Origin of the sequence: Streptomyces sp. NPDC050509 (assembly GCF_044457965.1) — a bacterium.
GTDB lineage: Bacteria > Actinomycetota > Actinomycetes > Streptomycetales > Streptomycetaceae > Streptomyces.
Genome location: NZ_JBITHL010000008.1, coordinates 279,631 through 337,301 on the forward strand (window position 1 = coordinate 279,631; position 57,671 = coordinate 337,301).

A 57,671-nucleotide genomic window follows, 5' to 3' on the forward strand; every position below is an offset into this window, starting at 1 on the left:
CTGGCGTACGGTCTCGGCGTACAGCCAGGATCCGCCGTCCGCCAGGTCGTCGCGGGCGACGCCGGTGATCGTGGCGTAGTTGAGGTCCATCGTGACGACGGACTCGCCCACGCGGCGCGGCTCGTCGCGGTCCAGCGGCTCCGGCTTGCCCGTGTCGATCAGACAGAAGTCACACCGCCGCGTGCACTGCTCGCCACCGATGAGGAAGGTCGCCTCGCGGTCCTCCCAGCATTCGAAGATGTTCGGACAGCCGGCCTCCTGGCAGACCGTGTGCAGGCCCTCGCTCTTCACGAGCTTCTGCAACTGTTGGTACTCGGGGCCCATTTTCGCCCGGGTCTTGATCCACTCGGGCTTGCGCTCGATGGGGGTCTGGCTGTTCCGGACCTCCAGGCGCAGCATCTTGCGTCCGTCGGGTGCGACAGCGGACACGTCCGGCACCTCTCTCTGCTGGCGCGGCATTCGATTCTTCGGCGAACACCAGGTTACGCCCGTTATTTGCGTGGTCTTCACTCTGCGCAACCCCGGCGCGGAGGGGTGCATTCCCCCGTACGGCCGAGGCCCACGGGGGAGGTGTGTGTCAGGCGCTCGCTTTCAGCGCCCGGGCGGCCGGCGCGGTCTCCCGTACGGGCTCACGCGTGGTCTCCCGTACGGGCCCGTCCGTGGCCTCCCGTACGGGTTCGCGCTCGATCACCCGCGGCGCGGGCTCGGCCCGCTCCAGGATGTCCCGCAGGTGTTTCTCCACCACGGGGACGACCTCGGAGACCGTGATCCCGCGGCCCAGTTCGTACGAGAGCGACGTCACGCCCGCGTCCCGGATCCCGCACGGCACGATCCGGTCGAACCAGGTGTTGTCCGGGTTCACGTTGAACGAGAAGCCGTGCATGGTCACGCCCTTGGCGACCCGGATCCCGATCGCCGCGAGCTTGCGGTCCTCCCGGCGCTGGCCCGCGTTGGACGGGGCGTACTCGGGCCCGTTCAGCCGCGGGTCGAACTCCTCGTCCGCCAGCCGGGGATCGGCCCCGGGGGCGACTCCGGGGGCCGTCCCTGGCGCGAGGTCCAGCGAGAGCCCGCCGAGCGGGGAGCCGCCCAGCGGCGCGCGCTCCGCGACCGGGTCGCCGAGCACCCACACGCCGCTGCGCCCCTCGACCCGGCTCGTCTCCAGGCCGAAGTCGGCGGCGGTGCGGATCAGCGCGTCCTCAAGACGGCGTACGTGCGCGACGACGTCCACCGGACGCGGCAGCTTCAGGATCGGGTAGCCCACGAGCTGCCCCGGACCGTGCCAGGTGATCTTCCCGCCGCGGTCCACGTCGACGACGGGGGTGCCGTCGAGCGGGCGCTCGCTGTCCACCGTGCGCCGTCCGGCCGTGTAGACCGGCGGATGCTCCAGCAGCAGACAGGTGTCGGGGACCTCGTCCGCGAACCGGGCCGCGTGGACCCTGCGCTGCTCCTGCCACGCCTCCTCGTACTCGACGGCCTCCGCGCCGAACCCGAGATGGACGTACCGCAGCTCACTCACGGCAGAGCCTCCTTACCACCGGCCGAGAAACCTTCGTCCTGCACGCATAGCGCCTCTGCCACTGTACGGCGGCCCCCGGGAGGACGACCGAGCAGGTGTACGGGGCTCAGGGCGCCCGGCCGACGCCCCCTCCATCGCTCCGCCCCACGTCAGCAGCGCAAGCGATCCTCACACGATCGGATGAATGTGGGGCGAACGTGACAGTGAGACCGGTCACGGCTACTACATTCGCGCCGTTCCATAGGGCTGCTCCCCGGGCCCGGAAGGCAGGAGACCGCACAGCACATGTCGGAACGACCTCCGCAGCGCACCCCCAACCGCCAGCTCGCCGCCCTCATCGCGGAAGCCGGTTTCTCCCACGCGGGTCTCGCCCGCCGGGTGGATCAGCTCGGCCTTGAGCACGGCCTCGATCTGCGGTACGACAAGACGTCGGTGACCCGGTGGCTGCGCGGGCAGCAGCCGCGCGGCACCACGCCCGCACTCATCGCCGAGGTCTTCACCCGCCGGCTCGGACGCCGGCTCTCCGCGCAGGATCTGGGCCTGGACGCCTGTGCCCCGGTCTACGCGGGCCTCGAATTCGCCTCGACACCCGAGGAAGCCGTCGACATCGTCGGCGGACTGTGGCGCAAGGACTCCGGCAGCCACAACGAACTGCGCAAGATCGCGTTCACCCCGGCGGGTCTGGTCGTCCCCAGCCGCGACTGGCTGATCGGACGCGCGGACGAGCGGGTGGCCCACCCGGGGCTCGCCGCCGCGGCCCCCGGCGGCCCGGCCGGGAACGGCCCCGCCCCGTCCGCCGGCCCCGCCCAGTCCGCCGGGCTCACCGGGCCCGCCGCACCCGGCGGCTCCCTGCCCGGCCGCACCTCCGGCCTCGTCCCGCAACGCCCCGGCCGCGGGCCCGGATCCACCCGGGTGCCCGCCCAGGCCCAGCCCCCGGCGCACGCCCAGCTCCAGGGAAGATCCTCGGCCCCCGCCCCCGTCCCCGGCTCCGCCCTCGCTCCCGCACACGCCCCGCCCCCGCTCCACACCGCGCGGCTCTCCCCGCCCTCGCCGTCCTCTCCGCCCGCCGTTCCGCGCCCGCGCACCGAACGCGCCGTCGGCCAGCGCGTCACCGCCGGCGACATCGAGGCGCTGCGCTCCGTCGGCGATCTCTTCCGCGCCCTCGACCACGCCTACGGCGGCGGCCATGCCCGCCAGGCCCTCGTGCGCTACCTGGAGCACGAGGCCGAACCGATGCTGCGCGGCCAGTACGGCGAGTCCACCGGCCGCAGGCTCTTCGCCGCCGCGGCCGATCTGACCCGGCTGGCGGGCTGGACCTCGTACGACATCGCCGCGCACGGCCTCGCCCAGCGCTACTTCGTCCAGGCGCTGCGGCTCTCCCAGGCGGCCGGGGACCGTGTGTACGGCTCGTACGTCCTGATCACGATGAGCCGGCAGGCGGTCTACCTGGGCCACGGCCGCGAGGCCGTCCAGCTCGCGCGCGTCGCCCAGCAGGGCGTCGGCGCGTCCGCGCCCCCGGTGGTCCAGGCGCTGCTGCACTCCGCCGAGGCGCGCGGCCACGGTGTGCTCTCCGAGGCGCGGGCGTGTGCCGCCTCGCTCGTACGGGCCGAACGCGCCCTGGAGGCGGCGCGCCCCGGCGACGAGACACCGCGCTGGGCGCGCTTCTTCGACGAGGCGCAGTTCGCGGACGAACTGGCCCACTGCCACCGCGATCTCCAGCAGTACCGCCACTGCGTCCAGCACGCCGAGCGCTCGCTCCAACTGCGCGCCCCCGAGTACGCCCGCAGCCGCCTCTTCTGCCGGGTCGTGCTCGCCTGTGGCCGTCTGGGCCTGGGCGAGCTGGACCAGGCGTGCCTGCTCGGCGCGGAGGCCGCCCAGCAGGCCACGGAGATGCGGTCGGCGCGGGCGGTGGAGTACGTACGGGACTTCGAGCGGCGCCTGGAGCCGTACCGGGACGCCACGGCCGTACGGAACTACCGCGACCGGGTGGCCGCGATCGGCTGACCCGCCGCGGCCGGCCCGCGCGAGGTGGTGAGCCGGTCCCGTCCGGGGAAGGTCGACGCCCGGACGGGACCGGAGCTGGGTGCCCGCGTGTCCGCGGTCGGACCGGGCCTACGCCACCGCGGGCATCGGCGCCGTCCCGTACGCCGGGCGTACGCCCAGATCGCGCAGGATCGCGTGCGCCGCGCGGCGGCCCGAGAAGAGCGCGCCCTGCACGGTGTTGGTGTCGCGGTGGTCGCCGCACACGTACAGGCCCGACAGCACCCGGACCGGCCGGCGCAGGTCGTGCGGCGGGTCCATCGCGGGCACGGACTCCGGGTCGTGGTGGACGGCCAGCAGCTCCCAGTCGTCGGTCGGCGTCCCGTACAGACGCGCGAGGTGGGCCAGGACCGTACGGTCGAGTTCGGCGGCCGGGGGAGGGGTGCCGAGCACCGTCGACGAGATCAGCACGCGGCCCCGCGGCGCGCGCGACGGGTCCACCGTGCTCATCACGGCCGTGTGTGTGACGGGTCCTTCGCGGTCGGCGTCCAGCAGCAGCGCCGGTTCGGCCAGCGGGGGTTCGGGCGCCGTGTGGTGCAGCACCGTCACGGCGTGGAAGTCCGGCACCCGTAACCCAGGCAGCAGTTCGGCCGCCGCGCGGGCGCCCGTCGCCAGGACGAGCGACCGGCAGGCTATCTCGCCGTGCTCCTTGGTCGTCACGCAGTTGATCGACGTGTCCGTGACACGGACATCCGTACGGACGGTGCCCTCCGGCAGCGTCCGCGCCAGCAGTTCGGGCAGCGTGGCGGCGCCGCCCGCCGGAACGAAGAGCCGGCCCCGCGCGAACGCCCGCAGCGCGAGATCGGCGCACCGGCTCGACGTCCGCAGCTCCGGGTCGCAGAGCAGCGCGGTGAGCAGCGGCCGGATGAAGCCGTTGACCGTACGGGCGGGCAGCCCGCGCACCGCGAGCGCCTCCGCGGCGGTCCGTTCGGGGCGGGCCAGCAGCCGGGCCGTCGGCGTCGCCGCGAGACGGCCCAGAGCGGCGCTGAGCCGCGCCTGGTCGACCGCGCCGCCCAGCGGCGGGCGGGGGGCGCTCGCCAGGGCGCGCGCAACGGTCCGTGCGCTCCGTGCGCTCCCGACCGCACCGGTGCGGTAGTTCCTGCCGTCGCTGTGGACGAGCACGCCCGGCGAGAACATCCGGACGGCCGCGCCTTCGAGCCCCGGCGTACGGAGCAGATCGGGGTAGGCGGTGGTGAGCAGCCGTCCGCCACGGTCCAGACGGAAGCCGTCGACCTGGTCCGTGGTCATCCGGCCGCCGACGTGGGGAGCGGCCTCCAGGACGCTGACCGTGACACCCGCGCTGGTGAGATGGTGCGCGGCGGACAGGCCTGCCAGACCGGCTCCGATGATGACGACGTCTGCGTGGTGCGCGGTGCCGAGTGCGGTGCTGAGCACGTGCCCCTCCCCGAGGTCAGCGCGGCTGGGTGGGGGCCCGATGCCCGCATCAGGCCCCCGGAACGCCCTGGACGAGTGAGTCCTCCGAAGGGGCGTCGTCCCGTTCCCGGTCGAGCGTAGGGACGGATCGGCGCGGCGCGGACGCGCGCGGGCGGGGGCACCGATGCATGGGGGGTGCGTGCCGCCGCGCTGCGGGGCGGCGGAACGGAGCGGGACGCTCCCCGGCGGCCCGGCCGGTGCGGGGGCGCGACGCACCCGGGCGCGGGGGCCGCGCGACGCGCACCGGTACGGGAAGCCTCCCCGGCGCCTCCCCGGCGCCCCTCCGGCGCCCCTCCGGCGCCCCCCCGGCGCCTTCCCGGCGCCTCTCCGACGGCCGGGCACCGCCGCCGGGCCGCTCCCCGGCCGCTCCCCGTGCGCTCCCGGGCCGGGGGGACAGGGGACGGGGACGGTCCCGGGGCGTCCCGGCGGGGCAGCCGCCAAGCCGCGCGTACCGCCCCTACCCCTACCGCTGCCGCTGCCCCTACCGCTACCGCTACGCCGCCCGTACCGCCTCGTCGATCGTCGGGAACGCGAACGTGAAGCCCGATTCCAGCAGACGCGACGGAACCACCCGCTGGCTGCCCACGATGTCCTCCGCCAGGCCCCCCACCACCAGCCGCAGCGCCGCCGCCGGGACCGGGAACGGGGTCGGGCGGTGCAGGACGCGGCCCATCGCCGCCGTCACCTCGCGGTTGGTGACGGGCTCGGGGGCCGTCAGGTTGACCGGGCCCTCCAGGCCGTCCGTGTCGATGAGATGCCGCAGCGCCGCCACCTCGTCGTGCAGCGAGATGAAGCTCCAGTACTGGTCGCCCGAGCCGAGCCGGCCGCCCAGGCCCGCGCGGAAGAGCGGGAACAGCCGCCCCCACGCGCCGCCCTTGCGCGCGACCACCAGACCGGTACGGGGGAAGACCGTACGGATGCCCGCCTCCTCCGCGGGCAGCGCGGCCTCCTCCCACTCCACGCAGAGCGACGGGAGGAAGCCGTCCCCCGGAGGGGAGCTCTCGTCCACCTTCCGGTCCCCGGTGTAGCCGTAGAAGCCGACGGCCGAACCGGATACCAGCACCCGGGGCGGCGAGTCGAGGGAGGTCAGGGCCTCCGCGATGGTGGCCGTACCGAGGACCCGGCTGTCCCGGATCTCCCGCTTGTACGCGTCGCTCCAGCGGCGGTCACCGACGCCCGCGCCGGCCAGATGGACGACCGCGTCGCAGCCGTTCAGCTTCCCCGCGTCGATCGTCTGCCGTACGGGGTCCCACTCGATCTCGTCGGCCGTGCGCGCCGGGTGCCGGACCAGCCGCGTCACCTCGTGTCCGTCCGCGCGCAGGGAGCTGACAAGAGCCGTACCGATGAGCCCGGTGGAACCGGTGACCGCGATTTTCATGCACCCATCCTGCCTCCGGAACATCCCATGGCACAGTTGCGCCATGGTGGAACCCCGGATACGCCCCGCCGTACGCGCGGACGACGAGGCCCTCGGCGCGCTCGACCGGGCGACCTGGTCGCCGCTGCACGCCGTCACGCCCAGGCCCAGCCCGCCGTACGGACCGTTCTTCGACGCCCAGCACCGGCCGGAGGACTTCCTGGTGGCCGAGTTCGACGGCGGCGCGAGCCTCCGGGGCGGCGGGAGCCTCAACGTCGGCGGGACCGGCGATCCCGAGGACCCCGTCGCCGGGTACATCCGCGTCGCCCGCCCCACCCCGCTCGCCAGCAACGCGCACGTACGGCAGATCCAGGGCCTCGCGGTCCATCCCTGGGCGCGCCGCCGGGGCGTGGCGCGCGCCCTGCTGCGCGCGGGCGCGCTGCACGCGCGCAACCAGGGCGCGCGTCGGCTGACCCTGCGCGTCCTGGGACACAACACGGCGGCGCGGGCCCTGTACGAGGCCGAGGGGTACCGCGTCGAGGGGATCCTGCCGGGGGAGTTCCACCTGGACGGGACGTACGTCGACGACGTGCTGATGGCGCTCCCGCTGGAGTGACTGATGGCGCTCCTGATGGAGTGACCGACGGCGCTCCCGCTGGAGTGAGCCGCCGGGCACCACCGGCGACCGCCCCGGCTCACTCGCCTCCGAAGCGCTCCGTCAGCCGGGGGAACCGCTCCGCCAGCGCCGCCTCGTCCTCGAAGTCGAGCGGCGTGCCCTCCGGCTCCGCGCGCTGCGCCGCGATCCCCAGGGCGGGCGCCACCACCCCCGTGAGCTGTTCGTACGCCTCGTCCGCCGCGTACCCCAGTTCCTCGCCGTCCCCGTCGACGGTCTCGTCGAACTCGTCGAGCAGCTCGGCCAGGCTGTCCGGATCGTGCAGCGCGCCCTCGAAGATCTCCCGGCCCTGCCCGATGAGCCAGCAGCGGAAGTAGTCGAAGGCGTCGTCGCTCGCCCCGCCGAGCAGTACGGCCGCCGCGCCCCACAGATCCCAGTGGTACGCGCGGTTGTAGCGCGACTCGAAGTGCCGCGCGAAGTCCAGTACGGAGTCGGGATCGAGTTGCAGCAGCCGCTCGACCAGCAGATCCGCATGGTCGTCGGGGTCGCCCTCGGCGGCCTCGCGGGTGCTGTCGACGATCTCCCAGAACTCCGTCTCGTCCATCACGGGTCAAGCATCGTGCCTGAGGAGGGGCCGCGCACGCGGAGCCGCGAGTTACGGGGACTTCTGTGACCTGTGGGGGGTGCGCGGACCCCTCCCGGTACGGCCGTCCGTCCGCAATCCGTACAGGTTGTCCATCCGCTACCGGTACAGACCGTTCTTCCGCAATCCGTACAGGTCGCCCATCCCCTACCGGTACAGGTCGTCCATCCGCGCCGCCGCCTCCGCGAACCGGCTCCTCAGTGTCTCCGGCGCCAGGACCTCCGCGTCCGCGCCCAGCGTCAGCAGTTGGGCGTACGCGACCTCCTCGGACTCCACCGGCAGCGTGAGCGTGATCCGGTCCTCCTCGTCGGCCGGGGGCGCCGCCTCGATCGCCGCTCGCGCCGCCGCGCGGTCCGTCACGTACGGGAGTCTGCGGGCACCCTCCGGCGAGAGGCGCACCTCGATCTCCGTGCGCAGCAGGGAGCGCGCGAACTCCGCGGCGCGCTCCTCCCAGAACGCCGGCAGATCGAAGCACTCATCTCTGACGAAACGTTCCTGCATGGCCTCCACCGCCGTGAACCGGTCGATCCGGTAGACCCGGAATGTCCCCTCCGTACCGGCGCACACGTACCAGACGCCTGCCTTCAGTACGAGACCGTACGGGGCCAGCTCCCGCTCCACCTCCTGGTCCTCGCGCCGGTAGCGCGCCGCGACCAGCCGGTCGTCCCAGACCGCCTCCGCCACCACCGGCAGCAGCTCCGGTGTCTGCGGCTCGTGGTACCAGCCGGGCGCGTCGAGGTGGAAGCGCTGTGCCGCCGTGTCCTGCGCGTCCCGCAGCGACGGCAGCAGCGCCGCAGAGACCTTCAGCCGAGCGGCCGACGAGATGTCGTCCAGGCCCATCTCCCGCAACGCCCCCGGCACCCCCGAGAGGAACAGCGCCTCCGCCTCGCCGCGCGCCAGGCCGGTCAGCCGGGTGCGGTAGCCGCCGACCAGCCGGTAGCCGCCGGACCTGCCCCGGTTCGCGTACACCGGGATCCCGGCCTCGGAGAGGGCCTGGGCGTCCCGGGTGATCGTGCGCTCGGACACCTCCAGTTCGCGGGCCAGTTCGCCCGCGGTCATGGAGGGTCTGGACTGGAGGAGAAGGACCATCTTGATCAGGCGGGCAGCACGCATACGTCCATGATGCAGGGAGCCCCTGCCACTCGGTGACAGGGGCTCCCCGGCCTGCTACAGGGGCTGCGAAGGGTCCGGCCGTCAAAGACCGGCCGTCAGAGACCAGCCGTCAGAGACCGTAGCGCTCGCGCGCCTCCGCGATCCGCTCCGGCTTGACCTCGCCCCGGCGGGCGAGCTGAGCCAGCGCCGCGACCACGATCGACCGGGCGTCGACCCCGAAGTGACGGCGGGCCGCCTCCCGGGTGTCCGAGAGCCCGAAGCCGTCCGTGCCGAGGGAGCTGTAGTCCTGCTCGACCCACTGGCTGATCTGGTCCGGCACCTGCCGCATCCAGTCGCTGACCGCGAGGACCGGGCCCGGCGCGCCTTCGAGCGCGCGCGTCACGTACGGCACCTTCTCCTCGCCGCGCAGCAGGGCCTCGTCGGCCTCCATCGCGTCCCTGCGCAGCTCGGTCCAGGAGGTGGCGGACCAGACGTCGGCCGTCACGCCCCAGTCGGCGGCGAGCAGTTCCTGCGCCTCCAGGGCCCAGTGGATGGCCGTACCGGAGGCCAGGAGCTGTATCGCCGGGGCGTCGGCCGCCGCCGGGACGCCCTCCTTGAAGCGGTACAGGCCCTTGACGATGCCCTCCTCGACGCCTTCCGGCATCGCGGGCTGCGGCATCGGCTCGTTGTAGACCGTCAGGTAGTAGAAGACGTCCTGGTCCTCGCCGGGCACGGGCTCGCCGTACATCCGCCGCAGCCCCTCCTTGACGATCACCGCGATCTCGTAGGCGAACGCCGGGTCGTAGCTGAGGGAGGCCGGGTTGGTGGCCGCGATGAGGTGCGAGTGGCCGTCCGCGTGCTGGAGGCCCTCGCCGGTCAGGGTCGTCCGGCCCGCGGTGGCGCCGACGATGAAGCCCTTGCCCATCTGGTCGGCGAGCTGCCACATCTGGTCGCCCGTGCGCTGCCAGCCGAACATCGAGTAGAAGATGTAGAACGGGATCATCGTCTCGCCGTGCGTCGCGTACGACGTGGCGGCGGCGATGAAGTCCGCCATCGAACCGGCCTCGGTGATCCCCTCGTTGAGGATCTGGCCGTCCTTGGCTTCCTTGTAGTACATGATCTGGTCGCGGTCGACCGGGTCGTACGTCTGACCCAGCGGCGAGTAGATGCCGGCCGACGGGAACAGCGCCTCCATGCCGAAGGTGCGCGCCTCGTCGGGGACGATCGGGACCCAGCGCTTGCCGGTCTCCTTGTCCCGCATCAGGTCCTTCATCAGCCGGACGAACGCCATCGTCGTCGCCACGGACTGCTTGCCCGAGCCCTTGGCGACGGCCTGGAACGGCTTCTCCGTCGGCTGGGGCAGCGCGACCGAGTGCACCCGGCGGGCCGGGGCGGGGCCGCCCAGCGCGGCGCGCCGCTCCTGGAGGTAGCGCACCTCGGGGGAGTCCGCGCCGGGGTGGCCGTACGGGACGAGACTCTCGTCGAGTTTCGCGTCCGGGATGGGCAGGTCCAGCAGGTCGCGCATGGTGCGGAACTGCTCGCCCGAGAGCTTCTTCATCTGGTGGTTGGCGTTGCGCGACTCGAAGCCGGCGCCGAGCGTGTAGCCCTTCACCGTCTGCGCGAGGATCACGGTCGGCGCGCCCTCGTGGGACAGCGCCGCACGGTAGGCGGCGTACACCTTGCGGGCCTCGTGGCCACCGCGCGAGGTGAAGAAACACTCGGCGATCTTCGCGTCGGTCAGCAGCTTCGCCAGCTCGGCGAGGGCCGGCTCGGCGCCGAAGAAGTGCTCGCGGATGTACGCGACGTCCCGCGTGGCGTACGTCTGGAACTGGGCGTCCGGTACCTGGCGCAGCCGGCGTACCAGCGCGCCCGTGGTGTCCAGCGCGAACACCTCGTCCCAGGCGGAGCCCCACAGCGTCTTGACGACGTTCCAGCCTGCGCCGCGGAACTGTGCCTCCAGCTCCTGCACGACCCGGAAGTTGGCGCGGACCGGGCCGTCGAGGCGCTGGAGGTTGCAGTTGATGACGAAGGTCAGGTTGTCCAGACGCTCCCGTGCCGCGAGGGCGAGGGCCGCCGTCGACTCGGGCTCGTCCATCTCGCCGTCGCCGAGGAACGCCCAGACGTGCGAGGCGGACGTGTCCTTGATGGAGCGGTTGGTCAGGTAGCGGTTGAAGCGCGCCTGGTAGATCGCGGAGAGCGGGCCGAGGCCCATGGAGACGGTGGGGAACTCCCACAGCCACGGCAGCCGCCGCGGGTGCGGGTACGAGGGCAGGCCCTTGCCGCCGGACTCCTGGCGGAAGTGGTCCAGGTCCGTCTCGGTCAGCCGGCCGTCGAGGAAGGCGCGGGCGTAGATGCCGGGGGAGGCGTGGCCCTGGATGTAGAGCTGGTCGCCGGAGCCGTCCCCCTCCTTGCCGCGGAAGAAGTGGTTGAAGCCCGTCTCGTACAGCCAGGCCGCGGAGGCGAAGGTGGCGATGTGGCCGCCGACGCCGTAACGGGCGCCGCGGGTGACCATCGCCGCCGCGTTCCAGCGGTTCCAGGCGGTGATCCTGGACTCCATCTCCAGATCGCCGTCGAACTCGGGCTCGGCGGCGGTCGGGATGGTGTTCACATAATCGCTCTCCAGCAGCTCGGGCACCGGGACCCCGGCGGTTCCCGCGTGCTGGAGGGTGCGCCGCATGAGGTACGCGGCGCGGTGCGGGCCCGCGTGTTCGGTGACGGCGTCGAGGGAGGCCGCCCATTCGGCGGTCTCCTCGGTGTCACGGTCCGGGAGCTGGTCCAGCTCGCTCGGAAGCTTGCCTACGGGGTCGGGCATCATCGCCGCCTTCCGGACAGGAGGGGGGTGGAGAAGTGGTCATGTCTGGCAGGACAGGACGCTGGGCTGGGTGCAGCCCGTCGTCGACTGTAGAACGCTGATCGATGATCGATCAAAGGGTTGAACGGCAAAACTTCTCGATCTCAAGGAATTGGCATCCCGTGCCGTACGACAGGGCACGGAGTGACGGACGGTAATTCATGACAGATGGGGTGGAATCAGGCACGCGGTGCGCATCCGAGCACATGGTCCTTCACCAGTGAGCCGATGCCCGGGTCCCGTCTGCGGAACGCTTCGACCAGCTCCTGATGCTCTTCGGCGTACGACTTCTGCACCGTGCCGAGCCAGCGGATCGACAGCGCGGTGAACACCTCGATGCCGAGCCCCTCCCAGGTGTGCAGCAGCACTCCGTTACCGGCGGCCCGCACCAGCTCCCGGTGGAAGCCCACCGTGTGCCGTACCTGCGCGGTCCCGTCGGCCGTACGGTCCGCCGTGTACAGCGCCGCCACATGCGGCTCCAGCGCCGAGCAGTCCACGGCGAGCCGCTCGGCGGCCAGCTCTGCGGCGATCTGCTCCAGACCGGCCCGTACGGGATAGCTCTCCTCCAGGTCGGCCGCGGTCAGGTTCCGGACGCGTACGCCCTTGTTCGGCGCCGACTCGATCAGCCGCAGGGACTCCAGCTCGCGCAGCGCCTCCCGTACGGGCGTCTGGCTGACCTGGAGCTCCGTCGCGATCCGGCGCTCCACGATCCGCTCACCCGGCTTCCAGCGACCGCTGACGATCCCCTCCACGATGTGCTCGCGGATCTGTTCCCGCAGCGAGTGGACGACGGGCGGACTCATGAAGGGCTCCTCGGGCCGGAAGACGTCTAGACAATACGGCGCCCCCGCCCGGAGAACAGTCTCCGGACGGGGGCTGTGCCTGGTACGGCGTGTCTGGTACGGCCCGGGTCAGAGACCCAGCTCCACCTCGAACTCGCCCGCTTCGAGGATGGCCTTGACCGCCGTCAGGTAGCGGGCGGCGTCGGCGCCGTCCACCAGACGGTGGTCGTAGGAGAGCGCGACGTACGTCATGTCGCGCACCGCGATGGTCTCACCGAGGTCCGGGTGGTTGATGACCACCGGGCGCCTCACGGTGGCGCCGATGCCCAGGATGGCGACCTGGCTCGGCGGCACGATGATCGTGTCGAAGAGCGCACCGCGCGAGCCGGTGTTGCTGACGGTGAAGGTCGCGCCCGCCAGGTCGTCCGGGGTGATCTTGCTGGACCGGACGGCCGCCGCCAGCTCCGCGGTCTTCTTCGAGATGCCGGCGATGTTCAGGTCGCCCGCACCCTTGATGACCGGGGTCATCAGACCCTTCTCGGAGTCCACCGCGATACCGATGTTCTCCGAGTCGAAGTACGTGATCGTGCCCTCGTCCTCGTTGATCCGGGCGTTGATGACCGGGTGGGCCTTCAGCGCCTGGGCCGCCGCCTTGACGAAGAACGGCATCGGGGACAGCTTGACGCCCTCACGGGCGGCGAAGGAGTCCTTCGCCTGCGCGCGCAGCCGCATCAGCTTGGTGATGTCCACCTCGATCACGGAGGTGAGCTGGGCCTGCGAGTGCAGCGCCTTCATCAGGTTGTCGCCGATGACCTTGCGCATGCGGGGCATCTTGACGGTCTGACCGCGCAGCGGGGACGCCTCCAGCTTCGGCGCCTTGGATGCCGCGGGGGCGGCGGCCGGGGCCGGAGCGGCAGCGGCGGCCTTGGCGGCCTCCGCGGCGGCGATGACGTCCTGCTTACGGATCCGGCCGCCGACGCCGGTGCCCTTGACGGACGCCAGGTCGACCGCGTTCTCCGCGGCCAGCTTGCGGACCAGCGGCGTGACGTACGCGCCGTCGTCGCCCGCGGGAGCGGCCGGCGCGGCGGGCGCGGCCGGAGCCGGGGTGACGGGCGCCGGGGCGGCCGGAGCCGGAGCGGCGGCCTGGGCCGGCGCGGGAGCCGGTGCCGGGGCGGCGGGCGCGGGCGCCGGAGCCTTCGGGGCCTCCTGCACGGGGGCGGCCGGGGCCGGAGCGGCAGCCGGAGCCGGAGCAGCCGGGGCGGCGGGAGCGGCCGGAGCCGCGCCCGGGGCGCCGATGACGGCCAGCTTCGCGCCGACCTCGGCGGTCTCGTCCTCGCCGACCACGATCTCCAGCAGCACACCGGCGACCGGGGCGGGGATCTCGGTGTCGACCTTGTCCGTGGAGACCTCAAGGAGCGGCTCGTCCTCCGCGACCTCCTCGCCGACCTCCTTCAGCCAGCGGGTGACGGTGCCCTCGGTGACCGACTCGCCCAGCGCGGGCAGCGTGACATCGGTACCGGAGGCGCCACCGGCCGGGGCCGCGGCGGGAGCGGCCTCGGCCGCGGGGGCCGGAGCGGCCGGAGCCTCGGCAGCCGGAGCCGGGGCGGGCTCGGCGGCGGGCGCCGGGGTGGACTCGGCCACGGGGGCCGGTGCGGCCTCCGTCGGCTGGGCCGCCTCGTGGCCGCCCGTACCGTCGTCGATGATGGCCAGCTCGGCGCCGACCTCGACGGTCTCGTCCTCGGCGACCTTGATGGACGCCAGTACACCGGCGACGGGCGCCGGGATCTCGGTGTCGACCTTGTCGGTCGAGACCTCCAGCAGCGGCTCGTCGGCCTCGACGCGCTCGCCCTCGGCCTTCAGCCAGCGGGTGACAGTGCCCTCGGTGACGCTCTCGCCGAGCGCCGGCAGGGTTACAGAAACCGACATGGTTTCAGTTGCTCCTAACGAATGTACGGAAGTGGTCGTCGCGCCCGGACCTAGTGCCCCTCGCGGCAGTGTTCGCCCCGTCGCGCCGCCCAGCACGCACGCTCGCGGCGTTGGCCAAAAGTCCTGGTAGCTCCGCTACAAGGACTTCCGGCCGCCTTGCGATCGCACGCACCGGACGACGCTCCTTCGGGTCAAACATTGCCGGTCGCGGCACTGGCCATCAGTCGTGGGAGTGCAGCGGCTTGCCGGCCAGGGCCAGGTGGGCCTCGCCGAGCGCCTCGCTCTGGGTCGGGTGCGCGTGGATGAGCTGCGCGACCTCGGCCGGCAGAGCCTCCCAGTTGTAGATGAGCTGAGCCTCGCCGACCTGCTCGCCCATACGGTCGCCGACCATGTGGACACCGACCACGGCACCGTCCTTGACCTGGACGAGCTTGATCTCACCGGCGGTCTTGAGGATCTTGCTCTTCCCGTTGCCCGCGAGGCTGTACTTGAGGGCGACGACCTTGTCCGCGCCGTAGATCTCCTTGGCCTTGGCCTCGGTGATGCCGACGGAGGCGACCTCGGGGTGGCAGTACGTCACCCGGGGCACGCCGTCGTAGTCGATCGGGACGGTCTTCAGACCGGCCAGCCGCTCGGCGACGAGGATGCCCTCGGCGAAGCCCACGTGCGCGAGCTGGAGGGTCGGGACGAGGTCACCGACCGCCGAGATCGTCTCCACGTTCGTGCGCATGTACTCGTCGACGACGACATAGCCGCGGTCGACGGCGACGCCCTGCTCCTCGTACCCGAGGCCCTGCGAGACCGGGCCGCGGCCGATCGCGACCAGCAGCACCTCCGCCTCGAAGGTCTTGCCGTCGGCGAGCGTGACGCGGACGCCCGTCTCCGTGTACTCGGCCTTCTCGAAGAACGTACCGAGGTTGAACTTGATCCCGCGCTTGCGGAACGCGCGCTCCAGCAGCTTGGAGCTGTTCTCGTCCTCGACCGGGACCAGGTGCTTCAGACCCTCGACGACGGTGACGTCCGTACCGAAGGACTTCCACACCGAGGCGAACTCGACGCCGATGACGCCGCCGCCCAGGACGATCGCGGACTGCGGGACGCGGTTCAGCGTCAGCGCGTGGTCCGAGGAGATGATCCGGTCGCCGTCGATCTCCAGGCCCGGCAGCGACTTCGGTACGGAACCGGTCGCGAGCAGGATGTGGCGGCCCTGGACGCGCTGGCCGTTCACATCGACGCTGGTGGGGGACGAGAGCCGGCCCTCACCCTCGATGACGGTGACCTTACGGGAGGCCATCAGGCCGGTCAGGCCCTTGTACAGGCCCGCGATCACGTCGTCCTTGTACTTGTGGACCCCGTCGATGTCGATGCCCTCGAAGGTGGCCTTGACACCGAACTGCTCGCTCTCGCGCGCCTGGTCGGCGATCTCGCCGGCGTGCAGCAGGGCCTTCGTGGGGATGCAGCCGTTGTGCAGGCAGGTGCCGCCCAGCTTGCCCTTCTCGATCAGTGCGACGTCCAGACCAAGCTGCGCTCCGCGCAGCGCCGCGGCGTAACCGCCGCTACCGCCGCCGAGGATCACTAGGTCGAAAACGGTGCTGGCGTCGTTCGCCACGTCACGTCCTCCATGCATGTGCGCCGGGCGCGGTCTCACATTGACCGGGCGGCGGCTGGTCTTCGGCCGCTATGTCTTCGGCCCTGTGGTGGGGGCCCTGTCCTGCCGATTACCCATCTTTGCACGGTGCGCCGCCCGACGGGGTCGGGGGTCACGGTGCGGGCGGCACTCCCCGCCCGCACCGTGACCCCCGTACCCCACCGGTCCCCGGTCAGGCCAGGTCGCCCGAGGCGGTACGTTCCGCCAGCCGCACCAGGGTGCGCACCGAGGAGCCCGTGCCGCCCTTGGGGGTGTAGCCGTACGGGGCGCCCTCGTGGAACGCCGGGCCCGCGATGTCCAGGTGCGCCCAGGTGATGCCCTCGCCGACGAACTCCTTCAGGAAGAGACCCGCGACCAGCCCGCCGCCCATCCGCTCGCCCATGTTCGCCATGTCCGCGGTGGGGGAGTCCATGCCCTTGCGCAGGTCGCCGGGGAGCGGCATCGGCCAGGACGCCTCGCCCGCCTCCTCGGCGATCTCGTGCAGGGACGTACGGAAGGCGTCGTCGTTCGACATGATGCCGAAGGTGCGGTTGCCCAGCGCCAGCACCATCGCGCCGGTCAGGGTCGCCACGTCCACGATCGCGTCCGGGTTCTCCTCCGAGGCGCGGGTCAGCGCGTCCGCCAGCACGAGCCGGCCCTCGGCGTCGGTGTTGAGGACCTCGACGGTCTTGCCGCTGTACATGCGCAGCACGTCACCGGGGCGGATCGCGGTCCCCGACGGCATGTTCTCGGCCAGCGCCAGCCAGCCGGTGATGTTGACCGGCAGGCCCAGCCGCGCGGCGGCGACGACGGCGGCGAACACGGCGGCGGCGCCGCTCATGTCGCACTTCATCGTCTCGTTGTGCCCGGCGGGCTTCAGCGAGATGCCGCCCGAGTCGTACGTGATGCCCTTGCCGACGAGCGCGAGCGTCTTCTCCGCGCCGGGGTGCGTGTACGCGAGCTTCACCAGGCGCGGCGGGTTCGCCGAGCCCTGGCCGACGCCGAGGATGCCGCCGTAGCCGCCCTTGGCGAGGGCCTTCTCGTCCAGGACCTGGACCTTGATGCCGTGCTCCTTGCCCGCGGCGGTGACCACGGCGGCGAAGGACTCGGGCGTGAGGTCGTTCGGCGGGGTGTTCACCAGGTCACGGGCGCGGTTGACCTCCTCGGCCAGCGCGATCGCCCGCTCCGCCGCGGCCTTGTGGGCCTTGTCACGCGGCTTCGCGCCGGCCAGCGCGACCTCGCCGAGCGGCTGCTTGGGGCCTTCGCCCTTCTTCGCCTTCTTCTCGCCGCCCTGGTAGGCGGTGAAGGCGTACGCGCCGAGCAGCGCGCCCTCGGCGATCGCCTCGATGTCCTCGACCGCCTCGACGGGCAGCGCGAACGCGGCCTTCTTGACGCCGGAGAGGGCGCGCGCCGCGGAGCCGGCGGCCCGGCGCAGCGTCTCGGCGCCGTACGTCTCGTCCTTCTCCGGTACGGGGCCGAGGCCGACCGCGATGACGACCGGGGCCTTCAGACCACCCTGCGCGGGCAGCTTGGTCACCTCGCTCTCGCCGCCGGAGGCGCCGAGGGTCTCCAGGACGGCGGCGAGCTTTCCGTCGAACGCCTTGTCCACGTCCTCGGCGCCCGGAGCCGCCACCGGCCCCTTGGGGCCCTTCGCGACGCCGACGACGATCGCGTCGACGCGCAGGGTCGCCGCGCCGGCAGGCTTAAGAGTGAGAGCAGTCACGGTGGTGAAATCTCGCTTCCATTGAGTTCTCGACGGCCGGGGGGTTGCACCGGCCGTCACCGCCGCGTCGCCCGTCCCGGCCGCGCGCGGCGGGGACGAGCCTACGCTCAGTGATGGACGGCTCTCACGGCGGCGGCGGTTCACTCGTCTGTGGGGGTGTTCCCCACCTTTTGCTACGGCCTTTTGGCACGGCCCTGCCGCGACCTCGCGGCAGGGCGTCAGCCCAGCGTCAGTGTGACCAGGACCACCGTCGTGGCCGTCTCGGCGAGCGCGCCGAACACATCGCCGGTGACCCCGCCGAAGCGCCGTACGCAGTGCGCCAGCAGCAGCCCCGCCGCACCGAGCCCGGCCACCACCGCCAGCGCGTGGTGCACGGCGCCGGCCGCCCCGAAGAGCCCGCCCGCCGCCGCGCCCGCGCAGATGACCAGCGCCGCCGCGCACCAGGCGGCCGGCAGCGGCACCGTGCCCGCCACCGTGGCGCCCAGCCCCTCGGGACGGGCCGGGGGCACCCCCGTACGGCAGCCGAGGGTGAGCGCGAGCCGCGCGACGAGCCCGGCCAGTACGGCCGCCACCGCGCCCCGGGCCGGGCTCTCGCCGTACAGCTCCGCCACCGCCGCGACCTGCGCGAACAGGGCCAGCAGCAGAGTGATCACGCCGAACGGGCCGATGTCCGACCGCTTCATGATCCGTAGCGCGTCCTCGGCGGGCCTGGCGCTGCCCAGGCCGTCCGCCGTGTCCGCGAGCCCGTCCAGGTGCAGCCCCCGGGTGAGCACGGCGGGCACGGCGACGGCCGCCACACCGGCCAGCAGCGGCGAGGCGCCCGCGAAGAGCAGCAGCGCCCCGGCCGCCGCCGCGCAGCCGCCCACGGCCAGCCCGGCGGCCGGGGCGCTCAGCATCCCGGCGCGGGCGGCCGTACGGTCCCAGCGCGCCACGCGGACGGGGAACACGGTGAGGGTGCCGAACGCGAAGCGCAGGCCGTCGGCGAGCGAGGCGCGGTCGTTCGAGGAGCTCATCGCGGGAAGGGTAGCCGGGCGCCGGCGCCGTCCCCGGGGCAGGGCGGACGGAGCCGAAAGGTGTGAATGTAGCGAAAGGTACTAAGTTACGCGTACGGCGTATGTGGCGCGTACGGCGTATGTGGCGCGTACGGCGCGTGCGGCGCGTACGGCGCGTACGGCGCGTACGGCGCGTGCGGCGCGTACGGCGCGTGCGGCGCGGATTCGGGAGCAGAGGGCAGCAGAGGGCATGGGGCACTGGTTCCACCAGAACATCACCGAGCCGGGCAAGCTCCCCACCCTGCTCGCCCTTGCCTCCTTCGTCCTCACCTTCCTGCTGACGCGTACGGTCACCCGGCTCATCCGGGCCGGGAAGGGCCCCTTCCGGAACATCGCGGCGGGCGGGACGCACATCCACCATGTGGTCCCCGGTGTGGTGCTCACCGTGATCGGCGGCTTCGGCGCCGTCGGCAGCGGACGCCACGGTGTGACCGCCTGCGTCTGCGCCGTGATCTTCGGCATCGGCGCGGGGCTCGTACTCGACGAGTTCGCGCTGATCCTCCACCTCCACGACGTGTACTGGAGCGAACAGGGCCGTCAGAGCGTGGAGGTCGTCGTCCTCGCCGCCGCGCTCGCCCTGCTCGTCCTCAGCGGGTTCTCGCCGCTCGACGTCAACGAGCTCACCCCAGGACAGGAACAGAGCCGCGGCTCCGCGATCCTCACCCTCCTGGTCAACTTCGTCTTCGTGCTCGTCGCGCTCTTCAAGGGCAAGCTCCGCATGACTCTCATCGGCACGCTCGTGCCCTTCGTCGCGCTCGTCGGCGCGATCCGGCTGGCCCGCCCCGGATCGCCGTACGCCCGCCGCTTCTACCGCAGCCGCCCCAAGGCACGCGCGAGGGCGGCGCTGCGCGCCTACCGCCGTGACCTGCGCTGGGCCGGCCCGCGCCGCCGCGTCCAGGACTGGATCGGCGGGACCCCCGACAAAGCCATCGGCGGCACCCCCGGCAAGCCTTAGGGCAAACCCCAGCGGAACCCGGGGCGGGGCCGCCGCCCGGCACGCCGCCTGCGCTCCAGTACGGCGGTCAGCGCCAGCACCGCCGCCGAAGCCACCAGATGCTCCCGGCCCGCCAGATTGTCCTTGACCAGGCACTCCCCGATCAGCGCCAGCAGCAGCGCCCCCGCCGTCCACCAGGCCCGGTGGCGCCAGCACAGGAACAGCGCGAGCCCCACGACCGCCGCCGAGGGGCCCGTGTCGACGATCTCCGCGTCCGACGCGGGCAGCCCCGGAAAGACCTGAGGCCCGAGCGCGACACCGATCCGCGCGTACAGCGTCCCGGCCAGCGTCGCCACGTACGCGATCAGCAGCGTCCGCCACCGGCCCAGACAGATCTCCGCGACCCCGAAGACCAGCAGGATCTGCGCCAGCGCGCCCCACACCGGCAGGTCGAGCGCCGGTACGAACAGCGACAGCGGCGTACGGAGCAGGGCCGCCCCGAGGGGATCCTCGGCCCGTACCGCCCCGAGGTCCATCACCGGCCGGTATCCCCACGGCTGGTTCTGCGCGACCTGGAACAGGGCCGTCAGTCCCACCGCCGCCAGCGTCATCGGTACGGCCCGCAGGCGCCGCTCGGACAGCGTGGTCCACACCGTCGTCAGCAGCGGCGCCCACTCCCGCCGGGCGAACCGGCGCAGCCGCGTACGGAACGCCGCCCCCCTCGCCCCCTCGGTCACCGGCGGCTCTCCAGCCGTCGGCGATGCAGCCACCCGGGCAGCCCCGGCGCCTCCAGGAAGCCCTCCGCGCGGCCCGCCGCCAGCCCGATGCGCAGCAGGTCCGCGCTCTTCTCGAAGAGCATGAAGCGTGGCTCCCAGATCGGCCGGTACTTGGCGTTGGCGCGGTACAGCGACTCGATCTGCCACCACCGGGAGAAGAAGCTGAGCAGCGAACGCCACAGCCGCAGCACGGGCCCCGCGCCCAGCTTCGCGCCGCGCTCGAAGACGGACCGGAACATCGCGAAGTTCAGCGAGACCTGCGCGATCCCGATCTCGCCGGACCGCTGGAGGAGTTCGATCACCATGAACTCCATCAGGCCGTTCTCGCCGTCCCGGTCACGGCGCATCAGATCGAGCGAGAGACCGTGCGGACCCCATGGCACAAAGCTCAGCACCGCCCGCAACGCACCATCCCTGTCCAGGCATTCGAGCATCACGCAGCGCCCGTCGCCCGGATCGCCCAGCCTTCCCAGCGCCATCGAGAAGCCCCGCTCGGTGGCCCCGTCCCGCCAGTCGTCCGCGCGCCGCAGCAGCCCGGCCATCTCCTCGGCGGGGATGTCCTCATGACGCCGGATCCTGACCTGGTATCCGGCCCGCGCGACCCGGTTGTACGCCTGCCGCACCGTGCGCATCGCCCGCCCCTCCAGCGCGGCGGGCTTCCCCGGCTGACGCCCGGCGAGCGCCCAGTCGGCGGTCTCCACCAGCGCCTCGTCGCCCAGTTCCAGCGCGTCCAGACCGTGCCGGGCGTAGATCGTCCCGGCCTCCTCGCTCGCCCCCATCACCGCCGGGATCCAGCCGTGCTCCCGCGCCTGTGCCAGCCACGGCGTGATCGCCCCCGGCCACGCCTCCGGATCCCCGATCGGATCCCCCGACGCCAGCGACACCCCGCCCACCACGCGATAGGCGACGGCGGCCTTCCCCGTCGGCGACCACATGACGCTCTTCTCGCGGCGCAGCGCGAAGTAGCCCAGCGAGTCCCGCTCGCCGTACCGGTCGAGCAGCACCCGCAGCCGCGCCTCGTCGTCCACCGTCAGCGGATCCACCGCGCGCCGCGCGCGGAACGCCGCGTACACCACCGCGAGCAGCAGCAGCGTCGAGAGGACGTTGATGACGACATCGACCCAGCCGGGCGTGGCGATCCCCGGGAACCGCGCGTCGTCCGCCGCCAGCGAGACCAGCCGCATCGTGCCGTACCGCCACCGCTCGGGGAACGACGAGCCGCCGTGCGCCGTGTTCGTGACGGTCACCAGCAGCGCCGCCAGCAGCGAGGCCGTCAGCAGCCCGCCCATCGCCACCACCGCGGCCAGCCGCGGATTGGACCGGTCACCCTTCGCGTAGAACTCGCGGCGCCCCAGCAGCAGCGCCGCGACGAACGAGGCCGTCAGCCCCAGCGAGACCCAGTTCTGCGCGTAGTGCCGGATCTCCGCGAACGTCATCGCGAACGAGAACAGCAGCAGGAACAGCCCCGAGACGACCAGATTGAGAATCCACGCGGCGCGCTTGCGGCGCCGCATCGTGATCGCCAGGAAGAGCGTGAGGACCCCGGAGGCGAACCCCGCCGTCAGCAGGTACGGGGTGAAGTAGTCGTCGACGTTGTGCCGGCGCAGGTCCTGGCCGAGCGAGACCCACACGGCGCTCAGGAAGTTGATGAAGGCGACGGTCCGCAGATACCAGACGGCGTACGCGGCGGCCCGCAGCGAACGGACCGTGCCCCGGCCCGGGGTGTCCCTCGGATCCGGGGCGCCCACCCGGGGTGATCGGTCGACACGCACGTGGACTTCTCCCATGAAACGCGATCATATGGGGCATCGCGCTCCATGCCGGGTGAGGCGGCGGCCCGTCCCGGCCGCCGCGTCCGATGCCCCTACTCCGTCGTGGTCACCCCGTCGGACCCGGCGACACCGACGGCGTCCCCGGCCTCCTCCGCGGCCTCGGGCACCGGCCTCTCCGGCAGCTCCGCGGCGAGCGCGGCGGCGGCCTGGACAAGGGGAAGCGCGAGCAGCGCCCCGGAACCCTCCCCCACAGTGACGCCCTGGTCGAGCAGCGGGTTGAGCGCCATCCTGTCCAGCGCCTTCGCCTGCGCGGGCTCCCCGCTCAACTGGCCCGCGAGCCACCAGTCCGGAGCCCGGAACGCCGCCCGCTGCCCCACGAGCGCGCACGCCGCCGACACCACACCGTCCAGGATCACCGGCATCCGGCGCACCGCGCTCTGCAACAGGAACCCCGTCATCGCCGCCAGATCCGCGCCGCCCACCGCCGCCAGCAGCTCCACCTGATCCCCGAGCACCGGCCGCGCCCGGCGCAGCGCGTCCCGCACCGCCGCGCACTTGCGCATCCACGCCAGATCGTCGATGCCCGCGCCGCCCCGCCCCGTCACCACGGACGCGTCCGTGCCGCACAGCGCCGCGATCAGGGTCGCCGCGGCCGTCGTACCGCCCACGCTGAGATCGCCGAGGACCACCAGATCCGTCCCCGCGTCCGCCTCCTCGTCCGCGATCGCCATCCCCAGCCGTACGGCACGCTCCGCCTCGTCCTGCGTCAGCGCGTCCTCGACATCGATCCGCCCGCTGCCGCGCCGCACCCGGTGCCGTACGACCGCCTCGGGCAGCAGCGCCGGATCACAGTCCAGACCGGCGTCCACGACCCGTACGGACACCCCGGCCCGGCGGGCCAGCACGGCGACCGGGCTCGCCCCGTCCAGCACCGCCCGCACCAGCACATGCGCACTGCCCGCGGGCCGGCCCGACACACCGAGACCGGCGACACCGTGATCCCCGGCGAACAGCACCACGCGCGGCCGCTCGACCGCCCTCACCGGTACGGACCCCTGCGCGGCCGAGAGCCACTCACCCAGCTCGTCGAGGCGCCCGAGCGCCCCGGGTGTCACGACCAGCCGCTCCCGGCGTTCCTCGGCGTCACGCCGGGTACCGCTGTCGGGGCGCTCGATCAGATCGGAGAAGTCATCGAGATTCAGCGAACTCATTCGGCGACAGTACATTTTTGAGGGCTCGGTTCGCCTCCGGGGCGCTCTATGCCCCTGTCGACGGCCGTTCGGGGCTCAGCGCAGGGTGATCGCCTGCCCGGCGACCACCAGGAGGACCTGCTCGCACTCCTCGGCGACCGCCGCGTTCAGCCGGCCCAGTTCGTCGCGGAAGCGGCGGCCCGAGCGGGTGGCCGGGACGACGCCCGCGCCCACCTCGTTCGTCACCGCCACCACCGTGCGGCGCGTGGCCCTCACCGCCGCGACCAGTTCGCCCGTACGCGCGCGCAGCGCCTTCTCGCCGCCCGAGGACCAGGCCGCGTCGTCCCACGCGTTCACCCGGTCCATCGCGTCCGTCAGCCACAGCGACAGGCAGTCGATCAGCAGCGGCGGGCCCTCCGCCTCCAGCAGCGGGACCAGGTCGCAGGTCTCCGCCGTGCGCCAGGAGCCGGGGCGGCGCTCGCGGTGGGTGCGGACCCGCTCCTCCCACTCCGTGTCGCCGCCCCGGGTGCCGCTCGTCGCCACGTACAGCACCCCGGGGAACGCCGTCAGCCGCCGCTCCGCCTCCCAGGACTTGCCCGAGCGTGCCCCGCCGGTCACCAGCGTGCGCCGGGGCACCTCCGGTACGGGGTGGTACGCGCCCACCGTCAGCGTCGTCCCGTCGGGGACCGCCCGCGCGCCGGCCGCCGCCAGCCGCCGCACCAGCTCGGGGCCGGGCGGTACGTCGTGGTCGAGATGGACGGCGATGACATCCGTGTCGGGGCCGATCGAGCCCGCCTCGCGCAGCCGGGCCACCGCGTCGGGCCGTCCGACGACATCGGCGGCGACCATGTCGTACGGGGCGGGGGCGGCCTGGTTGCGGCCGTTGCCGGGGGACACCCCGGCCGGGGCGCCGCCCGGCGGGAGGTGCAGCAGCCGTTCGCCGCCGGGGCCCGTCACCTCGTACCCCGTGCCCGGCGCGTCCATCGCCACCGCCCGCACCCGGTGGCCGCTGAGCAGCGTCAGCACCCGGCCGTCCGCGACGCGCCCGGCCGACGGCAGCCCGGCGGGCAGCTCCACCGCGGGGCCGTCGTGCGGATGGGTGAGCAGGACCTGCCGTACCCCCGCCAGGGAGTGCCCGGCGCGCGCCGCGGCGAGCGCGGCGCCCGGGGTCAGGTCCAGCAGCAGTACGCCGTCCACCAGCAGGGCGGTGGCGGCGCGGGCCCACGGGCCGCGGGCGGTCGCGCAGGCGGCACAGGGGCAGTGGGGGCGGGGGAGACCGGTGGGGGCACCGGTGCCGAGCAGAGTCAGTTCCACAGAGATGATCCTCCCGCGTCACCGCGCACGGTGCGCGCCCGGCTACGCTGCGGGCAGGTAATCGATCAGTTCCGCGGGAGCCGGGAGGCGCACATGGCGTGGATGTGGCGGTTCGAGAAGGCCGACGGGACGGAGGTCCCGCCGGCGGTGGAGCCGGAGGAGTTCACGACGCAGGGGGACGCCGAGTCATGGGTCGGTGAGGTCTGGAGAGAGCTTCTGGACGGAGGCGCCGACCAGGTGTCGCTGTTCGAGGACGGTGCCAAGATCTACGGTCCGATGAGCCTCCAGGCCGAGGCGAGCTGACCCGTACACCGGTGAGCCGGCGGGCCGTACGCGCGTGACGTCGCGCGGGTACGGCCCGGTACGCGTCACCTCTCCATACGTCACATCTCCACGCGTCACCTCTTCATGCGTCACATCTCGCCGAGTGTGACCTCCGCCGTCTTCGTCGCGCCGCCCCGGGTGAAGGTCACCTTCACCTTCTGCCCCGGCTTGTCCGCCGCGAGGGCCTCGGAGAGCGAGGCGATCGTCGTCACCCGTACCCCGCCGACCCCGGTGATGATGTCCCCGGCCTCGATCCCCGCGCCCGCCGCCGCGCCGCCCTTCCGCGCGGTGACGACCGCGACGCCGGCCGGCTGGAAGTCCGGGCCGACGACCGTACGCCCCGTGATGCCGAGCGCGGCGCGGCCCGAGTCGACGACCCGGCCGTGCTCGATGATCTGGTCGGCGACCGTCCTGACCATCGACACGGGGATCGCGAAGCCGATCCCCGGCGCGGTGCCGTTGCCCAGCTCCGGATCGGTCGCGGCCAGGGTCGGGATGCCGATCACCTCGCTGTCCAGATTGACCAGCGCGCCCCCGCTGTTGCCCGGGTTGATCGCCGCCGAGGTCTGCACCATGTTGGCGATGGTGGCGCCCGTACCGCCGCCCGCCGCGCCCTCGCTGACCGTCCTCCCCACCGCCGAGACGATGCCCTGCGTGACACTGCTCGACAGCCCGAGCGGCGACCCCATGGCCAGCACGATCTGACCGACCGCCACCTTCGCGGTGTCGCCGAACGCCGCGGCCTTCAGCCCCCGCGGCATCGAGTCGAGCTTGATGACGGCGAGGTCCTGCTCGGGGAAGCTGGAGATCAGCTCGGCGCGCAGCGGCTGCTCGCTGTTGGCGACGGTCACCGCGAAGGTCCGGCGGCTGCCGATCACATGGGCGTTCGTGACGATGTGGCCCTGCCCGTCGTAGACGACGCCCGAGCCCAGGCTGTTCCCCGCCTCGATCTGGACGACCGACGGCAGGACGTTCCTGATCACGGTCTCGTAGTCGTCCTGGAGATCGTTCCCGGAGCGCCGGGTGAGCGGCGCGGGCTGCGCGGAGTGCGCCGCCCGCTCCGGCCGGTCGGCGGCGACCTGGGCCGTGGTGCCGGCCGGGGAGCAGCCGCCGGCCAGGGCGACCGCGCAGAGCGCGGCGGTCAGGGACAGCGGCGTCCGGGGCGCGGGGCGGCGACGGCGGCAGGAGGGGAGGGAAGCGTCCATGCCGGGATTATCCCGTTTGCCCGCCTGTTCGGCTCGCCGGCCGATCGCTGTCCGCCCCCGCCCGCCGACTCGCGCCGCGCCGACCGCCGGTGGCGACCGCCGGCGCCGCGGGATCAGCGCGCCGCCGCCAGGAACTGCGTCGCCGCCAGCTCCCCGTACAGCGGATCGTTCGCCACCAGCTCCTCGTGCGTGCCCACCGCGCGCACCCGGCCCGCGTCCATCACCACGATCCGGTCCGCGAGCGTCACCGTCGACAGCCGGTGCGCCACCACCAGCACCGTCACCTCCCGCGCCGCCTCCGCCACCACATCGCGCAGCGCCAGCTCGTTGACCGCGTCGAGCTGCGACGTCGCCTCGTCCAGGAGCAGCAGCCGTGGCTTGCGCAGCAGCGCCCGCGCGATGGCCACACGCTGCCGCTCACCGCCCGACAGCTTCGAGCCGCGGTGGCCGACCAGCGTCTCCAGCCCCTCGGGCAGCCGGTCGACGAGCCCGTCCAGCCTGGCCCGTACGAGAACCTCCCGGATGCGCTCCTCGGAGGCGTCGGGCGCGGCGAAGACCAGGTTCTCGCGGAGCGTCCCGGCCAGCACGGGCGCGTCCTGCTCCACGTAGCCGATCGTGGCGCGCAGCTCGGGCAGCGACCACTCCCGTACATCCCTGCCGTCCACCAGCACCCGGCCGCCGGTCGCCTCGTAGAACCGCTCGATCATCCCGAAGACGGTCGTCTTGCCCGCGCCGGACGGGCCGACGAAGGCGGTCATCCCCGGTCCCGGCACCTCGAAGGAGACACCGTGATGGACATACGGAAGGTCCTCGCGGTACCGGAAGGTGACGTCCTCGAAGACCACGGAGGCGGGACCTGCGGCCTCCACGGTGCCTGTTGTCGCGGCGGGCTCCAGGGTCTCCGTGCCCAGCCGCTCCGCCTCCACGATCCGCGCCACCGCCGCCGACCCCACCTGGTACTGCGTCACCGCCCCCACCAGCTTCGACACCGGGTCGATCAGATAGAACAGGAACAGCAGGAACGCCACCAGCGTCGATACGGAGATGGCCCCCGAGGCCACCCGCGCCCCGCCGATCCCCAGCACAGCCAGGAACGACACCTGCACGGCGAGACCGACCGAGGACCCGGCCACCGACTGCCACTTCGCCGCGCTGACCCCGTGACGCCACGCCTCCCGGGCCGCCGCCTCCACCACGGCGGTCTCCCGCTCCTCCGCGCCCGACGCCTTGACCGTGCGGAACGCCCCGAAGGCCCGCTCCAGCACCGTCGAGATATGGCCGACGGCCTCCTGCGAACGCTTCGTCGCCCGCGAGATCCGCGGCATCACCAGCGCCACGGCGCCACCGATCACCACGATCACCCCCAGTGTGACCCCGAGCAGCACCGGGTCCAGCCAGCCCATCAGCGCGATCGTCGCCACGAACGCCAGCCCGCCGGTGGCGGCCGACACGATCGACTGCGTCGTCACCGCCCGCAGCAGCGTCGTGTCCGAGGTGATCCGGGACATCAGATCGCCCGGCTGGGTCCGCTCCACCTCCGGGAGCCGCAGCCGCAGCAGCCGCCCTATCAGGGTGCGGCGGGCGGCCAGCACGACGGACTCGGCGGTCCGCTCCAAGAGGTACGAGCCGACCGCCTCGATCGCGGTCCCGAACACCACCAGGGCCGTCAGGAGCAGCAGGATCCCGGTGATCGAGGAGTCACCGCCCAGCCGGTCCACCAGCTCCCGCGCCGCGAGCGGCTGAGCCAGCCCGCTCGCCGCGCCCAGCAGCGCGAGGAACGCGCCGAGGGCGACGGTCCTGCGATGCGGCCGGAAGTGCCGGTAGAGGGCCACCCAGGTCTCCCGGGCGGGCAGCGGGGCCGTCCCCGGCCCCTCGCTCCTGGTCTTCTTGTCCTTCTCGGCGCCGCTCTCGGGGCTCGCGGTGCTCGTGCTCACAGTGCTCACCCCGGTGAGGACGCGGTGACGGCCCGATCACCTGAGCGGACCGCGCCCCCGATCATCCGGCGTCCCCTCAGCCGCGCACGCCGCACAGGTGCAGCAGCGCCGCGATCCCGCGGTACGGATCCGTGCGCCCCGCCCGGTCCTCCGCCGCCAGCAGCCGCTCCAGCGCGTCACCGGCGGGCGGCAGCGCGTCGTCGGCCGCCCCGTCCGTGAAGACCCGTACGCCGTACCAGACGTGCAGCGGCGCGGCGATCCCCGCCAGCGTCGCCGTCAGCGCCTCCAGCCGGTCCGCCCGTACGCGCAGACCCAGCCGGTTCGTGTACGTGTCCGCGTCGAAGGCGTCGAGCGCCCCCGCCCAGTCCCCGGCCACGCCCGGCCGCACGGCCAGGCTGTTCCCGTTCCGTACCAGCAGCGACAGCAGACCGCCCGGCGCCAGCACCCTGGCCAGCCCCGCGAGCAGCGCGTCCGGCTCGTTCACGTACATCAGCACGCCGTGGCACAGGACGAGGTCGAAGCTGCCGGGCAGGAAGTGCACCCCGGTCTCCAGGCCGTCGCCCTCGATCAGCCTGACCCGCTCACGTATCCCCGCGGGCTCCGTGGCCAGCGCCTCGCGCGCCGTCGCCAGCATCCCGGCGTCGGACTCCAGGCCCGTCACCGCGTGCCCGGCGCGCGCCAGCCGCAGGGCCTGCGTGCCCTGGCCCATGCCGACGTCGAGCACCCGCAGCCGCCGCCCCACGGGGAAGCGCGCGGCTATCTGCTCGTCGAGCTGGCGTGCGACCAGTTCCTGGCGGACCACGTTCCGTAGCCCCCCGAGCCCGGCGAGCCAGCTCGCCGAGCCTCCCGCGAAGCCGGAGACCTCAGCGCTCAGGGCCGCTCTCCGCGCTTGACCTGCGGCTTGGGCAGCCGCAGCCGGCGCATCTGGAGCGTACGCATCAGGCCGTAGGCCACGGCACCGCGCTTGGGGGTGTCGGGGAAGCGCTCGGCGAGCTGCTTCTTCAGCCGCAGCCAGATGCCGATCGAGTCGACGACGATCATCACGATCACACCGAGCCACAACAGCAGCGCGATGTTCTGGAGCGAGCCGACCCGGACCATGGACAGCACGAGGATCACCACCGCGAGCGGCAGGAAGAACTCGGCGACACAGAAGCGCGAGTCGACGTAGTCACGGACGAAGCGGCGCACCGGCCCCTTGTCACGGACAGGCAGATAGCGCTCGTCACCGTTGGCCAGTGCCTCCCGCTGCCGGGCCAGATCCACGCGGCGCGCCTCGCGCTGCTGCTTCATGGCCGACTTGCGGTCGGTCGGCGTGGTGGCGGCACGACGACGCTGCGTCTGTGCCTCACTGCGCTTGGGGGTCGGGCGGCCCTTCGGGGCCTGCGGGTCGCGGGGCGTGGAGAGGTCCGCCGTCACCTTGGTGGCGGTGGCCTTCTCTTCCTTCGAGCGGCTTCGGAACACAAAGCCCAAGGGTACGGGGTGTCGTGGTGGGACCCCACCCCGGTGGGGAACGATCCCGCAACGGCGTGCGTCTGTACTGGGACAGACCCGACTTTGCGTCGCTTTCCCTGATGGTCATCTACTCCTTGCGCCTGACAGCGGGGCGGAGCAGTCGTCCTTGGGGAGGAGCGCATCCGAGCTGGAACAGTGCGGTAATAGAGGCAGGGCCCGTACTGTGGGTTCTGTTGGAGTGCTGGAGCTGTAGTCCGTCAGAAGGGGGCGCGCGAAGCCCATGAGCGGTGTCATGAAGCGTATGGGGATGATCTTCCGCGCGAAAGCCAACAAGGCCCTTGACCGGGCCGAGGATCCGCGCGAGACCCTCGACTACTCGTATCAGAAGCAGCTCGAACTGCTGCAGAAGGTACGCCGCGGCGTCGCCGACGTCGCGACGTCCCGCAAGAGGCTGGAACTGCAGCTCAACCAGTTGCAAGGCCAGTCGAGCAAGCTGGAGGACCAGGGCCGCAAGGCGCTGGCGCTCGGCCGGGAGGACCTGGCCCGCGAAGCCCTGTCCCGCCGCGCCTCGCTCCAGCAGCAGGTCACCGACCTGGAGACGCAGCACCAGACCTTGCAGGGCGAGGAGGAGAAGCTGACGCTCGCCGCGCAGCGCCTCCAGGCCAAGGTCGACGCCTTCCGTACGAAGAAGGAGACGATCAAGGCCACCTACACCGCCGCCCAGGCACAGACCCGGATCGGCGAGGCGTTCTCCGGCATCTCCGAGGAGATGGGCGACGTCGGCATGGCGATCCAGCGTGCCGAGGACAAGACCGCCCAGCTCCAGGCGCGCGCGGGCGCCATCGACGAGCTGCTGGCCTCCGGCGCCCTCGACGACCACTCCGGGCTCGCCAAGGACGACATCGCGACGGAACTGGACCGCATCTCCGGCGGCTCCGACGTCGAACTGGAGCTGCAGCGCATGAAGGCCGAACTGGCCGGCGGCTCGACCCAGAAGCAGGCGATCGAGGGCGGCGCGACCGACCCCCAGGACGCCCCTCCCAGCCAGCACAAATTCGACAAGCAGTAGGGATTCGTCATGATCGTACGGATCATGGGGGAGGGCCAGGTGAAGCTGGCGGACAGCCACTTCACCGAGCTCGACAAGCTGGACGACGAACTGCTGGCCGAGGTCAGGAGCAGTGACGAGGACGGCTTCCGCCGCACCTTCCACGCGCTCCTGGCCAAGGTGCGTGAACTGGGCGAACCCCTGCCCGCCGACGCGCTGGAACCCTCCGAACTGATCCTGCCGTCCCCGGACGCCACGCTGGAGGAAGTCCGGGCCCTCCTGAACGACGACGGCCTGATTCCTGCGTCTTTTTGAAGGCTCGGTTCGCCTCCGGGGCGCTTCATGCCACTGTCGACGGTCGACCGTGCTCGGTTCGTTCGTTCCTCACGAACCTGCGCGCGCTCTCTCTTTCGACAGCGGCGCGCCCCTTCGGCTCACTCGCCGGCCAGGTGAGGAGATGGCCTGGCGGGAAGACGGCCTGGTCGGGGGACGGCCCGGCGGCGGTGTAGGGGGGATCTCTCGGTCCGTGGTCCAGGGCTCTTCTGCGGCATGGGCCTCTCCGGCGCACCATGGAAGGCGGGGGCAGGGGATCCGAGGGACAAGGGGCCCCGGTCAGATGGGGGGCCAGTCAGTTGGAGGTACGAGTCCGATGGCCACGTTCATGGACATCCACCACGGCATGCGCGACATCACCGGTGACCAGCTCCGGGAGGCGCACAACGCCGACCTCGCCGTTGAGAGCCAGGAGAACGTCCACTTCCAGCACGCCTGGGCCGACCCGGTCTCCGGCGATGTCTTCTGCCTCTCCGAGGCACCCTCGGCCGACGCCGTGCAGCGCGTCCATGAGCGCGCCGGCCACCGGGCCGACGAGGTCCACCCCATACCGTTCGCCGTGTGAGACCGGGTGAGACCACTCGCCCCCGGCGGGCACCGGGAGGCCGGCGCGCACCGTACCGTTGGGTGGCGTGACCCCTCTCGGTAGCGCTTTCGTGCGTACGCGTGGCTGGGCCCGCACGCATCCGCTCGCCGCCGACGGTGTGCTCGCCGCGGGCGCCCTGGTCTGCATGGGCATCGGTTCGTTCGCCGAGCCGCACCGTGGGGACGGCGTTCCCTCCTTCGACGCGCGTACCCCGACCACTCTCAGCCTCGTGCTCGTGGTGCTCGGTGCCGGCATGCTGGTCTTCCGGCGTCGTGCGCCCATGCTCGTCCTGCTGGGTGCCGGTCTGCTGACCCTGATCGAACTGATCACTACCCAGCAGCCCGCCCCGGTGTTCATGTGCGCAGTCCTGGCGCTCTACACCGTCGCCGCCCGCACCGACCGCCCCACCACCTGGCGCGTCGGGTTCGCCACCATGAGCGTGCTCGCGGCGGTGGCGATGGGGCTCGGCCCCGGGCCCTGGTACTCGCAGGAGAACTTCGGGATCCTCGCCTGGACGGGGATGGCGGGCGCCGCGGGAGATGCCGTACGCAGCCGGCGTGCCTTCGTCGACGCCATCCGGGAGCGCGCCGAGCGCGCGGAACGCACCCGGGAGGAGGAGGCCCGTCGGCGGGTCGCCGAGGAGCGGCTGCGGATCGCCCGGGATCTGCACGATGTCGTCGCCCACCACATCGCGCTGGTCAACGTGCAGGCGGGCGTCGCCTCGCACGTCATGGACAAGCGGCCCGACCAGGCCAAGGAAGCCCTCGCACACGTACGGGAAGCCAGCCGCTCCGCGCTCAACGAGCTGCGCGCCACCGTCGGCCTGCTCAGGCAGTCCGGCGACCCCGAGGCGCCCACCGAACCGGCCCCGGGGCTCGCTCAGCTCGACGGGCTGCTCGACACGTTCCGGAACGCGGGCCTGCCCGTGGAGTTCGCGGCGAACGGCGCGGTGGCCCCCGGGCGCGAGCTGCCCGCGGCCGTCGACCTCGCCGCGTACCGGATCATCCAGGAGGCCCTGACCAATGTGCGCAAGCACGCGGGCGGGGGAGCGAAGGCCGAGGTCAGCGTCGTACGGGTGGGCCCCACCGTGGAGATCACCGTCCTGGACAACGGTACGGGCGGCGCCACCGCCGACGCCCCGCCGGCGGCTGACACCCACAGCGGTGGTCACGGCCTCATCGGCATGCGTGAGCGCGTCACCGCCCTCGGCGGCACCCTCACCGCGGGACCCCGCTACGGCGGCGGCTTCCGCGTCCAGGCGATACTGCCGGTCATGAACCGTACGGGGGAGAACGCGTGACGATCCGGGTGCTGCTCGCCGACGACCAGGCACTGCTGCGCAGCGCGTTCCGCGTGCTGGTCGACTCCGAGCCCGACTTGGAGGTCGTCGGCGAGGCGGCCGACGGCGCGGAGGCCGTCGCCCTCACCCGCGCCCTGCGCCCCGACGTCGTCCTCATGGACATCCGGATGCCCGGTACGGACGGCCTCGCCGCCACTCGTACGATCAGCGCCGACCTGGAGCTGGCCGGGGTGCATGTCGTCATGCTGACCACCTTCGAGGTCGACGAGTACGTGGTGCAGTCGCTGCGCGCCGGGGCCTCCGGCTTCCTCGGAAAGGGCGCCGAGCCCGACGAACTGCTCAACGCCATCCGGATCGCCGCCGCGGGCGACGCCCTGCTGTCGCCCGTCGCGACCAAGGGCCTGATCGCCACCTTCCTCGCGCAGAGCGCCGGACGGCCGGAGAACCAGGAGACGGTGGCCCGTCACGGCGAGCGGCTGGCGGCGCTCACCGTGCGCGAACGGGAGGTGCTGGTGCTCGTCGCGGGCGGCCACTCCAACGACGAGATCGGGGAGCGTCTCGAAGTCAGTCCGCTGACTGTCAAGACCCATGTGAACCGGGCGATGGCAAAACTTGGCGCCCGGGACCGGGCCCAACTCGTCGTCATTGCGTACGAATCGGGCCTCGTACGTCCAAGGGTGGAGTAGGACACCACCTCCGCTACTCCAAGCGCGGTATGCGGCGCGTAAGGAAAGGCACCTTGGGGCGACGGATCCGGCTCTCGAATGGTTGATCGTATGAAGAGGGGCCGTTGCCGTCCGCCATCGGAGGCGCAGGCGTAGGCCGTACCTCCGCGCCCGGGCCGCACCGCCCGCCTGCCGCGTACACCACAGAAGAGAGACCCCATGTCCCGGCTGGCAAAATTCAGCCTCGCGCAAAGGGCCCTGATAGGGCTGATGTCTATCATCGCGCTGCTCTTCGGAGCGATCGCGATACCGCAGCTCAAGCAGCAACTGCTGCCGTCCATCGAACTCCCGATGGTCTCGGTGCTCGCTCCCTACCAGGGCGCCTCCCCCGATGTGGTCGAGAAGCAGGTCGTCGAACCGCTTGAGAACTCCATCAAGACCGTCGACGGGATCAAGACCGTCACCTCCACCGCCAGCGAGGGCAACGCCCTCGTCATGGCGAGCTTCGACTTCGGTGACAGCGGTACGAAGCAGCTCGTCGCCGATGTCCAGCAGGCCGTGAACCGCGCCAGGGCGCAGCTCCCGACCACCGTCGACCCGCAGGTCATCGCCGGCTCGACGGACGACATCCCGACCGTCGTCCTCGCCGTCACCTCCGACAAGGACCAGCAGGCGCTCGCCGACCAGCTCGACCGCTCCGTCGTCCCGGCCCTCCAGGACATCGAGGGCACCGGCCAGGTCACCGTCGACGGCGTCAGGGACCTCCAGGTCTCCGTCACGCCCGACGACCGGAAGCTCGCCGCGGCCGGCCTCAACGCCATGTCGCTCTCCGAGGCGCTCAAGGCGGGCGGCGCGACCCTGCCCGCCGGCTCCTTCACCGAGGACGGCAAGAGCCGTACGGTGCAGGTCGGCGGCGGCTACACCTCCCTCAAGCAGATCCAGGACCTGCGGATCGCGCCCGCGGCCGGCGGCTCCGGCGGTGCGGGTGCGGGTACGGCGCCCTCGTCCCCCGTACGCCTCGGTGACATCGCGAAGGTCGAGCAGACCCAGTCCGCCGCGACCGCGCTGACCCGTACGAACGGCAAGCCCAGCCTCGCGGTCAACGTCACGATGGACAAGGACGGCAGCGCCGTCGCCATCTCGGACGCGGTCAAGGAGAAGCTGCCCGACCTCCGCAAGGACCTCGGCTCCGGCGCCGCCCTCACCGTCGTCAGCGACCAGGGCCCCGAGGTCTCCAAGTCCATCTCGGGCCTGACCACCGAGGGCGCGCTCGGCCTGCTCTTCGCGGTCCTCGTGATCCTGGTCTTCCTGGCCTCGCTGCGCTCCACCATCGTCACCGCGGTCTCCATCCCGCTCTCGATCGTCCTCGCGCTGATCGTGCTGTGGACGCGTGACCTGTCGCTCAACATGCTCACCCTCGGCGCGCTGACCATCGCCATCGGCCGCGTCGTCGACGACTCGATCGTCGTCCTGGAGAACATCAAGCGGCACCTCGGCTACGGCGAGGAGCGTGAGAAGGCGATCCTCACCGCGGTTCGCGAGGTCGCCGGCGCGGTCACCGCCTCCACGCTCACCACCGTCGCGGTGTTCCTGCCGATCGGTCTCGTGGGCGGCATGGTCGGCGAGTTGTTCGGCTCGTTCTCGCTCACCGTGTCCGCGGCCCTGATCGCCTCCCTGATCGTCTCGCTCACCGTGGTCCCGGTGCTCTCGTACTGGTTCCTCAAGCCGCCGAAGGACATCGCCGGGGTCGACCCCGAAGAGGCGCGGCGCCTGGCGGAGGAGAAGGAGACCAGCAGCAGGCTCCAGCGGCTGTACGTCCCGGTCCTCCAGTTCGCGACCCGGCGACGGATCGCGAGCCTGGGCATCGCGGTCGTCGTGCTGCTCGCCACGTTCGGCATGGCGCCGCTGCTCAAGACCAACTTCTTCGACCAGGGCGAGCAGGAAGTCCTCTCCATCAAGCAGGAGCTGGCGCCCGGCACCAGCCTGGAGTCGGCCGACACGGCCGCGAAGAAGGTCGAGAAGGTTCTCGCCGGCTCGGACGAGATCAAGGACTACCAGGTCACCGTCGGCTCGTCCGGCTTCATGGCGGCCTTCGGCGGCGGTACGGGCTCCAACCAGGCCTCGTACCAGGTGACCCTGAAGGACGCCGCGACGTCCGAGAAGACCACGGAGCACCTGGAGAAGGAGCTCGCCGCGCTCGACGGCATCGGCACCACCACGATCGGCGCGGGCGGTGGCTTCGGCGACCAGAACCTGAGCGTCGTGGTCAAGGCGTCCGAGAGCGACACCCTCGACAAGGCCGCGGAGCAGGTACGGGACGCGGTCGCCGGTCTCGACGACGTCACCGACGTCCAGAGCGACCTGGCGCAGAGCATCCCCCGTATCTCGGTCAAGGCCAACTCCAAGGCCGCCGACGCCGGTTTCAACGACACCACGCTCGGTATGGCCGTCGGCCAGGCCGTACGTGGCACCCCGTCCGGCACGGCGATGCTGGACGACAGCGAGCGCGATGTCGTCGTCACCTCCGACAAGCCCGCCACGACGATCGCCGAGCTGAAGAACCTGCCGCTCGGCCCGGTGAAGCTCGGCCAGATCGCCGACGTCGAACTGGTGCCGGGTCCGGTCTCCATGACGCGGATCGACGGCGCGCGCGCCGCGACGATCACCGCACGGCCCGTCGGTGACAACACCGGCGCGGTCAGCACCGAGCTCCAGACGAAGATCGACGCGCTGAACCTGCCCGAGGGCGCCACCGCCACCATCGGCGGCGTCTCGGCGGACCAGGACGACGCGTTCCTCCAGCTCGGCCTGGCCATGCTCGCGGCCATCGCGATCGTGTTCATGCTCCTGGTCGCGACCTTCCGGTCGCTGATCCAGCCGCTGATCCTGCTGGTCTCCGTCCCGTTCGCGGCGACGGGCGCGATCGGGCTGCTGATCGTGACGGGTACGCCGCTGGGCATCCCGGCGATGATCGGCATGCTGATGCTGATCGGCATCGTGGTGACCAACGCGATCGTCCTGATCGACCTGATCAACCAGTACCGCGCCCAGGGCCTGGGCGTCGTGGAAGCGGTCATCGAGGGCGGCCGCCACCGGCTCCGCCCGATCCTGATGACGGCACTGGCCACGATCTTCGCGCTGATCCCGATGGCGCTCGGCGTCACGGGCGAGGGCGGCTTCATCGGCCAGCCGCTCGCGGTGGTGGTGATCGGCGGCCTGCTGTCGTCGACGCTGCTGACGCTGCTGCTGGTCCCGACGCTCTACGCGATGGTGGAACTCCGCAAGGAGCGCCGCGCGAAGAAGAAGGCGGCGAAGAGGACCACGCCCGAGAACCCGCCCGCCCGGACGGACGCGGACGCGGAGCAGACCCCGGAACCGGCGAACGCCTGACGATCGGTCTGGCCTACCCGGCCTGAAGTGCCCCGAAGTCCCCGCGCAAGCGGGACGCTTCGGGGCACGGCCGTTTCGGGGTGGGCCCGGGTCGTGTCATGGCGGCCACCCGTCCGGGCGACCGGTGCGTCGAGGTCGGCCGGTTCGAGGTCCGCCAGATCCGCCCGGGACATGCAGGACAGGAGGGCGAATCGTGCTACCTCGGCGCCGCCGACCCCGACAGCCGGATGTCCCGGCTCGCCGACGAGGCCGAGGAGGACCTGATCGCCTCCGTCGAGCAACTCCTCGCCGACGCGGGCCCCGAGCCCATTCCGGCGGATGCCGATCGGGACGCGCTGTGCGGGATGGTCGGCTGTCTCATCGAGGCGTTGCGTACGACCCTGCGTATCGCCGTGAGCCGGGGCGCCCGCCTGCCGTAGCGCCGTAGAACCGTAGTGCTCCGGAAAGGACCGGCCAGGCCGGTCCCGGCTGACGATCATGGGGGCCTGCCGGCCGGGGGTGGCCGCGAATCGCTCCGTACTGGCGCCGTACGACGTGCGGTACCGTCGGAAGTCGAAGGGGACCGGGGGTACACCAACTCCCACCCGGCGCAGGCGGATCCGACGGAGCCTCACCGAGGAGGGGCCATGCCCGACGCTTTCGAGAACCCGGGTGAGGCGACCCCGGCCGAGGTCGCCCGCGCCCGGTACGCGCTCTACGTGGAGTCGCTGCGGGCCCGGATGCCCACCGAGCAGTTCGAGCTGCTCATGGAGATCATCCGCATGTGGGCCGAGGCCGGGGGCGGCACCGTACGGCTGCGGATGGACGGCCCCGAGCGGGAGTTGTTCACGCCGGAGCTCCAGCAGGAGTTCCTCAGCCTGATGGGCCTGATCGGCGCGATGCAGCCCGGTCACGAGGACCGGGCCGACCATGTCGTCGCTCATCTCGGTGACGGTGAGCACACCAAGGGCGCGATGTCGCTGGTCCCCCCTGAGGTGGCCGCCGATCCGGCCAAACTGCGCGCCATGCGGGACAAGTTGGAAGCCCAGCAGAGCAGGCGCCGCAGCGACGAACAGACGGTCGAGGGCATCGCCCGTGCGAGTGGGATGTCCCAGGCGGCCGACGACGGCACGGGTGAAGGAGACGGCGACGCCGTCCCGTAACGACCGAGGGGGATCATGGGGATCGGGGCGTCGGGCTCGAAGACACGGCGGTTGGTGGTGCACGAGGGCCGCTGGATGAGGAGCCTCGGGCTGTGGGTGGCACGCCGCACGGACGGGGTCGGGGACGCGGACATCGCCGTCGGGTACGCGCGGGCTCAGGCGCCGACGTCGTACGGGCTGGTCTTCGTGCTGGTGGTCGAGACGGTCGGGGTGTCCTTCATGCTCGTCGATGTTCCGGTCGCCCATCTGTCCATGCTGATACTCGACCTCTACATGGTGTTTCTGGTGCTGGGACTGCACGCCGCGGCCGTCACCCGCCCCCATGTCGTGGGGCCGGGCGGACTGCGGGTGCGGCGCGGTGCGGGGCTCGACCTGTGGATCCCTCTGGAACGGATCGTGTCCGCCCGTTACGACCTCCGGTTTCCCCACGCGGACAAGTCCGAGGACGGTGTGCTGGAGGTGGCCATCGCGTCGCAGACCTCGATCACCGTCGAACTGGACCGACCGGTCACCGCCATCAGCCTCTTGGGGAGACGTACGGAGGTACGTACGGTCCACTGCCACGCCGATGAACCGCAGGCCGCCGTCGAGGCCATCAGGAAGTTCCTGCCGGTCAATACCGATCAATAGCCGGCGGGGCCGACACCGCCACCGCGATCCGTCCGCCCCGTCCGATCCATCCGACCCGTCAGACCGTCCGCTCCGCGCTCCGCGCCGCCAGGACCGCCACCCCGCCGCACACCGCCATCCCCGCGAACGCCGGCACCGCCGACCCCGCCCCGCCCAGACCCGCCAGCGGTGCCACCACCGCGCCCACCGCGCTCTGCGCCGTACCCAGCAGGGCCGACCCCGTGCCCGCCGCCTCCGGGACGCGCGCGACCGCCAGCGACGCGGCGTTGGCGAGCACCAGACCCAGGCCGCCGCAGAACACCGTCAGGAGCGGCAGACACGTGGCGAGCGCCGGCGCCCCCGCCCCGGCCACCGCGAGCAGCGCCACCGCCGCCGCCCACAGCGCGTACAGACCGAGACGCAGCAGCCGCTGCGGAGCGACCCGGCCCACCAGCCGTGCCGACACCGCACCCGAGAGCGCCATGACCACCGCGCCGCCGGAGAAGACCATGGACGAGGCGCCGACGCTCAGCCCCAGTACGTTCTGGAGCAGGAACGGCGACCCCGCGACATAGCAGAACAGCGCGCCGAAGGCGAAGGAGAACGCGAGCGCGTAGCCGGTGTACGCGCGGTCGCCCGCCACCGTCCGTACCGTACGGAGCAACGCGCCGCGCCCGCCCGTACGGCGCCGCTCCGGCGGCAGGGTCTCCGGTACGGCGACGGCCACGGCGGCCAGGGCCAGCAGCGACACCCCCGCCAGCCCGCAGAAGACCCCGCGCCAGCCGGCCACGCCGATCACCGCGCCGCCCGCGAGCGGCGCGAGGACCGGCGCGAGGCCCGCCAGCGTCATCAGCACGCCCAGCAGCCGCGCCGCCGCCGCGCCCGTCGCGACGTCAGCGACCACGGCCCGCCCGACGACGACGCCCGCCGCCCCGCTGAACCCGGCCGCCAGCCGCAGCGCGATCAGCGGGCCGAGCCCGGGGGAGAGGGCGCAGAGCGCGGTGGCCACGGTGCAGACCGCCGCCCCCGCGAGCAGCGGGATCCGCCGCCCGTGACGGTCGGAGAGCGGGCCGAGCACGAGATGGCCGAGCGTCATGCCGACCAGGAACGCGGTGAGCGTGAGCTGCACGCCGGAGGCGTCCGTACGCAGCTCGGCGGCCATCCGGGGTAAGGCGGGCAGATACATGTCGGTGGAGAGCGGGCCGACGAAACAGAGCAGGACGAGTGCGGCGGTGAGCCGGTGACGGGGCACGGTAGGGCGACCTCTGAAGTCCGGAACGGAAAGAAGCACGAGAAGAGAACCGGGACGAACAGGGGAGGGGGTGGAGCGTGACGGGGCGGACCTCGACAAGGGGCGCGTGCTCCGGTCAACCGGCTGCCACGGCGGAGCGGGGGCGTGGCCCCGTACTCGGAACGCCTGGCCGGTGAGACCGCCACTCTAAGGCAGAGGGGCGGTGTACGGGGAGGATCGGCCCCCCTGTACACCGCCCCACGCCGTCCACGGCGGCGACATCGCCCGCGGAACCGCCTACGGCAGCGCCAGCATCCGCTCCAGCGCGAGCTGCGCGAGGTCCGCCGTCTCCTGGTCGACCTGGATGCGGTTGACCTCGTTGCCCTCGGCCAGCGATTCCAGCGTCCAGACCAGGTGCGGCAGGTCGATCCGGTTCATCGTGGAGCAGAAGCAGACCGTACGGTCGAGGAAGACGATCTCCTTGCCCTCCGGGGCGAAACGATTCGCCAGGCGCTGTACGAGGTTCAGCTCCGTACCGATCGCCCACTTCGAGCCGGCCGGGGCCGCCTCCAGCGCCTTGATGATGTACTCCGTCGAGCCGACGTGGTCCGCCGCCGCCACGACCTCGTGCTTGCACTCCGGGTGCACCAGTACGTTCACGCCCGGGATCCGCTCCCGTACGTCCCGTACGGAGTCCAGCGAGAAACGCCCGTGCACCGAGCAGTGGCCACGCCACAGGATCATCTTGGCGTCCCGCAGCTCCTGCCGGGTGAGGCCGCCGTTCGGCTTGTGCGGGTTGTAGAGGACGCAGTCGTCGAGCGACATCCCCAGGTCACGCACCGCCGTGTTCCGCCCCAGGTGCTGGTCGGGCAGGAAGAGCACCTGCTCGCCCTGCTCGAAGGCCCAGTTCAGAGCACGCTCGGCGTTCGAGGACGTGCAGATCGTGCCACCGTGCTTGCCGGTGAACGCCTTGATGTCCGCCGAGGAGTTCATGTACGAGACGGGCACGACCCGCTCGGCTATGCCCGCGTCCGTCAGCACGTCCCAGCACTCCGCGACCTGCTCCGCCGTCGCCATGTCCGCCATGGAGCAGCCCGCCGCGAGGTCCGGCAGGACGACCTTCTGGTCGTCGGTCGTCAGGATGTCCGCGGACTCGGCCATGAAGTGCACACCGCAGAAGACGATGTACTCGGCGGCCGGCCGCGCCGCCGCGTCCTTGGCGAGCTTGAAGGAGTCGCCGGTCACATCGGCGAACTGGATGACCTCGTCGCGCTGGTAGTGGTGGCCGAGGATGAACACCTTCTCCCCGAGCTTCTCCTTCGCCGCACGGGCGCGCGCCACCAGGTCGGGGTCGGAAGGGGAGGGCAGATCGCCGGGGCACTCCACGCCGCGCTCGCTGCGCGTGTCGGCCTCCCTGCCGAGCAGCAGCAGGGCGAGGGGCGTCGGCTGGACGCCGAGATCCTGGACGGCGAGATCCTGAACGGGCTGGGCCGTGGTCACGTCACGCACCCTCTCTTCTCAGCAGATGCTTCTCGGCAGCCGCACCTTTTCGTCTCATTGACGCTATCTATCATAGCCGCTTCATGTCACGTTGACGATGGCCATAGCGTCGATGTGACGCATTCCGGTGCGGCGGCCGGTGTGCGAGCATGAAGGCAGGGAAAGACACGTGCCGGCGCCCGGAATGAATCCGTGGCCGAGCAGGTTGCACTGTCGGCAAGCAGTCCGTACAACCCGGGAGAGAAGCAGATGTCCGTATCGGACGAGACCACCACCGTGAGCGACGGCATCCTCCTGTCCGACGCCGCCGCGGGCAAGGTCAAGGCACTGCTGGACCAGGAAGGCCGGGACGACCTCGCCCTCCGCGTCGCCGTCCAGCCCGGCGGCTGCTCCGGCCTCCGCTACCAGTTGTTCTTCGACGAGCGCTCGCTCGACGGCGATGTCGTGAAGGACTTCGACGGCGTCAAGGTCGTCACCGACCGGATGAGCGCCCCGTACCTGGGCGGCGCCTCGATCGACTTCGTCGACACGATCGAGAAGCAGGGCTTCACGATCGACAACCCGAACGCGACGGGCTCCTGCGCCTGCGGTGACTCCTTCAGCTAGGACTCGCCCCCAGCAGCGGTACGACGAAAGGCGGCGGCGCTCCCCTCACGGGAGCGCCGCCGCCTTTCGCGTACGCGGCCTTCTCGGACCTTCAGTGGCGCGCGATCTTCTCGCCCGTCGTGGTGTCCACGACCTGCCGGTCGCCCAGCGGCTTGTCCAGTGTCACCTTGACGGACTGCTCCTTGGCCAGGGCGATGCAGACCCGCTCGGGATCGGGGTCGGTGACCGTCAGCCGCACCTTCACCGCCGTGCCGCTCTCGTCCGCCGTCGCCGCGTACGTGCTGCACACACCGCCCGTGAAGTGCACCGTCAGGGTCCGCCCGGCCGCCTCGTACGACGTGGCGCGCGGTCCCTCGGCCGTGCCGGGGTCGGCCGCGCCGGGGCCGCCGGGCAGCTCCTTGTGCGGGGGCGGGGGCGAGGACGGGGGCTTCGGCGCCGCCTTCTTCAGGAACTTCGGCGCCACGGCGGGGTGCGTGACCGTGTACGGCGCCGAGCCGTCGCCTGGCGCCACCTCGAAGAGCCAGGACGGTACGAGCGCCCCGCGCCCGTCCACCGAGCGCACCGCGAGCCCGAAGACCGCCTCGGCGATCTCCACGGACTCCGGGGTCCGCTGGGACTTCTGGGTCGTCGCGCCGCTCTTCGAGGCGCACGGGAGCGCCGGCGGTACGTCCGAACCCGTGCCCGCCCTGCTCTCCTCCAGCGGTACCGGCGTCGCGCAGCCGCCGATCCGGCCGGCGCCCGAACCGCTGCCCGAACCCGCGCCGTCCGCCGCCTTGTTCAGCTCCTTCAGCGCCTCAGCCGCGCTGATCACCGGATACGCGTCACCCCGCTCCGGGGTCGTGAGCTGCCCGTAACCGCCGGTCACCCGGCCGTCGGGGTCCACCTGGATCGCCGTCGACCAGCCGTACGTGGGCAGCCCGCCGATCACCGGGTCCGCGTTGACCACCCGGACCGCGCCCATGAGCCGGCTCGCGTCGATGTCCGCGTCGTCCTGGCGCAGCGCCTTCAGCACCGGCGCCGCGGCCTTCTTCGCCGCCGCCTCGCCGACCGCCCCGTCCTCGCTGCCCGGCGCGAAGGAACCGCTGCCGGAGGCGCCGGCCCCCGCGCCGCCACCGCTCGGGCAGCTCTTGCCCTTGAGACAGTTGTCGCCGCCCGGCGCTGCCCCGAACTCCGCGAACGTCCACGCCCCAGGCGCCTGCTTGGCGACCCGCAGCAGCGGGCCCGAGCCGTCCTTGTCCGTGCCGACCTTCCAGGACGTCCCGTCCGACCGGGGCGTGCCCGTCATCCCGAACGCCTTCGCCAGCCGGGCCACATCGGCCGCGGCGACCGTGCCGCTCGTACGGTAGACGCGGGCGGTGTCCGGCCCCGCGGGCAGCTCGCCCGTGGCGCGGTAGACGACCCCGCTCGGATCCGGCTCACCGGGCGCGATGCCCGGCGGCGGGGAGTCCCCGGAGCCCGCGCCCGGGCTCGTGGCGCCCGTCTCCGCAGCCGGGGCGTCGAGGGCGAGCAGCGGCGGGTTCCCGTCGCCCGCACCGCCCTTGCTGTCGCCGCTGCCACCGGCTCCGCCGCCGGAGTTGCCGAAGGCGCTCGTGGCGAAATACGCGCCTCCGCCCCCGGCGATCAGGACCGCCGCCGCCACCGCGGCGACGGCGAACGGTGAACGCCTGCCGCGCGAGCGGTCAGCGCTGTCGGCTGTGTTCTCGTCGGGCCGCTCCGTGCTGGTCACCGCTGCGCTCCTTCGACTCCGTGTTTCGTTGCCCTGGCACCGGTGGGACGGAAGAGAGCGGCGTGCGGTTCCCCGGTGGGGCCGTCCGGGGCAGGAGTTACGCCGTCCGGGTGGAGGCGGCCGTATCCGGACATCCCGTCGATCACCCCTACGGGTGGGCCGAGCTGCCACTTAGGGGAGAGCGCCGCGAACGGGTAGCGTGAACTGTCCACCGTTCTCCCTCATCAGGAGCGTTCACGCCGTGCGAATCGCAGTCACCGGCTCCATCGCCACCGACCATCTGATGACCTTCTCCGGCCGTTTCGCGGACCAGCTTGTCGCGGATCAGCTCCACACGGTCTCCCTCTCCTTCCTGGTCGACAACCTTGAGGTGCGCAGGGGCGGTGTCGGCGCGAACATCGCCTTCGGCATGGGCCAGCTCGGCACCAACCCGATCCTGGTCGGCGCCGCCGGCCAGGACTTCGACGAGTACCGCGCCTGGCTCGACCGGCACGGTGTCGACACCGACTCCGTACGGATCTCCGAGGTCCTGCACACCGCGCGCTTCGTCTGCACGACGGACGCCGACCACAACCAGCTCGGCTCCTTCTACGCGGGCGCGATGAGCGAGGCCCGCCAGATCGAGCTGAAGAAGGTCGCCGACCGCGTCGGCGGCCTCGACCTCGTCGTGATCGGCGCCGACGACCCGGAGGGCATGCTCCGGCACACCGAGGAGTGCCGTACGCGCTCCATCCCGTTCGGCGCGGACTTCTCGCAGCAGATCGCCCGTATGGAGGGTGACGAGATCCGCACCCTTCTCGACGGCGCCACGTACCTCTTCTCCAACGAGTACGAGAAGGGGCTCATCGAGGCCAAGACGGGCTGGACCGACGCCGAGATCCTCTCCCGCGTCGGCCACCGCGTCACGACCCTCGGCAAGCGCGGCGTCCGTATCGACCGCGTCGGCGAGGAGCCGATCCTCGTCGGCTGCCCGGAGGAGGAGGCGAAGGCCGACCCGACCGGCGTCGGCGACGCGTTCCGTGCCGGATTCCTCTCCGGTCTGGTCTGGGGCGTCGGCCTGGAGCGCGCGGCCCAGGTCGGCTGCATGCTCGCCACCCTCGTCATCGAGACGGTCGGCACCCAGGAGTACACCCTGGCCAGGACCCGCTTCATGGAGCGCTTCACCAAGGCGTACGGCCACGACGCGGCGGCGGAGGTCCAGGTCCACCTGGTCTAGGCACCGCCGGACAGGGCCCGGCGTCACGACACCCGGCGGACCACATACGCGACACCGTGGTCCGCCGGCTGCTCGCCCACGTACTCCTGACCGCGCATCTCGCACCACGCCGGGATGTCCAGCCGCGCCGCCTCGTCGTCCGAGAGCACCGTCACCGTCCCGCCCACGGGCACCTCGCCGAACACCTTGGCCAGCTCGATCACCGGGATCGGACAGCGCCGCCCGAGCGCGTCCACCACCACAGAGGCCCCCACCGGGTCCGTCGCTGCCACAGGGCGGGCCCCGCCCGCCCCGGCCGGTGCCCCCAGCTTCTCCCGTACGCCGGTCACCACCCCGGGCAGCAGCTCCAGGAACCGGTCCACCTCCGCCTCCGGCGTCCCGGCGGGGAGCGAGATCCGGACGTTTCCCTCCGACAACACGCCCATCGCGCGCAGCACATGGGACGGCGTCAGCGTGCTGCTCGTACAGGAGGACCCCGAGGAGACCGAGAAGTCCGCCCGGTCCAGCTCGTGGAGGAGCGCCTCCCCGTCGACGTAGAGACAGGAGAACGTCACGAGATGGGGGAGCCGGTGCTCCGGATGCCCCACCACCTCCACGTCGGGCACCAGCTCGGGCACCCGTGTCCTGATCCGGTCCACCAGCGCCCGCAGCCTGACCGCCTCGGCCGCCGCCTCGGCGCGCACCGCGCGCAGCGAGGCCGCCGCCGCCACGATCGCCGGGATGTTCTGGAATCCGGGGGAGCGCCCCGACTCCCGCTCGTCGGCCGGGCCGCGCGGGGCGAACCTGACCCCCTTGCGCACGGCCAGCAGCCCCACGCCGGCCGGACCGCCCCACTTGTGCGCGCTCCCCGTCAGCAGCGACCACGCGCCCTCCACCGGGCCCCAGCCCAGCGACTGCGCCGCGTCCACCAGCAGCGGGACGCCCCGGCTGCGGCACACCTCGGCGACCTCGGCCACCGGCTGCTCCGTACCCACCTCGTGGTTGGCGGACTGGAGGCAGGCCAGCGCCGTGTCCTCGTGCAGGGCACCGGCGTACGTGTCCGGCACCACCGCCCCGTACCGGTCCACCGGCACCTCGGTCACCGTGCCGCCGGTCGCCGCCTCGTGGGCGGAGGCCGCGTGGAGCACCGAGGAGTGCTCCACGGCGGAGACGGTCACCCCGAGCCCGACCCGGCGGCGGCCCGACAACACGCCCGACATCCCCGCGTGGACCGCATGTGTCCCCGAAGGAGTGAAGACGAGTTCGTCGGGGCGACAGCCGACAGCCTCCGCGGCGGCCTCCCGGGCCGCGTCCAGCAACAGGCCGGCCCGGCGCCCCTCGCGGTAGAGCCGGGCGGGGTCCGCCCATCCCTCGTCCAGGGAAGCCTGAAGGGCCTGCCGGGCCACGGGGTGCAGCGGGGCTGAGGAAGCGGCGTCGAAGTAAGGCACGCCCGCCACGCTAACCCGCCGCCGGAGGGGGCGTCAGAAGCGGACCCGGGGCGGCCGGTCGGGGCGCGCGGGCGCCCCGGAATAGCACAGTCCACCCCTTCGGGGAGTCGGGCGGCGCGTTGGGCACCCTCCCCGCACACCCTGAAATCGCGTCCAGTAGGGTTTGGTCCGCATAAACATCCACACCCCCGCCCGCGTCAGGGTCGGCGACCGACCACGAGACGGCCGCGGCCCGCCGCGCGGGCGAGACTCTCGGGAAGGCGCTACGTGAGTCCCAACGGCTCCGACCGCTCGTCGCGGCGCCCGATGCGGCGGAAGCTGCCGCAGGTGCTGACTGCGGGCCTGATCCTCGCGACCTCCACGGGTTGCACATACAAGGACTTCCCCCGCCTTGGAATGCCCACCCCAGTGACGGAGGAGGCTCCCCGGATCCTCTCCCTCTGGCAGGGCTCGTGGGCGGCAGCGCTCATCACGGGCGTACTGGTTTGGGGGCTGATCGTGTGGAGCGTCATCTTCCACCGGCGCAGCCGTACCAAGGTGGAGGTACCTCCGCAGACCCGGTACAACATGCCCATCGAGGCGCTGTACACCGTGGTCCCGCTCATCATCGTGTCGGTGCTCTTCTACTTCACCGCACGGGACGAGTCGAAGCTCCTCACCCTTTCCGCGAAGCCCGCCCACACGGTCAACGTGGTCGGCTACCAGTGGAGCTGGGGCTTCAACTACATCGAGAACGTGGACGGCAACGCCGCCACGGGCAACGAGGTCCCCAAGGAGCTCGACGCCATCCCCAACCGGTTCACGAAGGACTTCCCCAAGGGTGCGGAGGGCGTCTACGACTACGGCGTCCCGGGCACGCGGAACCCGCAGACCAACAACCCGGGTCCGACGCTGTGGCTGCCCAAGGGCGAGAAGGTCCGGTTCATCCTGACCTCGCGTGACGTCATCCACTCCTTCTGGGTGGTGCCGTTCCTGATGAAGCAGGACGTCATCCCGGGGCACACCAACTCCTTCGAGGTCACCCCGAACCAGGAGGGCACCTTCCTCGGTAAGTGCGCCGAGCTCTGCGGTGTCGACCACTCGCGGATGCTCTTCAACGTCAAGGTGGTCTCTCCGGAGCGCTACCAGAAGCACCTGGAAGAGCTGGCCAAGAAGGGCCAGAACGGCTACATCCCGTCGGGCATCGCGCAGACGGATCCGGCCAGGAATGCGGAGACGAACAAACTGTGAGCATCCTCAACGAACCTCAGGGTGCCGCCGCAGCAGCAGAGGACTCGTACGAGAACGAGCTGCCGGTACGGCGCAAACAGCCGGGCAACGTGGTCGTGCGGTGGTTGACCACCACCGACCACAAGACCATCGGCACGATGTATCTGATCACGTCGTTCGCGTTCTTCTGCATCGGCGGGGTGATGGCGCTCTTCATGCGCGCCGAGCTGGCCCGTCCGGGTACGCAGATCATGTCGAACGAGCAGTTCAACCAGGCGTTCACGATGCATGGCACGATCATGCTGCTGATGTTCGCGACGCCGTTGTTCGCGGGATTCGCGAACTGGATCATGCCGCTGCAGATCGGTGCGCCGGATGTGGCGTTCCCGCGGCTGAACATGTTCGCGTACTGGCTGTACCTCTTCGGTTCGCTGATCGCGGTGAGCGGTTTCATCACACCGCAGGGCGCGGCGGACTTCGGATGGTTCGCCTACTCCCCGCTGTCGGACGCCGTGCGTTCGCCGGGGATCGGCGCGGATCTGTGGATCATGGGGCTGGCGTTCTCCGGGTTCGGGACGATCCTGGGGTCGGTCAACTTCATCACCACGATCATCTGCATGCGCGCGCCGGGTATGACGATGTTCCGGATGCCGATCTTCACGTGGAACGTGCTGCTGACCGGTGTGCTGGTCCTGCTGGCGTTCCCGGTGCTGGCCGCCGCGCTCTTCGCGCTGGAGGCCGACCGTAAGTTCGGCGCTCATATCTTCGACGCGGCCAACGGCGGGTCGTTGCTGTGGCAACACCTGTTCTGGTTCTTCGGGCATCCCGAGGTGTACATCATCGCCCTGCCGTTCTTCGGGATCGTCTCGGAAGTGATTCCGGTCTTCTCGCGGAAGCCGATGTTCGGCTACATCGGTCTGGTGGCGGCGACGATCTCCATCGCGGGTCTCTCGGTGACGGTGTGGGCGCACCACATGTACGTGACCGGCGGGGTACTGCTGCCGTTCTTCTCGTTCATGACGTTCCTCATCGCGGTACCGACCGGGGTGAAGTTCTTCAACTGGATCGGCACGATGTGGAAGGGCTCGCTCTCCTTCGAGACGCCGATGCTCTGGACGGTCGGCTTCCTGGTGACGTTCCTCTTCGGCGGACTCACCGGCGTGATCCTGGCGTCGCCGCCGATGGACTTCCACGTGTCGGACTCGTACTTCGTGGTGGCGCACTTCCACTACGTGGTGTTCGGGACGGTCGTGTTCGCGATGTTCGCGGGCTTCCACTTCTGGTGGCCCAAGTTCACCGGCAAGATGCTCGACGAGCGGCTCGGGAAGATCACTTTCTGGACGCTGTTCATCGGCTTCCACGGCACCTTCCTCGTCCAGCACTGGCTGGGCGCCGAGGGTATGCCGCGCCGGTACGCGGACTACCTCGCGTCGGACGGTTTCACCGCGCTGAACACCATTTCCACGATCAGCTCGTTCGTCCTCGGTCTGTCGGTACTGCCGTTCTTCTACAACGTCTGGAAGACCGCCAAGTACGGCAAGAAGATCGAGGTCGACGACCCGTGGGGCTACGGTCGTTCACTCGAATGGGCGACTTCGTGCCCGCCGCCGCGGCACAACTTCCTCACGCTGCCGCGTATCCGCTCGGAATCCCCCGCGTTCGATCTGCACCACCCGGAGATCGCCGCGCTCGACCAGCTTGAGAACGCGGGCCACGGCGCCCCGGCCGGCGCCCTCGCCGGTGGCAAGGAGGCCGGCAAGTGAAGATCCAAGGCAGGATGTTCATCTGGCTGAGCGTCTTCATCCTCGTCGTGGCCGTCGTGTACGGCGTCTGGTCGAAGGAGCCGGTCGGTACGACGGCGCTGTTCCTGGCCTTCGGGCTGAGCGTGATGATCGGCTTCTACCTGGCCTTCACGGCCCGGCGGATGGACGCGCTGGCGCAGGACAACAAGGAAGCCGACGTCGCGGACGAGTCCGGCGAGGTCGGGTTCTTCGCCCCGCACAGTTGGCAGCCGTTCTCGCTCGCCATCGGTGGCGCGCTGGCCTTCCTGGCCATCGCCATCGGCTGGTGGCTGCTGTACTTCTCCCTGCCGCTGATCCTGGTCGGCCTGTGGGGCTGGGTCTTCGAGTTCTACCGCGGTGAGAACCAGAACCAGTAGACGCGTACGGCATCGACAGGGGGCCCTGCCTCTCCGACCAGGAGAGGCAGGGCCCCCCGTTTGCATCACCCGTCGCGCTGATGGCGGAGAATCTTCTTACCGTGAGCACATGAACCACACGCCACGCTTGCGCACCATCCTGAGCTGCACCGTACTGGTCGTGTCCCTCGGGGCGAGCGCGACCGCGTGCGGTGGCCCCGACACCCACCCGCTCTCCGACAAGCCGTACGACGCAGACGGCCAGATCGTGTTCAGCGTCACCGCGGGCGGCAAGAAGGTGAACCCCGACAAGCCGCTCGAAGTGGTCTCCAAGAACCGTGACGGCCGCATCACGGACGTCACGGCCGTCGACGCGAGCGGTCACTACCTGGCGGGTGAACTCACCGCCGACGGGATGCGCTGGCACTCCACGGCCCCGCTGGCCGCCGGTGCCCGCTACACCGTCAGGGTCGCCACGGAGAACGAGGAGGGCAAGCCCGGCTCCCGGCGGCTCACCTTCGACACCGCGAAGGCGAAGAAGACCCTGGAGGTCGAGTTCGGCCCCGACGCGGGCACGTACGGCGTCGGCCAGCCGATCACCGCCACCCTCAGCCAGCCGGTCAAGTCCAAGGCGGCCAGGGCCGTCGTCGAACGCTCCCTGAAGGTACGTTCCACACCCTCCGCGGACGGCGGCACCTGGCACTGGGTGGACGACGAGACGATGCACTTCCGCCCCAAGGAGTACTGGCCCGCGAACAGCAAGATCACCGCCACCAGCAACCTCGAAGGGGTGAAGATCGGGGACAAGCTGTACGGCAGCGCCACCAAGCCGCTGAAGCTCACCATCGGTGACCGGATCGAGGCCATCACGGACGCCTCGGCGCACTACATGACGATCTACCGCAACGGTGAGGAGATCAACAGCATCCCGGTCACCACCGGGAAGCCGGGCTTCTCCACCCGTAACGGCATCAAGGTCGTGCTCGGCAAGGAGTACTTCGTACGGATGCGCGGCACCACCGTCGGCATCTCCTCGGCCAGCGAGGGGTACGACCTGCCGGTCTACTGGGCCACCCGGGTCACCTGGAGCGGTGAGTACGTGCACGCCGCCCCGTGGTCCGTGGGCTCCCAGGGCGCGGCCAACGTCAGCCACGGCTGTACCGGCATGTCCACCGGTAACGCCGCGTGGTTCTTCGAGACGGTGAAGGAGGGCGACATCGTCCAGGTCATCAACAGCGCCGGTGACTACATGGAGGAATTCGGCAACGGCTACGGGGACTGGAACGTGGACTGGAAGGACTGGCGCAAGGGCAGCGTCCTCCAGGCCGGCCTCAGAGAAGGCAGCTCGCCCGCCGACTCGGCACGCCTGCGCCCGGCGATCTAGAGCGCCTCTGACGGCGCTGACGGCCCGGACGGCGGTCGTGTGGGCCCAGGCCCCCGCGACCGCCGTTCCGGGTACGGGAGCGGGGCTCAGGCCTCCACGGAGAGCCTGGAGCGCAGCAGGGAGGCCAGGGCGTCCGCGAAGCCGACCGGTTCGACCGGCAGCGTCACCGCGGCGTCCGCGCGGCTCCAGGTGGCCAGCCAGGCGTCCTGCGGGCGGCCGATCAGCAGCAGCACGGGCGGGCAGTGGAAGATCTCGTCCTTGATCTGCCGGGAGACGCCCATACCGCCGGCGGGGGCCGTCTCGCCGTCCAGCACGCAGACGTCGATCCCGCCGCGGTCCAGCCGCTCGATCACCGCGGGAAGGGTCGCGCACTCCACGAACTCGACCGGTGGGACATCGGCGGCCGGCCGCCGGCCCGCCGCCAGCCTGACCTGCTCGCGGGTGTTCGCGTCGTCGCTGTAGACCAGCACGGTGGCGGTCGGCTGCATTGTTCCTCCGTGACATCGGTGTCTGCGGGGGCTCCAGGGCTCCACGGCCCTGAACCGATGCGCGGATCGTACTCCGTCGGACACCCTGTCAGCACGGGTAAGGACAGCCCTTCGCTGGGCCGTTCGAGCTGGACACAGCCCATGGACACACCGAACGGCACCCCGGGAGTCAGCGCGGGATAAGCGACCGACATAATGTCGGTCGTGGCGACAGCAACGACAGTAGAAACCGGGCACGCGCACCCGTCGGTCAATCGGCCGAACCTCACCAGTGTCGGAACCATCATTTGGCTGAGTTCCGAGCTGATGTTCTTCGCGGCCCTCTTCGCGATGTACTTCACCCTGCGATCGGTGATGGGGGCTGAGTACTGGAAGGAAATGGCTCATGCCCTGAACGTCCCGTTCTCAACGGCGAACACGACGATCCTGGTGCTCTCCTCCCTCACCTGTCAGCTCGGCGTCTTCGCCGCCGAGCGCGGTGACGTGAAGAAGCTCCGAGCGTGGTTCGTGATCACGTTCGTGATGGGTGCGATCTTCATCGGCGGCCAGGTCTTCGAGTACACCGAGCTGGTCAAGAAGGACGGCATCTCGCTCTCCTCCGACCCGTACGGCTCGGTGTTCTATCTGACCACCGGCTTCCACGGTCTGCACGTGACGGGGGGTCTGATCGCGTTCCTGTTCGTCCTGGGCAGGACGTACGCGGCCAAGAGGTTCACCCACGAGCAGGCAACCGCCGCCATCGTCGTGTCCTATTACTGGCACTTCGTCGATGTCGTCTGGATCGGCCTTTTCGCCACGATCTACTTGATCAAGTAGCGGGACGCCGCGCCCGACGCGCGCCGCCCTACGCACACAGTCCAGAAGCACCGACGCAGAAGATCCTGACACCGGGGTAATCCGTGAAAAAGCTCTCCGCACGACGACGCCATCCGCTGGCGGCGGTCGTCGTCCTACTCTTCGCGCTGGCGGTCACCGGGGGGCTGTACGCCGCGTTCGCGCCCGCGAGCAAGGCACAGGCTGACGAAACCGCCCAGTCCCTGGCCATCGAGGAGGGCAAGAAGCTCTACTCGGTCGGCTGCGCAAGCTGCCACGGGACCGGGGGTCAGGGTTCCTCCGACGGTCCGAGCCTGGTCGGCGTCGGCTCCGCCGCCGTGGACTTCCAGGTCGGCACCGGCCGGATGCCGGCCCAGCAGCCCGGCGCGCAGGTACCGAAGAAGAAGGTCATCTACTCCCAGAAGGAGATCGACCAGCTCGCCGCGTACGTCGCGTCCCTCGGCGCCGGTCCGATCACGCCGACCGAGAACCAGTACAACCCCGACGGTGCCGACATCGCCAACGGTGGCGACCTGTTCCGTACCAACTGCACCCAGTGCCACAACTTCACCGGTGAGGGTGGTGCGCTGACACACGGCAAAACCGCACCGAGCCTTGAGGGCGTGGATCCGAAGCACATCTACGAGGCCATGCAGACCGGCCCGCAGAACATGCCTTCCTTCCCCGACTCCACGATGCCGGAGCAGCAGAAGAAGGACATCATCGCGTACGTCAAGGCGGTGAACGGGGATGAGACCGTCAGCCCCGGCGGCCTCTCCCTCGGCGGCCTCGGCCCCGTCAGCGAGGGCCTGTTCGCCTGGATCTTCGGACTGGGCGCATTGATCGCCGTTGCCGTCTGGGTCGCGGCCCACACCGCTAAGGCCAAGAAGTCATGAGTAGCCAAGAGAATTCAGTAGACGAGAACCTGCCGAGCGGGCACGACGCCGCGCACGGCGAGGTGGAGCGCGCCGACGATCCCTTCGCGGATCCGGGGATGCCGGCCCACAAACCGCGGATCCAGGACATCGACGAGCGGGCGGCCAGGCGGTCCGAGCGCACCGTCGCCGGCCTGTTCCTGCTGTCGATGCTGGCGACGGTGGCGTTCATCGCCTCCTTCGTCGCCTTCCCGGTCGACAAGAGCGCCTTCATCTTCCCGTTCGGGCACGTCAGCATCCTGCACTTCTCGCTGGGTGTGACCCTCGGTGTCGCCCTGTTCGCCATCGGCGCCGGCGCGGTCCACTGGGCACGCACGCTGATGTCGGACGTGGAGATCGCCGACGACCGGCACCCGATCGAGGCGCCGCCCGAGGTCAAGGCGAAGGTCCTGGAGGACTTCGCCGCGGGTGCGGCCGAGTCGGGCTTCGGCCGGCGCAAGCTGATCCGCAACACGATGTTCGGCGCGCTGGCGCTCGTACCGCTCTCCGGCGTCGTGCTGCTGCGCGACCTCGGTCCGCTGCCCGAGAAGAAGCTCCGCACGACGCTGTGGGCCAAGGGCAAGCAGCTCATCAACATGAACACGATGGAGCCGCTGCGTCCCGAGGACGTCATCACGGGCTCGCTGACGTTCGCCATGCCCGAGGGCCTGGACCAGCACAGCGAGGAGTTCCAGAAGGAGATCGCCAAGGCCGCCCTGATGATCGTCCGGATTCAGCCGGACGAGATCAAGGACAAGCAGGAGCTGGACTGGTCCCATCAGGGGATCGTGGCGTTCTCGAAGATCTGCACCCACGTCGGGTGCCCGATCAGCCTGTACGAGCAGCAGACGCACCACGTGCTCTGCCCGTGCCACCAGTCCACCTTCGACCTCTCCGACGGCGCGCGCGTCATCTTCGGCCCCGCCGGTCACGCTCTGCCGCAGTTGCAGATCGGCGTGAACGCTGAGGGCAACCTTGAGGCACTCGGCGACTTCGCCGAGCCCGTCGGCCCTGCCTTCTGGGAGCGCGGATGAGTACCACGACAACCACAGCCACGACGGACGACAAGGCCCGCAAAGCGCCCGCGGGCGAGCGCGTGGCCGACTGGGCGGACGGCCGGCTGGGCATCTACGGCCTGGCCAAGGCCAACATGCGGAAGATCTTCCCGGACCACTGGTCCTTCATGCTCGGGGAGATCTGCCTCTACAGCTTCATCATCATCATCCTCACGGGTGTGTATCTGACGCTGTTCTTCCACCCGTCGATGAACGAGGTGGAGTACCACGGCGGTTACGTCCCGCTCCAGGGCGTGATGATGTCGGAGGCGTTCGCCTCCACGCTGGACATCAGCTTCGACGTCCGCGGCGGTCTGCTCATCCGGCAGATCCACCACTGGGCGGCGCTGATCTTCCTCGCGGCCATGATGGTCCACATGATGCGCGTCTTCTTCACGGGCGCCTTCCGCAAGCCGCGCGAGGTCAACTGGCTGTTCGGCTTCCTGCTGTTCGTCCTGGGCATGTTCACCGGGTTCACCGGCTACTCGCTCCCCGACGACCTGCTCTCCGGCACCGGGGTGCGGTTCATGCAGGGCGCGGTCCTGTCCGTGCCGATCGTCGGAACGTACCTGTCGATGTTCCTGTTCGGCGGCGAGTTCCCCGGCGGCGACTTCGTGGCCCGGTTCTACTCGGTCCACATCCTGCTGCTGCCCGGCATCATGCTGGGCCTGGTCGTGGCCCACCTGATCCTGGTCTTCTACCACAAGCACACGCAGTTCGCGGGCCCCGGCAAGACGAACACCAACGTCGTCGGCATGCCGCTGCTGCCGGTCTACATGGCCAAGGCCGGAGGCTTCTTCTTCCTGGTCTTCGGGGTCATCACGATCGTCTCGGCCATCGCCACGATCAACCCGATCTGGGCCCTCGGCCCGTACCGGCCCGACCAGGTCTCCACCGGCGCCCAGCCCGACTGGTACATGGGCTTCTCCGAAGGCCTCATCCGAGTGATGCCCGGCTGGGAGATCAACGCGTGGGGACACACGCTCGTCCTGGGTGTCTTCATCCCGCTGATCATCTTCCCGCTGGTGCTGGTCGCGATCGCGGTCTACCCGTTCGTCGAGTCCTGGGTCACCGGCGACAAGCGCGAGCACCACATCCTGGACCGCCCGCGCAACGTACCGACCCGTACGGCGTTCGGTGTGGCCTGGCTGACCTGGTACTTCATCCTGCTGATCGGTGGCGGGAACGACCTGTGGGCGACGCACTTCCATCTGTCGATCAACGCGATCACCTGGTTCGTCCGGATCGCCTTCTTCGCCGGACCGGTCATCGCCTTCATCGTCACCAAGCGGATCTGCATCGGTCTCCAGCGACGCGACGCCGAGAAGGTGCTGCACGGACGCGAGTCCGGTGTCATCAAGCGGCTGCCGCACGGTGAGTTCGTCGAGGTGCACACCCCGCTGGACCAGGCTGACCTGCACAAGCTGACCGCGCACGAGCAGTACAAGCCCGCCGAGCTCGGCCCCGAGACCGACGAGAACGGGGTACGCCGCAAGGTGTCGCCCGTCGAGAGGCTCAGGGTCAAGCTGAGCAAGGGCTACTACGGCGAGCACAACCAGCTTCCCAAGCCCACCGCGGAGGAGTACAAGGAGATCACCAGCGGCCACGGCCACCACTGATCGCCCGGCCTGAAACAGGTCGCCACCACCGAGGGCCCCGGCCCGGTCTCCCCAGGGAGCCGGCCGGGGCCCTCGGCGTGCTGCTCCACGAGTCCGCCGCATCCGCCGCGTCCGGAGTACGGGCACCCCTCCGCCGGGCCCGGCGTACGCCGATAGGCTTGCGGCCGGGCCGTACGCCGTCACGCCGTACGAAGCCCACGCAGCCGTCCCAGACACCCAGGAGCGAGCATGAGCGCTGTTACCCCCGTCGGAGGCGACACCGTGGCGGCCCGCACCTGGCCCGGCGTACTGAACCCCCTGCTGCGCGGCGAGAACCTGTCCACCGACGACACGGCGTGGGCCATGGACCGCATCATGAGCGGCGAGGCCACCGACGCGCAGATCGCCGGCTTCGCGGTCGCGCTGCGGGCGAAGGGCGAGACCGTCGAGGAGGTCTCGGGGCTGGTCCGCGCGATGTACGCGCACGCCAACACCATCGAGGTGCCCGGCCGTACCGTCGACATCGTGGGCACCGGCGGCGACCTCGCCAAGACCGTCAACATCTCCACGATGTCCGCGATCGTCGTGGCGGGCACCGGCGCCAAGGTCGTCAAGCACGGCAACCGCGCCTCGTCCTCCGCGAGCGGCGCCTCCGACGTACTGGAGAAGCTCGGCGTCAATCTGGAGCTGACGCCGGGGCGGGTCGTGGAGGTCGCGGAGGAGGCGGGCATCACGTTCTGCTTCGCGGTCAAGTTCCACCCGGCGCTCCGGTACGCGGCCAAGGCGCGCAAGGAGCTGGGCGCGCAGACCACCTTCAACATCCTCGGCCCGCTCACCAACCCGGCCAGGGTCAGATCCCAGGCCGTGGGCGTGGCGGACGCGCGGATGGCGCCCATCGTCGCCGGGGTACTCGCCGCCCGCGGCAACTCGGCGCTGGTCTTCCGCGGCGACGACGGACTCGACGAGCTGACCACCACCGCTACCTCGCGGGTGTGGACCGTACGGGACGGCAAGGTCACCGAGCAGCCCTTCGACCCGCGGGACGTCGGCCTGGAACTGGTCCCCGTGGAGGCGCTGCGCGGGGCGGACGCCTCGTACAACGCCGATGTCGCGCGCCGGCTGCTGGCCGGCGAGGGCGGACCCGTACGGGAGGCCGTGCTGCTCAACGCGGCGGCGGCGCTGGTGGCGCTCGACCCGACGGGGGACCCGCTGGAGACCCAGCTCGTGGCGGGCATCGCGCGGGCCGCTGAGGCGATCGACTCGGGCGCGGCGCGGGACGCGCTGGCCCGCTGGGTGGCCGCCAGCAACGCCTGACCGCTTGACGGCGGGAGGGGGCCGGGACGCGGAACACGCGCCCGGCCCCCTCCTGTTGGACGGCGGGCTCCGCGCGCGTAGCGCCCGTCCCGTATCGACTGTCCCGTGTCGCCCGTCCGTACCGCCTGTCCCGTATCGCGGACAGCGACTTGGGCGGTCCGGGCCCCTGTGCCATACTTTCGGCCAAGGTCATGAGTGACAGCGATTAAGGCCCCGGCTCGCTGTCCGGCAACCCTCCGTCCGTGGCGGGGTGCCCCGGGTGAAGACCAGGCCGTAGGCAGCGAGGTCTGCGGCAAGCGCGGACCCCTTGCCACCTTTGGGGTCCTGGTCCTCAAGGGAGCAGTCTCGTGAGCAAGCGAATGCGTTAGGGCTTCAGGATCCGTCCGGATCCTCGCCCCTTCTTCAACCACCTCCGCGCGG

General features: G+C 71.3%; 50 protein-coding genes and 1 riboswitch (1 of these 51 running past the window's edge). Of the genes, 24 read left to right on the forward strand and 26 right to left on the reverse strand.

Annotated features, from left to right (window positions below; all coding sequences use genetic code 11):
- A protein-coding gene (locus ACIBJC_RS23960) for a lipoyl synthase (protein ID WP_399295655.1) crosses the window boundary here: on the reverse strand, positions 1–429 show its 5' end (the start). It extends 540 nt beyond the left edge of the window; the window shows 429 of its 969 coding nt (coding positions 1–429); it begins with the start codon at positions 427–429; its stop codon lies beyond the left edge, outside the window.
- Between the two features lie 148 nt (positions 430–577).
- Positions 578–1,516, reverse strand: coding sequence for a lipoyl(octanoyl) transferase LipB (lipB, locus tag ACIBJC_RS23965; RefSeq protein ID WP_399295657.1), 939 nt, complete (start codon positions 1,514–1,516; stop codon positions 578–580).
- Between the two features lie 285 nt (positions 1,517–1,801).
- On the opposite strand from lipB, the gene ACIBJC_RS23970 reads away from it, so the two are divergent.
- Positions 1,802–3,520 carry a regulator gene (locus tag ACIBJC_RS23970; protein WP_399295659.1) on the forward strand — a complete coding sequence of 573 codons (1,719 nt, stop codon included), beginning with the start codon at positions 1,802–1,804 and terminating at the stop codon, positions 3,518–3,520.
- Positions 3,521–3,628: 108 nt separating this feature from the next.
- On the opposite strand, the gene ACIBJC_RS23975 is transcribed toward ACIBJC_RS23970, so the two are convergent.
- On the reverse strand, positions 3,629–4,951 hold the full coding sequence (locus tag ACIBJC_RS23975) for an FAD-dependent oxidoreductase (RefSeq protein WP_399295661.1): 1,323 nt from the start codon (positions 4,949–4,951) through the stop codon (positions 3,629–3,631).
- Between the two features lie 532 nt (positions 4,952–5,483).
- On the reverse strand, positions 5,484–6,368 hold the full coding sequence (locus tag ACIBJC_RS23980; RefSeq protein ID WP_329825940.1) for a TIGR01777 family oxidoreductase: 885 nt from the start codon (positions 6,366–6,368) through the stop codon (positions 5,484–5,486).
- A gap of 43 nt (positions 6,369–6,411) precedes the next feature.
- Here ACIBJC_RS23980 and ACIBJC_RS23985 point away from each other — a divergent pair, with 43 nt between their 5' ends.
- Positions 6,412–6,963: a GNAT family N-acetyltransferase gene (locus ACIBJC_RS23985; RefSeq protein ID WP_399295664.1), complete on the forward strand. Its 552-nt coding sequence runs from the start codon at positions 6,412–6,414 to the stop codon at positions 6,961–6,963.
- 79 nt (positions 6,964–7,042) lie between these two features.
- On the opposite strand, the gene ACIBJC_RS23990 is transcribed toward ACIBJC_RS23985, so the two are convergent.
- The 9 genes from ACIBJC_RS23990 to ACIBJC_RS24030 form a co-directional block, all read right to left on the reverse strand.
- On the reverse strand, positions 7,043–7,564 hold the full coding sequence (locus ACIBJC_RS23990) for a DUF4240 domain-containing protein (RefSeq protein WP_329826306.1): 522 nt from the start codon (positions 7,562–7,564) through the stop codon (positions 7,043–7,045).
- A 186-nt stretch (positions 7,565–7,750) separates the two neighbouring features.
- Positions 7,751–8,716, reverse strand: a complete 966-nt coding sequence (locus ACIBJC_RS23995) for a helix-turn-helix transcriptional regulator (protein WP_399295666.1) — start codon at positions 8,714–8,716, stop codon at positions 7,751–7,753.
- Positions 8,717–8,825: 109 nt separating this feature from the next.
- A complete protein-coding gene (gene aceE / locus ACIBJC_RS24000) occupies positions 8,826–11,507 on the reverse strand; it encodes a pyruvate dehydrogenase (acetyl-transferring), homodimeric type (RefSeq protein WP_399295668.1) in 2,682 nt (893 codons plus the stop codon).
- Between the two features lie 218 nt (positions 11,508–11,725).
- The gene (locus ACIBJC_RS24005; RefSeq protein ID WP_399295670.1) at positions 11,726–12,349 is read right to left on the reverse strand and encodes a GntR family transcriptional regulator; all 624 of its coding nucleotides are present in this window, start codon (positions 12,347–12,349) and stop codon (positions 11,726–11,728) included.
- Between the two features lie 108 nt (positions 12,350–12,457).
- Positions 12,458–14,254, reverse strand: a complete 1,797-nt coding sequence (gene sucB / locus ACIBJC_RS24010; protein WP_399295672.1) for a 2-oxoglutarate dehydrogenase, E2 component, dihydrolipoamide succinyltransferase — start codon at positions 14,252–14,254, stop codon at positions 12,458–12,460.
- A gap of 220 nt (positions 14,255–14,474) precedes the next feature.
- Positions 14,475–15,863 (reverse strand): dihydrolipoyl dehydrogenase, encoded by a 1,389-nt coding sequence (lpdA, locus tag ACIBJC_RS24015; protein ID WP_399295674.1) that lies wholly within the window; start codon positions 15,861–15,863, stop codon positions 14,475–14,477.
- 211 nt (positions 15,864–16,074) lie between these two features.
- Entirely contained in the window at positions 16,075–17,604 is a 1,530-nt protein-coding gene (locus ACIBJC_RS24020; protein WP_399295676.1) for a leucyl aminopeptidase, read from the reverse strand.
- A gap of 218 nt (positions 17,605–17,822) precedes the next feature.
- On the reverse strand, positions 17,823–18,617 hold the full coding sequence (locus ACIBJC_RS24025; protein WP_399295678.1) for an adenosylcobinamide-GDP ribazoletransferase: 795 nt from the start codon (positions 18,615–18,617) through the stop codon (positions 17,823–17,825).
- An 81-nt stretch (positions 18,618–18,698) separates the two neighbouring features.
- On the reverse strand, positions 18,699–18,848 hold the full coding sequence (locus ACIBJC_RS24030; protein WP_399295680.1) for a hypothetical protein: 150 nt from the start codon (positions 18,846–18,848) through the stop codon (positions 18,699–18,701).
- On the opposite strand from ACIBJC_RS24030, the gene ACIBJC_RS24035 reads away from it, so the two are divergent.
- Positions 18,847–19,611, forward strand: coding sequence for a hypothetical protein (locus tag ACIBJC_RS24035; protein ID WP_399295682.1), 765 nt, complete (start codon positions 18,847–18,849; stop codon positions 19,609–19,611). The genes ACIBJC_RS24030 and ACIBJC_RS24035 overlap by 2 nt on opposite strands.
- On the opposite strand, the gene ACIBJC_RS24040 is transcribed toward ACIBJC_RS24035, so the two are convergent.
- The 4 genes from ACIBJC_RS24040 to ACIBJC_RS24055 all read right to left on the reverse strand — a co-directional run bounded on the left by ACIBJC_RS24040 (position 19,608) and on the right by ACIBJC_RS24055 (position 24,642).
- Positions 19,608–20,327 carry a hypothetical protein gene (locus ACIBJC_RS24040; protein ID WP_399295684.1) on the reverse strand — a complete coding sequence of 240 codons (720 nt, stop codon included), beginning with the start codon at positions 20,325–20,327 and terminating at the stop codon, positions 19,608–19,610. The two genes, ACIBJC_RS24035 and ACIBJC_RS24040, sit on opposite strands and share 4 nt — an antisense overlap.
- Positions 20,324–22,153, reverse strand: coding sequence for a phosphatidylglycerol lysyltransferase domain-containing protein (locus tag ACIBJC_RS24045; RefSeq protein WP_399295686.1), 1,830 nt, complete (start codon positions 22,151–22,153; stop codon positions 20,324–20,326). The genes ACIBJC_RS24040 and ACIBJC_RS24045 overlap by 4 nt, the downstream gene beginning before the upstream one ends.
- 77 nt (positions 22,154–22,230) lie before the next feature.
- Complete coding sequence (gene cobT / locus ACIBJC_RS24050) at positions 22,231–23,349, reverse strand: nicotinate-nucleotide--dimethylbenzimidazole phosphoribosyltransferase (protein ID WP_399295689.1); 1,119 nt, start codon at positions 23,347–23,349, stop codon at positions 22,231–22,233.
- Positions 23,350–23,424: 75 nt separating this feature from the next.
- On the reverse strand, positions 23,425–24,642 hold the full coding sequence (locus tag ACIBJC_RS24055; RefSeq protein ID WP_399295691.1) for a bifunctional adenosylcobinamide kinase/adenosylcobinamide-phosphate guanylyltransferase: 1,218 nt from the start codon (positions 24,640–24,642) through the stop codon (positions 23,425–23,427).
- A 93-nt stretch (positions 24,643–24,735) separates the two neighbouring features.
- Between ACIBJC_RS24055 and ACIBJC_RS24060 the strand changes: the two genes are divergently transcribed.
- Entirely contained in the window at positions 24,736–24,945 is a 210-nt protein-coding gene (locus ACIBJC_RS24060; RefSeq protein ID WP_399295693.1) for a hypothetical protein, read from the forward strand.
- A 110-nt stretch (positions 24,946–25,055) separates the two neighbouring features.
- Here ACIBJC_RS24060 and ACIBJC_RS24065 read toward each other — a convergent pair whose 3' ends face one another.
- The 4 genes from ACIBJC_RS24065 to ACIBJC_RS24080 all read right to left on the reverse strand — a co-directional run bounded on the left by ACIBJC_RS24065 (position 25,056) and on the right by ACIBJC_RS24080 (position 29,569).
- Positions 25,056–26,171: a S1C family serine protease gene (locus tag ACIBJC_RS24065; protein WP_399295695.1), complete on the reverse strand. Its 1,116-nt coding sequence runs from the start codon at positions 26,169–26,171 to the stop codon at positions 25,056–25,058.
- Between the two features lie 113 nt (positions 26,172–26,284).
- Complete coding sequence (locus tag ACIBJC_RS24070; protein WP_399296040.1) at positions 26,285–28,024, reverse strand: ABC transporter ATP-binding protein; 1,740 nt, start codon at positions 28,022–28,024, stop codon at positions 26,285–26,287.
- A 157-nt stretch (positions 28,025–28,181) separates the two neighbouring features.
- Positions 28,182–28,907 carry a class I SAM-dependent methyltransferase gene (locus ACIBJC_RS24075; RefSeq protein ID WP_399295698.1) on the reverse strand — a complete coding sequence of 242 codons (726 nt, stop codon included), beginning with the start codon at positions 28,905–28,907 and terminating at the stop codon, positions 28,182–28,184.
- A 68-nt stretch (positions 28,908–28,975) separates the two neighbouring features.
- Positions 28,976–29,569 (reverse strand): DUF3043 domain-containing protein, encoded by a 594-nt coding sequence (locus ACIBJC_RS24080; RefSeq protein ID WP_329825957.1) that lies wholly within the window; start codon positions 29,567–29,569, stop codon positions 28,976–28,978.
- 283 nt (positions 29,570–29,852) lie between these two features.
- Between ACIBJC_RS24080 and ACIBJC_RS24085 the strand changes: the two genes are divergently transcribed.
- The 9 genes from ACIBJC_RS24085 (at position 29,853) to ACIBJC_RS24125 (ending at position 38,654) form a co-directional block, all read left to right on the forward strand.
- On the forward strand, positions 29,853–30,629 hold the full coding sequence (locus tag ACIBJC_RS24085; protein WP_329825958.1) for a PspA/IM30 family protein: 777 nt from the start codon (positions 29,853–29,855) through the stop codon (positions 30,627–30,629).
- Between the two features lie 9 nt (positions 30,630–30,638).
- The gene (locus ACIBJC_RS24090; protein WP_385003811.1) at positions 30,639–30,923 is read left to right on the forward strand and encodes a hypothetical protein; all 285 of its coding nucleotides are present in this window, start codon (positions 30,639–30,641) and stop codon (positions 30,921–30,923) included.
- A gap of 334 nt (positions 30,924–31,257) precedes the next feature.
- Complete coding sequence (locus ACIBJC_RS24095) at positions 31,258–31,506, forward strand: SCO4226 family nickel-binding protein (RefSeq protein ID WP_399295701.1); 249 nt, start codon at positions 31,258–31,260, stop codon at positions 31,504–31,506.
- 67 nt (positions 31,507–31,573) lie between these two features.
- A complete protein-coding gene (locus tag ACIBJC_RS24100; protein ID WP_399295703.1) occupies positions 31,574–32,827 on the forward strand; it encodes a sensor histidine kinase in 1,254 nt (417 codons plus the stop codon).
- Positions 32,824–33,513 (forward strand): response regulator, encoded by a 690-nt coding sequence (locus tag ACIBJC_RS24105; RefSeq protein ID WP_399295705.1) that lies wholly within the window; start codon positions 32,824–32,826, stop codon positions 33,511–33,513. Before ACIBJC_RS24100 ends, ACIBJC_RS24105 begins: the two co-directional genes overlap by 4 nt.
- 198 nt (positions 33,514–33,711) lie before the next feature.
- Positions 33,712–36,882: an efflux RND transporter permease subunit gene (locus ACIBJC_RS24110; protein WP_399295707.1), complete on the forward strand. Its 3,171-nt coding sequence runs from the start codon at positions 33,712–33,714 to the stop codon at positions 36,880–36,882.
- Between the two features lie 98 nt (positions 36,883–36,980).
- Positions 36,981–37,301 carry a hypothetical protein gene (locus ACIBJC_RS24115; protein ID WP_399295710.1) on the forward strand — a complete coding sequence of 107 codons (321 nt, stop codon included), beginning with the start codon at positions 36,981–36,983 and terminating at the stop codon, positions 37,299–37,301.
- Between the two features lie 207 nt (positions 37,302–37,508).
- Positions 37,509–38,024: a hypothetical protein gene (locus tag ACIBJC_RS24120; RefSeq protein WP_399295712.1), complete on the forward strand. Its 516-nt coding sequence runs from the start codon at positions 37,509–37,511 to the stop codon at positions 38,022–38,024.
- Between the two features lie 96 nt (positions 38,025–38,120).
- Positions 38,121–38,654 (forward strand): hypothetical protein, encoded by a 534-nt coding sequence (locus ACIBJC_RS24125; protein ID WP_399295714.1) that lies wholly within the window; start codon positions 38,121–38,123, stop codon positions 38,652–38,654.
- A gap of 58 nt (positions 38,655–38,712) precedes the next feature.
- On the opposite strand, the gene ACIBJC_RS24130 is transcribed toward ACIBJC_RS24125, so the two are convergent.
- Both ACIBJC_RS24130 and nadA read right to left on the reverse strand, forming a co-directional pair.
- Positions 38,713–39,885: a multidrug effflux MFS transporter gene (locus ACIBJC_RS24130; protein ID WP_399295716.1), complete on the reverse strand. Its 1,173-nt coding sequence runs from the start codon at positions 39,883–39,885 to the stop codon at positions 38,713–38,715.
- A 276-nt stretch (positions 39,886–40,161) separates the two neighbouring features.
- On the reverse strand, positions 40,162–41,373 hold the full coding sequence (gene nadA / locus ACIBJC_RS24135) for a quinolinate synthase NadA (RefSeq protein ID WP_399295718.1): 1,212 nt from the start codon (positions 41,371–41,373) through the stop codon (positions 40,162–40,164).
- A 240-nt stretch (positions 41,374–41,613) separates the two neighbouring features.
- On the opposite strand from nadA, the gene ACIBJC_RS24140 reads away from it, so the two are divergent.
- Complete coding sequence (locus tag ACIBJC_RS24140) at positions 41,614–41,970, forward strand: iron-sulfur cluster assembly accessory protein (RefSeq protein ID WP_329826308.1); 357 nt, start codon at positions 41,614–41,616, stop codon at positions 41,968–41,970.
- A 91-nt stretch (positions 41,971–42,061) separates the two neighbouring features.
- On the opposite strand, the gene ACIBJC_RS24145 is transcribed toward ACIBJC_RS24140, so the two are convergent.
- Positions 42,062–43,696, reverse strand: a complete 1,635-nt coding sequence (locus tag ACIBJC_RS24145; RefSeq protein WP_399295720.1) for a hypothetical protein — start codon at positions 43,694–43,696, stop codon at positions 42,062–42,064.
- A gap of 241 nt (positions 43,697–43,937) precedes the next feature.
- Here ACIBJC_RS24145 and ACIBJC_RS24150 point away from each other — a divergent pair, with 241 nt between their 5' ends.
- Entirely contained in the window at positions 43,938–44,912 is a 975-nt protein-coding gene (locus ACIBJC_RS24150) for a carbohydrate kinase family protein (protein WP_399295722.1), read from the forward strand.
- A gap of 23 nt (positions 44,913–44,935) precedes the next feature.
- On the opposite strand, the gene ACIBJC_RS24155 is transcribed toward ACIBJC_RS24150, so the two are convergent.
- Entirely contained in the window at positions 44,936–46,339 is a 1,404-nt protein-coding gene (locus ACIBJC_RS24155; RefSeq protein WP_399295724.1) for a cysteine desulfurase/sulfurtransferase TusA family protein, read from the reverse strand.
- A gap of 267 nt (positions 46,340–46,606) precedes the next feature.
- Between ACIBJC_RS24155 and coxB the strand changes: the two genes are divergently transcribed.
- The 4 genes from coxB to ACIBJC_RS24175 all read left to right on the forward strand — a co-directional run bounded on the left by coxB (position 46,607) and on the right by ACIBJC_RS24175 (position 51,069).
- Positions 46,607–47,569: a cytochrome c oxidase subunit II gene (gene coxB / locus ACIBJC_RS24160; protein ID WP_399295726.1), complete on the forward strand. Its 963-nt coding sequence runs from the start codon at positions 46,607–46,609 to the stop codon at positions 47,567–47,569.
- Complete coding sequence (gene ctaD, locus ACIBJC_RS24165; RefSeq protein ID WP_399295729.1) at positions 47,566–49,311, forward strand: cytochrome c oxidase subunit I; 1,746 nt, start codon at positions 47,566–47,568, stop codon at positions 49,309–49,311. Before coxB ends, ctaD begins: the two co-directional genes overlap by 4 nt.
- Positions 49,308–49,706 (forward strand): cytochrome c oxidase subunit 4, encoded by a 399-nt coding sequence (locus tag ACIBJC_RS24170; protein ID WP_399295730.1) that lies wholly within the window; start codon positions 49,308–49,310, stop codon positions 49,704–49,706. Before ctaD ends, ACIBJC_RS24170 begins: the two co-directional genes overlap by 4 nt.
- 109 nt (positions 49,707–49,815) lie before the next feature.
- Positions 49,816–51,069: an Ig-like domain-containing protein gene (locus ACIBJC_RS24175; protein ID WP_399295734.1), complete on the forward strand. Its 1,254-nt coding sequence runs from the start codon at positions 49,816–49,818 to the stop codon at positions 51,067–51,069.
- Positions 51,070–51,155: 86 nt separating this feature from the next.
- Here the strand turns inward: ACIBJC_RS24175 and ACIBJC_RS24180 are convergent, their stop codons facing one another.
- Complete coding sequence (locus tag ACIBJC_RS24180; protein WP_399295736.1) at positions 51,156–51,557, reverse strand: hypothetical protein; 402 nt, start codon at positions 51,555–51,557, stop codon at positions 51,156–51,158.
- A gap of 195 nt (positions 51,558–51,752) precedes the next feature.
- Between ACIBJC_RS24180 and ACIBJC_RS24185 the strand changes: the two genes are divergently transcribed.
- The 5 genes from ACIBJC_RS24185 (at position 51,753) to trpD (ending at position 57,251) form a co-directional block, all read left to right on the forward strand.
- On the forward strand, positions 51,753–52,373 hold the full coding sequence (locus ACIBJC_RS24185) for a heme-copper oxidase subunit III (protein WP_399295738.1): 621 nt from the start codon (positions 51,753–51,755) through the stop codon (positions 52,371–52,373).
- A gap of 83 nt (positions 52,374–52,456) precedes the next feature.
- Positions 52,457–53,266, forward strand: a complete 810-nt coding sequence (locus ACIBJC_RS24190) for a c-type cytochrome (RefSeq protein ID WP_399295740.1) — start codon at positions 52,457–52,459, stop codon at positions 53,264–53,266.
- Positions 53,263–54,318, forward strand: coding sequence for a Rieske 2Fe-2S domain-containing protein (locus ACIBJC_RS24195; protein ID WP_399295742.1), 1,056 nt, complete (start codon positions 53,263–53,265; stop codon positions 54,316–54,318). The genes ACIBJC_RS24190 and ACIBJC_RS24195 overlap by 4 nt, the downstream gene beginning before the upstream one ends.
- Positions 54,315–55,958 carry a cytochrome bc complex cytochrome b subunit gene (locus tag ACIBJC_RS24200; protein ID WP_399295744.1) on the forward strand — a complete coding sequence of 548 codons (1,644 nt, stop codon included), beginning with the start codon at positions 54,315–54,317 and terminating at the stop codon, positions 55,956–55,958. The genes ACIBJC_RS24195 and ACIBJC_RS24200 overlap by 4 nt, the downstream gene beginning before the upstream one ends.
- Positions 55,959–56,186: 228 nt before the next feature.
- Positions 56,187–57,251, forward strand: coding sequence for an anthranilate phosphoribosyltransferase (trpD, locus tag ACIBJC_RS24205; RefSeq protein WP_399295746.1), 1,065 nt, complete (start codon positions 56,187–56,189; stop codon positions 57,249–57,251).
- A 187-nt stretch (positions 57,252–57,438) separates the two neighbouring features.
- A riboswitch (SAM riboswitch) is annotated at positions 57,439–57,556 on the forward strand.
- Positions 57,557–57,671 lie beyond the last annotated feature (115 nt).

Bases quoted from the DNA above. Each gene is read 5' to 3' on its own strand.
- ACIBJC_RS23970 (WP_399295659.1), top strand. From the start codon at position 1,802: ATGTCGGAACGACCTCCGCAGCGCACCCCCAACCGCCAGCTCGCCGCC.
- ACIBJC_RS23980 (WP_329825940.1), bottom strand. From the start codon at position 6,368: ATGAAAATCGCGGTCACCGGTTCCACCGGGCTCATCGGTACGGCTCTT.
- ACIBJC_RS23985 (WP_399295664.1), top strand. From the start codon at position 6,412: ATGGTGGAACCCCGGATACGCCCCGCCGTACGCGCGGACGACGAGGCC.
- ACIBJC_RS23990 (WP_329826306.1), bottom strand. From the start codon at position 7,564: ATGGACGAGACGGAGTTCTGGGAGATCGTCGACAGCACCCGCGAGGCC.
- ACIBJC_RS23995 (WP_399295666.1), bottom strand. From the start codon at position 8,716: ATGCGTGCTGCCCGCCTGATCAAGATGGTCCTTCTCCTCCAGTCCAGA.
- aceE (WP_399295668.1), bottom strand. From the start codon at position 11,507: ATGCCCGACCCCGTAGGCAAGCTTCCGAGCGAGCTGGACCAGCTCCCG.
- ACIBJC_RS24005 (WP_399295670.1), bottom strand. From the start codon at position 12,349: ATGAGTCCGCCCGTCGTCCACTCGCTGCGGGAACAGATCCGCGAGCAC.
- sucB (WP_399295672.1), bottom strand. From the start codon at position 14,254: ATGTCGGTTTCTGTAACCCTGCCGGCGCTCGGCGAGAGCGTCACCGAG.
- ACIBJC_RS24025 (WP_399295678.1), bottom strand. From the start codon at position 18,617: ATGAGCTCCTCGAACGACCGCGCCTCGCTCGCCGACGGCCTGCGCTTC.
- ACIBJC_RS24035 (WP_399295682.1), top strand. From the start codon at position 18,847: ATGGGGCACTGGTTCCACCAGAACATCACCGAGCCGGGCAAGCTCCCC.
- ACIBJC_RS24030 (WP_399295680.1), bottom strand. From the start codon at position 18,848: ATGCCCTCTGCTGCCCTCTGCTCCCGAATCCGCGCCGCACGCGCCGTA.
- ACIBJC_RS24045 (WP_399295686.1), bottom strand. From the start codon at position 22,153: ATGGGAGAAGTCCACGTGCGTGTCGACCGATCACCCCGGGTGGGCGCC.
- cobT (WP_399295689.1), bottom strand. From the start codon at position 23,349: ATGAGTTCGCTGAATCTCGATGACTTCTCCGATCTGATCGAGCGCCCC.
- ACIBJC_RS24060 (WP_399295693.1), top strand. From the start codon at position 24,736: ATGGCGTGGATGTGGCGGTTCGAGAAGGCCGACGGGACGGAGGTCCCG.
- ACIBJC_RS24065 (WP_399295695.1), bottom strand. From the start codon at position 26,171: ATGGACGCTTCCCTCCCCTCCTGCCGCCGTCGCCGCCCCGCGCCCCGG.
- ACIBJC_RS24085 (WP_329825958.1), top strand. From the start codon at position 29,853: ATGAAGCGTATGGGGATGATCTTCCGCGCGAAAGCCAACAAGGCCCTT.
- ACIBJC_RS24090 (WP_385003811.1), top strand. From the start codon at position 30,639: ATGATCGTACGGATCATGGGGGAGGGCCAGGTGAAGCTGGCGGACAGC.
- ACIBJC_RS24095 (WP_399295701.1), top strand. From the start codon at position 31,258: ATGGCCACGTTCATGGACATCCACCACGGCATGCGCGACATCACCGGT.
- ACIBJC_RS24110 (WP_399295707.1), top strand. From the start codon at position 33,712: ATGTCCCGGCTGGCAAAATTCAGCCTCGCGCAAAGGGCCCTGATAGGG.
- ACIBJC_RS24115 (WP_399295710.1), top strand. From the start codon at position 36,981: ATGGCGGCCACCCGTCCGGGCGACCGGTGCGTCGAGGTCGGCCGGTTC.
- ACIBJC_RS24120 (WP_399295712.1), top strand. From the start codon at position 37,509: ATGCCCGACGCTTTCGAGAACCCGGGTGAGGCGACCCCGGCCGAGGTC.
- ACIBJC_RS24140 (WP_329826308.1), top strand. From the start codon at position 41,614: ATGTCCGTATCGGACGAGACCACCACCGTGAGCGACGGCATCCTCCTG.
- ACIBJC_RS24175 (WP_399295734.1), top strand. From the start codon at position 49,816: ATGAACCACACGCCACGCTTGCGCACCATCCTGAGCTGCACCGTACTG.
- ACIBJC_RS24180 (WP_399295736.1), bottom strand. From the start codon at position 51,557: ATGCAGCCGACCGCCACCGTGCTGGTCTACAGCGACGACGCGAACACC.
- ACIBJC_RS24185 (WP_399295738.1), top strand. From the start codon at position 51,753: ATGTCGGTCGTGGCGACAGCAACGACAGTAGAAACCGGGCACGCGCAC.
- ACIBJC_RS24195 (WP_399295742.1), top strand. From the start codon at position 53,263: ATGAGTAGCCAAGAGAATTCAGTAGACGAGAACCTGCCGAGCGGGCAC.
- ACIBJC_RS24200 (WP_399295744.1), top strand. From the start codon at position 54,315: ATGAGTACCACGACAACCACAGCCACGACGGACGACAAGGCCCGCAAA.
- trpD (WP_399295746.1), top strand. From the start codon at position 56,187: ATGAGCGCTGTTACCCCCGTCGGAGGCGACACCGTGGCGGCCCGCACC.